Source organism: Cupriavidus pampae (assembly GCF_914271485.1).
In the GTDB taxonomy this organism is placed as follows: Bacteria; Pseudomonadota; Gammaproteobacteria; order Burkholderiales; family Burkholderiaceae; genus Cupriavidus; species Cupriavidus pampae.
Genome location: NZ_CAJZAG010000001.1, coordinates 570,933 through 628,603, shown reverse-complemented (window position 1 = coordinate 628,603; position 57,671 = coordinate 570,933). Strand labels below are relative to the sequence as shown.

48 protein-coding genes and 1 pseudogene (2 of these 49 cut by a window edge) are annotated in these 57,671 nt (G+C 64.2%); 17 read left to right on the top strand and 32 right to left on the bottom strand.

Annotated features, from left to right (window positions below):
* The 7 genes from aat to LDO41_RS02710 form a co-directional block, all read left to right on the top strand.
* Positions 1–46, top strand: partial view of a leucyl/phenylalanyl-tRNA--protein transferase gene (gene aat / locus LDO41_RS02740; RefSeq protein ID WP_223981521.1) — the end only. The gene continues 695 nt to the left of window position 1, outside the view; only the last 46 of its 741 coding nucleotides appear in the window; its start codon lies off the left edge, out of view; the stop codon is at positions 44–46.
* Between the two features lie 45 nt (positions 47–91).
* Complete coding sequence (locus tag LDO41_RS02735; RefSeq protein ID WP_223981519.1) at positions 92–874, top strand: arginyltransferase; 783 nt, start codon at positions 92–94, stop codon at positions 872–874.
* Between the two features lie 99 nt (positions 875–973).
* On the top strand, positions 974–2,005 hold the full coding sequence (locus LDO41_RS02730) for a quinone-dependent dihydroorotate dehydrogenase (protein ID WP_223981517.1): 1,032 nt from the start codon (positions 974–976) through the stop codon (positions 2,003–2,005).
* Between the two features lie 215 nt (positions 2,006–2,220).
* Positions 2,221–3,207 (top strand): ABC transporter substrate-binding protein, encoded by a 987-nt coding sequence (locus LDO41_RS02725; RefSeq protein ID WP_223981515.1) that lies wholly within the window; start codon positions 2,221–2,223, stop codon positions 3,205–3,207.
* A gap of 149 nt (positions 3,208–3,356) precedes the next feature.
* The gene (locus LDO41_RS02720) at positions 3,357–4,253 is read left to right on the top strand and encodes an ABC transporter permease (protein ID WP_223981513.1); all 897 of its coding nucleotides are present in this window, start codon (positions 3,357–3,359) and stop codon (positions 4,251–4,253) included.
* A 1-nt stretch (position 4,254) separates the two neighbouring features.
* Positions 4,255–5,049 carry an ABC transporter ATP-binding protein gene (locus LDO41_RS02715; RefSeq protein WP_223981511.1) on the top strand — a complete coding sequence of 265 codons (795 nt, stop codon included), beginning with the start codon at positions 4,255–4,257 and terminating at the stop codon, positions 5,047–5,049.
* Positions 5,050–5,177: 128 nt separating this feature from the next.
* Positions 5,178–5,996, top strand: a complete 819-nt coding sequence (locus LDO41_RS02710) for an alpha/beta fold hydrolase (protein WP_223981509.1) — start codon at positions 5,178–5,180, stop codon at positions 5,994–5,996.
* Here LDO41_RS02710 and LDO41_RS02705 read toward each other — a convergent pair.
* From LDO41_RS02705 to LDO41_RS02685, 5 genes are all read right to left on the bottom strand, one after another.
* Positions 5,993–7,501 (bottom strand): M81 family metallopeptidase, encoded by a 1,509-nt coding sequence (locus LDO41_RS02705; protein ID WP_223981506.1) that lies wholly within the window; start codon positions 7,499–7,501, stop codon positions 5,993–5,995. The two genes, LDO41_RS02710 and LDO41_RS02705, sit on opposite strands and share 4 nt — an antisense overlap.
* A 24-nt stretch (positions 7,502–7,525) precedes the next feature.
* Positions 7,526–8,545 carry a tripartite tricarboxylate transporter substrate binding protein gene (locus LDO41_RS02700; protein ID WP_223981504.1) on the bottom strand — a complete coding sequence of 340 codons (1,020 nt, stop codon included), beginning with the start codon at positions 8,543–8,545 and terminating at the stop codon, positions 7,526–7,528.
* Positions 8,546–8,708: 163 nt separating this feature from the next.
* Positions 8,709–8,975 carry a hypothetical protein gene (locus tag LDO41_RS02695; protein WP_223981502.1) on the bottom strand — a complete coding sequence of 89 codons (267 nt, stop codon included), beginning with the start codon at positions 8,973–8,975 and terminating at the stop codon, positions 8,709–8,711.
* Positions 8,972–10,384: a LutB/LldF family L-lactate oxidation iron-sulfur protein gene (locus tag LDO41_RS02690; protein WP_223981500.1), complete on the bottom strand. Its 1,413-nt coding sequence runs from the start codon at positions 10,382–10,384 to the stop codon at positions 8,972–8,974. Before LDO41_RS02690 ends, LDO41_RS02695 begins: the two co-directional genes overlap by 4 nt.
* Positions 10,385–10,406: 22 nt before the next feature.
* The gene (locus LDO41_RS02685) at positions 10,407–11,132 is read right to left on the bottom strand and encodes a (Fe-S)-binding protein (protein ID WP_223981498.1); all 726 of its coding nucleotides are present in this window, start codon (positions 11,130–11,132) and stop codon (positions 10,407–10,409) included.
* 209 nt (positions 11,133–11,341) lie between these two features.
* Here LDO41_RS02685 and LDO41_RS02680 point away from each other — a divergent pair, with 209 nt between their 5' ends.
* The 3 genes from LDO41_RS02680 to LDO41_RS02670 all read left to right on the top strand — a co-directional run bounded on the left by LDO41_RS02680 (position 11,342) and on the right by LDO41_RS02670 (position 16,241).
* Positions 11,342–12,187, top strand: a complete 846-nt coding sequence (locus tag LDO41_RS02680; protein ID WP_223981496.1) for an IclR family transcriptional regulator — start codon at positions 11,342–11,344, stop codon at positions 12,185–12,187.
* Between the two features lie 123 nt (positions 12,188–12,310).
* Entirely contained in the window at positions 12,311–13,723 is a 1,413-nt protein-coding gene (locus LDO41_RS02675; protein ID WP_223981494.1) for an FAD-binding oxidoreductase, read from the top strand.
* A 1,093-nt stretch (positions 13,724–14,816) separates the two neighbouring features.
* Positions 14,817–16,241 carry a hypothetical protein gene (locus tag LDO41_RS02670; RefSeq protein ID WP_223981492.1) on the top strand — a complete coding sequence of 475 codons (1,425 nt, stop codon included), beginning with the start codon at positions 14,817–14,819 and terminating at the stop codon, positions 16,239–16,241.
* Positions 16,242–16,748: 507 nt separating this feature from the next.
* On the opposite strand, the gene LDO41_RS02665 is transcribed toward LDO41_RS02670, so the two are convergent.
* The 3 genes from LDO41_RS02665 to LDO41_RS02655 form a co-directional block, all read right to left on the bottom strand.
* The gene (locus LDO41_RS02665) at positions 16,749–17,279 is read right to left on the bottom strand and encodes a hypothetical protein (protein ID WP_223981489.1); all 531 of its coding nucleotides are present in this window, start codon (positions 17,277–17,279) and stop codon (positions 16,749–16,751) included.
* Positions 17,279–18,259 (bottom strand): SMODS domain-containing nucleotidyltransferase, encoded by a 981-nt coding sequence (locus LDO41_RS02660; protein WP_223981486.1) that lies wholly within the window; start codon positions 18,257–18,259, stop codon positions 17,279–17,281. Before LDO41_RS02660 ends, LDO41_RS02665 begins: the two co-directional genes overlap by 1 nt.
* A 167-nt stretch (positions 18,260–18,426) precedes the next feature.
* The gene (locus LDO41_RS02655) at positions 18,427–18,858 is read right to left on the bottom strand and encodes a hypothetical protein (protein ID WP_223981483.1); all 432 of its coding nucleotides are present in this window, start codon (positions 18,856–18,858) and stop codon (positions 18,427–18,429) included.
* A 103-nt stretch (positions 18,859–18,961) separates the two neighbouring features.
* Between LDO41_RS02655 and LDO41_RS02650 the strand changes: the two genes are divergently transcribed.
* Complete coding sequence (locus tag LDO41_RS02650; RefSeq protein ID WP_223981480.1) at positions 18,962–19,567, top strand: DUF6036 family nucleotidyltransferase; 606 nt, start codon at positions 18,962–18,964, stop codon at positions 19,565–19,567.
* A 244-nt stretch (positions 19,568–19,811) separates the two neighbouring features.
* Here the strand turns inward: LDO41_RS02650 and LDO41_RS02645 are convergent, their stop codons facing one another.
* Both LDO41_RS02645 and LDO41_RS02640 read right to left on the bottom strand, forming a co-directional pair.
* A complete protein-coding gene (locus LDO41_RS02645) occupies positions 19,812–20,942 on the bottom strand; it encodes an SH3 domain-containing protein (protein WP_223981477.1) in 1,131 nt (376 codons plus the stop codon).
* A gap of 157 nt (positions 20,943–21,099) precedes the next feature.
* Positions 21,100–21,735 (bottom strand): hypothetical protein, encoded by a 636-nt coding sequence (locus LDO41_RS02640; RefSeq protein ID WP_223981474.1) that lies wholly within the window; start codon positions 21,733–21,735, stop codon positions 21,100–21,102.
* A 280-nt stretch (positions 21,736–22,015) separates the two neighbouring features.
* On the opposite strand from LDO41_RS02640, the pseudogene LDO41_RS02635 reads away from it, so the two are divergent.
* The 3 genes and pseudogenes from LDO41_RS02635 to LDO41_RS02625 all read left to right on the top strand — a co-directional run.
* A pseudogene (locus tag LDO41_RS02635) lies at positions 22,016–22,387 on the top strand (hypothetical protein); the annotation flags it as partial.
* Between the two features lie 402 nt (positions 22,388–22,789).
* Complete coding sequence (locus tag LDO41_RS02630; RefSeq protein WP_223981471.1) at positions 22,790–23,095, top strand: DUF485 domain-containing protein; 306 nt, start codon at positions 22,790–22,792, stop codon at positions 23,093–23,095.
* Positions 23,092–24,765: a cation acetate symporter gene (locus LDO41_RS02625; RefSeq protein ID WP_377740731.1), complete on the top strand. Its 1,674-nt coding sequence runs from the start codon at positions 23,092–23,094 to the stop codon at positions 24,763–24,765. Before LDO41_RS02630 ends, LDO41_RS02625 begins: the two co-directional genes overlap by 4 nt.
* A 36-nt stretch (positions 24,766–24,801) precedes the next feature.
* Here LDO41_RS02625 and LDO41_RS02620 read toward each other — a convergent pair whose 3' ends face one another.
* The 5 genes from LDO41_RS02620 to LDO41_RS02600 all read right to left on the bottom strand — a co-directional run bounded on the left by LDO41_RS02620 (position 24,802) and on the right by LDO41_RS02600 (position 29,531).
* Complete coding sequence (locus tag LDO41_RS02620; protein ID WP_223981468.1) at positions 24,802–25,407, bottom strand: GNAT family N-acetyltransferase; 606 nt, start codon at positions 25,405–25,407, stop codon at positions 24,802–24,804.
* Between the two features lie 60 nt (positions 25,408–25,467).
* Positions 25,468–26,664 carry a D-alanyl-D-alanine endopeptidase gene (gene pbpG / locus LDO41_RS02615; RefSeq protein ID WP_223981465.1) on the bottom strand — a complete coding sequence of 399 codons (1,197 nt, stop codon included), beginning with the start codon at positions 26,662–26,664 and terminating at the stop codon, positions 25,468–25,470.
* 223 nt (positions 26,665–26,887) lie between these two features.
* Positions 26,888–27,583 (bottom strand): nitroreductase, encoded by a 696-nt coding sequence (locus LDO41_RS02610; RefSeq protein ID WP_223981462.1) that lies wholly within the window; start codon positions 27,581–27,583, stop codon positions 26,888–26,890.
* A 32-nt stretch (positions 27,584–27,615) separates the two neighbouring features.
* Complete coding sequence (locus LDO41_RS02605) at positions 27,616–28,473, bottom strand: DMT family transporter (protein ID WP_223982339.1); 858 nt, start codon at positions 28,471–28,473, stop codon at positions 27,616–27,618.
* Between the two features lie 77 nt (positions 28,474–28,550).
* Positions 28,551–29,531, bottom strand: coding sequence for a histone deacetylase family protein (locus LDO41_RS02600; protein ID WP_223981459.1), 981 nt, complete (start codon positions 29,529–29,531; stop codon positions 28,551–28,553).
* 462 nt (positions 29,532–29,993) lie between these two features.
* Here LDO41_RS02600 and phaP1 point away from each other — a divergent pair, with 462 nt between their 5' ends.
* Positions 29,994–30,575, top strand: coding sequence for a TIGR01841 family phasin PhaP1 (phaP1, locus tag LDO41_RS02595; RefSeq protein WP_223981456.1), 582 nt, complete (start codon positions 29,994–29,996; stop codon positions 30,573–30,575).
* A gap of 312 nt (positions 30,576–30,887) precedes the next feature.
* Here the strand turns inward: phaP1 and hpxZ are convergent, their stop codons facing one another.
* The 12 genes from hpxZ to aceE all read right to left on the bottom strand — a co-directional run bounded on the left by hpxZ (position 30,888) and on the right by aceE (position 46,832).
* Positions 30,888–31,280, bottom strand: coding sequence for an oxalurate catabolism protein HpxZ (gene hpxZ, locus LDO41_RS02590; protein ID WP_223982336.1), 393 nt, complete (start codon positions 31,278–31,280; stop codon positions 30,888–30,890).
* A gap of 30 nt (positions 31,281–31,310) precedes the next feature.
* Positions 31,311–31,970, bottom strand: coding sequence for a cysteine hydrolase family protein (locus LDO41_RS02585; protein WP_223982333.1), 660 nt, complete (start codon positions 31,968–31,970; stop codon positions 31,311–31,313).
* Between the two features lie 17 nt (positions 31,971–31,987).
* Positions 31,988–33,622, bottom strand: coding sequence for an ABC transporter ATP-binding protein (locus LDO41_RS02580; protein ID WP_223981453.1), 1,635 nt, complete (start codon positions 33,620–33,622; stop codon positions 31,988–31,990).
* Positions 33,623–33,662: 40 nt separating this feature from the next.
* Positions 33,663–34,367 (bottom strand): biuret amidohydrolase, encoded by a 705-nt coding sequence (biuH, locus tag LDO41_RS02575; RefSeq protein WP_223981450.1) that lies wholly within the window; start codon positions 34,365–34,367, stop codon positions 33,663–33,665.
* A 30-nt stretch (positions 34,368–34,397) separates the two neighbouring features.
* Positions 34,398–35,324, bottom strand: coding sequence for an ABC transporter permease (locus LDO41_RS02570; RefSeq protein ID WP_223981447.1), 927 nt, complete (start codon positions 35,322–35,324; stop codon positions 34,398–34,400).
* Complete coding sequence (locus tag LDO41_RS02565) at positions 35,317–36,489, bottom strand: ABC transporter permease (RefSeq protein ID WP_223981444.1); 1,173 nt, start codon at positions 36,487–36,489, stop codon at positions 35,317–35,319. Before LDO41_RS02565 ends, LDO41_RS02570 begins: the two co-directional genes overlap by 8 nt.
* A 30-nt stretch (positions 36,490–36,519) precedes the next feature.
* Positions 36,520–37,617, bottom strand: coding sequence for a BMP family ABC transporter substrate-binding protein (locus LDO41_RS02560; RefSeq protein WP_223981441.1), 1,098 nt, complete (start codon positions 37,615–37,617; stop codon positions 36,520–36,522).
* Between the two features lie 62 nt (positions 37,618–37,679).
* Positions 37,680–39,527 carry an allophanate hydrolase gene (atzF, locus tag LDO41_RS02555; RefSeq protein ID WP_223981439.1) on the bottom strand — a complete coding sequence of 616 codons (1,848 nt, stop codon included), beginning with the start codon at positions 39,525–39,527 and terminating at the stop codon, positions 37,680–37,682.
* 250 nt (positions 39,528–39,777) lie between these two features.
* Positions 39,778–41,568: a dihydrolipoyl dehydrogenase gene (gene lpdA, locus LDO41_RS02550; protein WP_223981436.1), complete on the bottom strand. Its 1,791-nt coding sequence runs from the start codon at positions 41,566–41,568 to the stop codon at positions 39,778–39,780.
* A 36-nt stretch (positions 41,569–41,604) separates the two neighbouring features.
* Positions 41,605–42,213 carry an Ntn hydrolase family protein gene (locus tag LDO41_RS02545; protein WP_223981433.1) on the bottom strand — a complete coding sequence of 203 codons (609 nt, stop codon included), beginning with the start codon at positions 42,211–42,213 and terminating at the stop codon, positions 41,605–41,607.
* A 97-nt stretch (positions 42,214–42,310) separates the two neighbouring features.
* A complete protein-coding gene (aceF, locus tag LDO41_RS02540) occupies positions 42,311–43,987 on the bottom strand; it encodes a dihydrolipoyllysine-residue acetyltransferase (RefSeq protein WP_223981431.1) in 1,677 nt (558 codons plus the stop codon).
* Positions 43,988–44,144: 157 nt separating this feature from the next.
* On the bottom strand, positions 44,145–46,832 hold the full coding sequence (gene aceE / locus LDO41_RS02535; RefSeq protein WP_223981428.1) for a pyruvate dehydrogenase (acetyl-transferring), homodimeric type: 2,688 nt from the start codon (positions 46,830–46,832) through the stop codon (positions 44,145–44,147).
* Between the two features lie 348 nt (positions 46,833–47,180).
* Here aceE and LDO41_RS02530 point away from each other — a divergent pair, with 348 nt between their 5' ends.
* Both LDO41_RS02530 and LDO41_RS02525 read left to right on the top strand, forming a co-directional pair.
* Positions 47,181–49,769, top strand: coding sequence for a PAS domain S-box protein (locus LDO41_RS02530; protein WP_223982330.1), 2,589 nt, complete (start codon positions 47,181–47,183; stop codon positions 49,767–49,769).
* A gap of 103 nt (positions 49,770–49,872) precedes the next feature.
* Positions 49,873–50,505 (top strand): response regulator transcription factor, encoded by a 633-nt coding sequence (locus LDO41_RS02525; RefSeq protein ID WP_223981425.1) that lies wholly within the window; start codon positions 49,873–49,875, stop codon positions 50,503–50,505.
* An 11-nt stretch (positions 50,506–50,516) separates the two neighbouring features.
* Here LDO41_RS02525 and LDO41_RS02520 read toward each other — a convergent pair whose 3' ends face one another.
* The 5 genes in view from LDO41_RS02520 to LDO41_RS02500 are tightly spaced (at most 42 nt apart) and all read right to left on the bottom strand, a layout consistent with a single transcriptional unit that may run on beyond the window.
* Positions 50,517–51,890 (bottom strand): efflux transporter outer membrane subunit, encoded by a 1,374-nt coding sequence (locus LDO41_RS02520; protein WP_223981422.1) that lies wholly within the window; start codon positions 51,888–51,890, stop codon positions 50,517–50,519.
* Positions 51,891–51,894: 4 nt separating this feature from the next.
* On the bottom strand, positions 51,895–53,871 hold the full coding sequence (locus LDO41_RS02515) for an ABC transporter permease (protein ID WP_223981420.1): 1,977 nt from the start codon (positions 53,869–53,871) through the stop codon (positions 51,895–51,897).
* Complete coding sequence (locus tag LDO41_RS02510) at positions 53,868–55,061, bottom strand: efflux RND transporter periplasmic adaptor subunit (RefSeq protein WP_223981418.1); 1,194 nt, start codon at positions 55,059–55,061, stop codon at positions 53,868–53,870. Before LDO41_RS02510 ends, LDO41_RS02515 begins: the two co-directional genes overlap by 4 nt.
* Before the next feature lie 42 nt (positions 55,062–55,103).
* On the bottom strand, positions 55,104–57,227 hold the full coding sequence (locus tag LDO41_RS02505; protein WP_223981416.1) for a peptidase domain-containing ABC transporter: 2,124 nt from the start codon (positions 57,225–57,227) through the stop codon (positions 55,104–55,106).
* Between the two features lie 2 nt (positions 57,228–57,229).
* Positions 57,230–57,671, bottom strand: the 3' portion of a protein-coding gene (locus LDO41_RS02500) for a lysophospholipid acyltransferase family protein (protein WP_223981414.1). The gene runs 494 nt beyond the window's last position; the window shows 442 of its 936 coding nt (coding positions 495–936); its start codon lies off the right edge, out of view — the gene reads right to left on this strand; its stop codon occupies positions 57,230–57,232.

Genomic DNA, 57,671 nt, shown 5'->3' with positions numbered 1-57,671 from the left:
GTTCGACAAATCGGTGCTGAACCATTGGGCGTGGGCTGCGGCCTGACCTCTGTTAGACTGCGTTCAGGCTCACCACGCCCGATTTGACGCCATGAGCAAGCTCAAGGAACTTCCGCTATCCGCGCTGCAGTTTTATGCAACAGCGCCATACGCTTGCAGCTACCTCGACGGCCGTATGGCCCGCTCGCAGGTGGCCACGCCCGCCCACCTGATCAACGCCGATGTTTATTCGCGCCTCGTGCGCGCCGGCTTCCGCCGCAGCGGCATCTTCACGTATCGCCCCTATTGCGACGAATGCCACGCGTGTACGCCATGTCGCGTGCTGGTGGACGAGTTCCGGCCCGACCGCAGTCAGCGCCGCGCCCTGCGCCAGCACGCGAGCCTGCAGGCGTTGGTGGCGCCGCTGACCTACGTCGAGGAGCACTACGCGCTCTATCTGCAGTATCAGTCGCTGCGTCACGCCGGTGGCGGCATGGATCAGGACAGCCGCGACCAGTACGAGCAATTCCTGCTGCAAAGCCGCGTGAACTCGCGGCTGGTCGAGTTCCGCGAACCGCCGGACTCGCCCGAGGCTGGGCGGCTGCGCATGGTCAGCATGATCGACGTCCTCGACGACGGCCTGTCGTCGGTCTACACGTTCTATGACCCACTCGAGGTCGGCGCGAGCTACGGCACCTACAACATCCTGTGGCAGATCAATCAGACCCGCGAACTTGGCCTGCCGCACCTGTACCTCGGTTACTGGATCGCCGACAGCCGCAAGATGGCATACAAGTCGCGCTTCCGGCCGCTGCAGATCCTAACGGGCAATCAGTGGCAGGCATTCGAGCCGGCTGCCGAAGATACGACGGAAGCGCCGACGCCCCAGCCGTGAGGTGATATGGAGCCCTGCGGCGCGGAGCGGCTTGCGCCTCCCGGTACAATGCCGCCCTGACCTGAACTCCCTCGCGGCGCCCGCCGCGTCTTTCGCCCCGTGCTCAACGCGCTCTATCCCCTGTTCCGCCCCGCCCTGTTCTCGATGGATGCGGAGGATGCCCACCATTTCACGCTGAACAACCTGCTGCGCGCGCATCGCATGGGTCTGGGCGGCTGCATCGGCAACAGCATCGCCGACGACCCGCGCACGGTGATGGGCGTGCGGTTTCCGAACCCGGTGGGCCTGGCCGCTGGCCTGGACAAGGATGGCGCGTATATCGACGGCCTGGCCGCGCTCGGCTTCGGCTTTATCGAGGTGGGCACGGTCACGCCGCGCGCCCAACCCGGCAATCCGCGTCCGCGCATGTTCCGCCTGCCGCAGGCCGATGCGCTGATCAACCGCATGGGCTTCAACAATGGCGGCGTCGATGCCTTCGTCGCCAACGTGCAAGCCTCGCGCTGGAAAGCTTCCGGCGGCGTGCTTGGGCTGAATATCGGCAAGAACGCCGACACGCCGATCGAACGCGCGGTGGACGACTACGTGTACTGCCTCGAGCGCGTGTATCCGCACGCTAGCTACGTCACCGTCAATATCTCGTCGCCGAACACCAAGAACCTGCGCCAGTTGCAGGGCGCCAGCGAACTCGATGGCCTGCTGTCGACGCTCCGCACCGCGCAGCAGCGCCTGGCCGATCAGCACAAGCGCTACGTACCGCTCGCGCTCAAGATCGCGCCGGATCTCGACGACGATCAGGTGCGCAATATCGGCGATGCGCTCGTGCGTCATGGCATCGATGGCGTGATCGCCACCAACACGACGATCTCGCGCGACGCGGTCAAGGGCCTGCCCCACGCCGAAGAAGCCGGCGGCCTGTCGGGCCGCCCCGTGTTCGAGGCGTCGACGCGCGTGGTGCGTGCGTTGCGCGCGGTGGTCGGCGATGCGGTGCCGATCGTCGGTGTCGGTGGCATTTTCAGCGGCAGCGACGCGCGCGCCAAGATCGATGCGGGCGCGCAGCTCGTGCAGGTGTACAGCGGGCTGATCTATCGCGGCCCCGCGTTGGTGCGCGATTGCGCAAACGCACTGCGCTGACCGGCCCCGGCTCGACCGCGCTCCGGCGCGGAGTGTTGAATCGGGCCGAAAACGGCATTTCCACGCAATAAACTGCGCTTAGCGTCGCGTGCCGGAGTGAATTCCGGCACGATATGCCGCACTGCCGCACTAAAACAGGGCCAGCCGGCCGCCGAAAATGGTATGCTTTCGGGCTTCCTGAAAACAAAATCCCATCTTCGGCGGAGAACAACTACATGCTGCGTCTCAAGGCATCTGCCCATTCGAATTTTCTGCGCACCGTGCTCGGTGCGGCCACCGCGCTTGCGCTGCTGGGCGGCGGCGCTGTCCACGCCCAGACCGTCAAGGTACTGTCGATCGTCGACCACCCCGCGCTGGACGCGATTCGCGATGGCGTGCGTGACGAACTGAAGAGCGCCGGCTACGACGCCGACAAGAACCTCAAGTGGGAATACCAGAGCGCGCAGGGCAACACCGGCACGGCCGCGCAGATCGCGCGCAAGTTCGTCGGCGACCAGCCGAACGCGATCGTCGCCATTGCCACGCCCTCGGCCCAGGCCGTGGTGGCGGCCACCAAGTCCGTGCCCGTGGTGTACTCGGGCGTGACCGACCCGGTGGCGGCACAACTGGTAAAGGCCTGGGGCCCCACCGGCACCAACGTGACCGGCGTCTCCGACAAGCTGCCGCTGGACAAGCAGGTAGCCCTGATCCTGCGCGTGGTGCCGAAGGCCAAGACCGTCGGCATGGTCTACAACCCCGGTGAAGCGAACTCGGTGGTGGTGGTCAAGGAGCTCAAGGAGCTGCTGGCCAAGCAGGGCCTGACGCTGAAGGAAGCCGCGGCCCCGCGCACCGTCGATATCGGCCCGGCCGCCAAGAGCCTGGCCGGCAAGGTCGACGTGATCTACACCAACACCGACAACAACGTGGTGTCTGCTTACGAGGCGCTGGTCAAGGTGGCGAACGAATCGAAGATTCCGCTCGTGGCCGCCGATACGGACAGCGTGAAGCGTGGCGCCGTGGCCGCGCTCGGCATCAACTACAGCGACCTCGGTCACCAGACCGGCCGCATCGTGGTGCGCATCCTGAAGGGCGAAAAGCCCGGCGCGATCGCCTCGCAGACCTCCGACAACCTCGAGCTGTTCGTGAACACCGGCGCCGCCGCCAAGCAGGGCGTCACGCTCTCGCCGGAGCTGGTCAAGGAAGCCAAGACCGTCATCAAGTAAGCGCAACCGAGCTTGACAAGCGGGGCGCCCACGCGCGCCCCGCCCCGCCGCTCTGCTTCGCCGCCTTGCCGGGCACGATCCGGCGGGGCTGCTCCGGATCTTTCGCGCAGTGACCCTGCGCCGCAGCCGGACCTGCTACAGGATTCCCCATGTCCCTCTTCTCGCTTCTGGGTGCAATGGAGATCGGCCTGATCTTCAGCCTCGTCGCCCTCGGGGTGCTGATCTCGTTCCGCATCCTCAATTTCCCCGACCTGACCGTTGACGGCAGCTTTCCGCTCGGCGGTGCCGTGGCGGCGACGATGATCTCCGCCGGCCACGATCCGTTTCTCGCCACCGCGCTGGCCATCGTCGCGGGCGCGGTCGCCGGCTTTATCACGGGCTGGCTCAACGTGCGCCTCAAGATCATGGATCTGCTCGCCAGTATCCTGATGATGATCGCGCTGTACTCGATCAACCTGCGCATCATGGGTCGTCCCAATGTGCCGCTGATCACCGAGCCCACGCTGTTCACGATCCTGCAGCCCGAATGGCTGCCCGACTACGTGCTGCGTCCGGCATTGCTGCTGATCGTGGTGGTGGTCGCCAAGCTCGCGCTCGACTGGTTCTTTGCGTCGCAGCTCGGTCTGGCCATGCGCGCCACTGGCGCCAATCCACGCATGGCGCGTTCGCAGGGCATCGCCACCGGCCGCGCGACGCTGGCCGGCATGGCGCTCTCCAACGCGCTGGTCGCGCTCGCGGGCGCGCTGTTCGCGCAGACGCAGGGCGGCACCGATATCTCGATGGGCATCGGCACGATCGTGATCGGCCTGGCGGCCGTGATCATCGGCGAGACCATCCTGCCGGCACGCAAGCTCGTGTGGGTCACGCTCGCGGTGGTGCTCGGCGCGATTCTCTATCGCTTCTTTATCGCGCTGGCACTCAACAGCGACTTCATCGGCCTCAAGGCGCAGGATCTGAACCTCGTGACTGCCGCACTGGTAACGCTGGCGCTGGTGCTGCCCGCCACGCGCAAGAAGTTGTTCCCGCGCAAGAAAGGAGGTGCCTGATATGTTGCGTGCATCCGACCTCAAGCTCACTTTCAATCCCGACACGCCGATCGAAATGCGCGCGCTGCGCGGCCTGAGCCTCGATATTCCGAGCGGTCAGTTCGTAGCCGTGATCGGCTCCAATGGCGCCGGCAAGTCGACGTTCCTCAATGCGATCAGCGGCGATCAGATGGTCGATTCCGGCCGCATCATGATCGACGACACCGATGTCACGCGCAAACCCGCCTGGGACCGCGCGCATCTGGTCGCGCGCGTGTTCCAGGACCCGCTGGCGGGCACCTGCGAAGCGCTGACGATCGAAGAGAACATGGCGCTCGCGATGGCACGTGGCACGCGTCGCGGTTTTCGTGGCGCGCTCAACAAGGCCTCGCGCGAACTGTTCCGCGACAAGCTGCGCCTGCTGAACCTCGGGCTCGAGAATCGCCTGACGGACCGCATCGGCCTGTTGTCAGGCGGCCAGCGCCAGGCCGTGAGCCTGCTGATGGCGTCGCTGCAGCCGTCGCGCATCCTGCTGCTCGATGAACACACGGCCGCGCTCGATCCGAAGACCGCCGCGTTCGTGCTGGAGCTGACCGCGCGCATCGTCGAGGAGAGCAATCTCACCACGATGATGGTCACGCACAGCATGCGCCAGGCGCTCGACTACGGCCAGCGCACGGTCATGCTGCATCAGGGTCAGGTGGTGCTCGATGTCTCGGGCGACCAGCGCAAGGGGCTCGATGTGCCGGATCTGCTCAAGATGTTCGAGCAGACGCGTCACGAACAGCTCGACGACGACGCCCTGCTGCTGGGCTGAGTTAGTCTTCCCCTGCGGCTTGCATTACGCAAGATCCGTGGCCCGATGAAAATCGGCGCGCCGCTCGGTAGTTAGCATGGTTGGTATTCGTTTGTTGCCTCATTTGTTACCTTAGGCGAGTACCAACCATGTCACGCCAATATCTGCTCCAAACCTCCCACGGACATATCGCGCTGGAAGAATCCGGCCACGGCTCGCAGCCGGTGGTGCTGATTCACGGTAACTCCTCGTGCCGCGCCGTGTTTCGCCACCAGATGCAGGGCGAAGTGGCCGAGCCCTACCGCTTTCTCGCGTTCGACCTGCCCGGTCACGGCCAATCCTCTAACGCCATCGATCCCGTGCGCACGTACACGCGGCCCGGCTTTGCCGATGCGACCATCGAGTTGCTGGCGAAACTGGGCGTCGACGACGTGGTGCTCGTGGGCTGGTCGCTCGGCGGCCATATCGCGCTCGAGGTTGCCGCGCACTTCCGCGGTGTGCGCGGCATCATGATCTGCGGCACACCACCGGTGGGCCGCGACATGTCGGCGGGCTTTATCCCAGCGCCGCATATGCGGCTCGGCAGCCAGCAGGAGTTCTCGGGAGAGGACATCGAGACCTTCGGCCACGCGATTTTCGGCGACAGCTTCAGTCCCGAGCTGCGTGCGGCCATCGCGCGGGCCGATGGCCTCGCGCGCAAGACCATGTTCGAAGCCGCGCGCGCGGGTGCCGGCGTGGATCAGCGCGCGCTGGTGGCATCGCTGCCGGTGCCGCTCGCGGTGGTCAACGGCGCCAACGATCGCTTCGTCAACCTCGACTACGTGGACAGCGTGGCCTACGCCAATCTATGGGAAGACCGTTGCCTGCGCCTGCCCGACACGGGACATGCGCCGTTTCGCGAGGCACCGGCACTGTTCGATCCGGTGCTCGCGCGTTTCCTGCGCGAGGTCGTTACGCAGAAGGTCTAGAACGTCGGTCCGTTTGGGCTAAGACGCATGCCGGGCTGCAGATGCTGCCACGGCAGCTCGGCCGGATCGGCGATAAACGGACCCGGCGCGCGCACCACGAGGATCTCCTCGGCGATCGGCGCGAAGTCCGCGCGGAAGTGCACCGAGCTTTTGTTGACGAGAATCTTCATGCGATCGGGCTCGATGCCGACCACGCGATACATATTGCGGTCGAGCAGTTGCGCCTTGGCCGAACTCACCGCCACCAGCACGCCATCGATGCGCAGTCGCGCCATCGGCCCCATATCGGCGGCCTTGCCGTGCATCATCGGTCCGCCGTAGACGAACTTGCCGTCGGATAACGCTTCCACTTCGAACGTCGCGCGCAGCGGCGCGTCGTCCGCGACCTGCGGGCAGCCGCCGAGCGCGATCTCGATCTTCGCGCCAACGCCGGCGTGATGCGCGGCCGCCGCCGCCGCGGGATCGCACACGATGCCAATCGCCGCGTCCTCCGCGCCGGCCGCAAGCAACGCGCGCAGCATGCCCATCGTGTTGCCGTCGCCACCCACGCCGGGATTGTCCTGCGTATCGGCCAGGATCACGGGGCGCGTCGCGGTTTGCGCCACCGTCATGGCATGGCGCACCGCCACATCGGGCGCCTCGAATGACACGGCCCATTGCGCTTCCGGCTCGCAGATGCGCGCAAGCAGCGCCTCCACCGCGCGCTCGACGCTGCCGCGATCGAAACCATGCCCCCAAACCACCGGGCCGCATTCGGGAAAATCGGCGGCGGGAAAGCCCGGCGCGAACGACAGCGACAACCCCGCGGAGGGTGCCGCCGCTTGTTCGAGGACTTCCAACAACCCATACACGCCCTGCGTCGGCTGCATCATCGTGGACATGCTGTTGACCGGGATCAGGAACGGCACGCGGCGCGCCACGCGATAGGGACGCGTGCCAAGACGCTCGATCTCCAGCAGCAACTCGGCCGCGCGCCGGCCAGTGTCGGCCATATCGACGTGCGGATACGTGCGATACGCAACCGTGGCATCGGCCAGCGTCAGCATCTGCTCGGTAACGTTCGCGTGCAGATCGAGCGAGACCACGATACGCATCTCGGGCCCGACCACGGCACGAATGCGCGCGAGCAGCTCGCCCTCGCCATCATCGACGTGCTGCGCGACCATCGCGCCGTGCAGGTCGAGGTAGATGGCGTCGTAGCTTGCGGCTGCGTGTCCCACCTTCACCGCTTCGACGATCTCGCCCGCGATGCGCTCGTACGCGTCGGTGGTCACATGGGCCGAGGCCCCCGCGCCAGCCCAGATCACGGGCGTGACCGTATGGCCATGGGCGCGTACATGATGGATGAATCCGCTGATCGGCACATTGACGTTCAGCAGGTCATAAACCGCGTCGCCCCGCACCATCGCCGGAAAATCCTCGCCACGGACAAAGCTCTCGTAGCTCGCCATGGTGGGCGCGAACGTGTTGGTTTCGTGCTGGAAGCCTGCGACGAGGATGTTCATGCGGTCTCCTTGATGTCGTACGCGTTACTGCGGCACGAGCTCGACCGAGCGTGCCATCTTGCGGAACTTGTCGGTCTCGTCGGCGTAGAACTTCGCCGAGGTCTCGAGCGTTTGCGGCGGCAGCGGCCGCACGCCGGACAACTCGAGCGCCTTGATCAGCTCGGGCGAACGCAATGCCTGCTGCGACGCCTCGAGCAACACGCGCGCGCGTTCGGGGGGCATACCGGCGCGCGCCATCACACCGATCCAGATCGAGTAGACGAACTCGGACTTCTTCGCCACCTGCGTCTCGCCGATCGCCGGCACGTCGGGCAGATTGCGCATGCGCTGGCTGTCGAGCACCGCCACCGCCTTGATCTTGCGCGACTCGAGCAACTGCGTGGAGGCGCCGATATTGGGCAGGATCGTCATATCGATCTGGTGGCCGGTGAGGTCCGCGAGCATCGGCGTGGCGCCCTTGTACGGCACCTGCAGCACCTTGGCGCCGGTGGCCTTGGCCATGTACTCGGCCACGATGTGGTACATGGTGCCGTAGCCCGGATTGCCGAACGTCAGGCTCTGCGCGCCGGGCGTCTTGCCCGCCGCGATGATCTGCTCCAGCGAGGTGTACGGCAGGTCGTTACGCGTCATCACCACCAGTGGGTGGTTCGACACCGGTGCGACCAATGCGAGCTCTTCGGATTTGTACTTCGCGCTGGCCAGCGCGAGCGGCGTGAGAATGGCCTCGTTCGGCGAGCCCATGATCAGCGTGTAGCCATCGGCGGGACGGCTCAGCAGCCGTTGCATCGCCAGCGCGCCACCCGCGCCGGGCAGGTTCTCGATGACCACGGGCTGGCCGAGCACTTTCGCCATGGCCGGTTGCATCGCGCGCGCCACCACATCGGCGGGGCCGCCGGGCGGAAACGCCACGAGCATCGATACGGGCTTGTTGGGGAAGGCCTCGGTCGCGTGCGCGCTCGTCAGCGCGGTCAGACCGATCAGGCCGGCCGCGGCGAACAGACCACGGGCGATACAAGCGATAGAAGCACTGGGGGTATTGCGCATCCTCTTCCTCTCCGTTCTTCCGCGCCCTGCGATATATCGGGTGTATGGGGTGGGCGTCGTGTGTAACGGATTGTTGTGGCGCGCATGCGTTCGAGCAACAGCAAGTTGGGGAGGACATCGTTGCCTGCCGGGCAACGATGTCGATGCTCACACCATCAACCCATCAGGCCGTCGCGGCCTTGTCGAGCCAGCGGCTCAGCTGATCGGTGATCGCGGTGCTCGAGAACGAGCAACTGTCCTGCGCGAATGCGGCCGACATCTCGAGCCGGCGCAGCAGTTCTTCCATGGCCTGCCCGAACATCGGCGGCAGCGTCAGTGCCGGCGCGGCTTCGCGCCAGGCGCCGACTAGAGCTGTTACCGACAACTCGCCGCGCAGATGGCGGTCCAGCGCATCGCGCATGGAAGCAAGGGATGTGGCATTGCCGCTCATGCGCGCGCCCTCCTCTCCTTGTACAGCTCGCGGAACGTACGGCCGCTGGGCGCGGGCATATCGCGCGTTTCGGTCCAGCCCTTGCCCGCCATCGGCAGACTGCCGATCAGGCGGCTGCGACCACCGAGCCGCGACAGGAACCGCGCGCCAATGCGCGTGGCGAACGCATAGAGCGCGGGTCGCTTCGCGACATAGCCCCACGCCTGCAGCGCAAAGCGCTCCTGCCATGGCCGCAGGCCGCGCTCCATCTGCTTCTCGCGCAGCTTGCGCAACAGGTCGGAGAGCGGAATCGAGGCCGGACAGACCCGATTGCATTCGCCGCACAGCGTGGCCGCCTGCGGCAGGTCAATTGCATTGGCGAGCCCCACATAGCTAGGCGTCAGCACGCTGCCCATCGGCCCCGGATAGACCCAGCCATACGCATGGCCGCCGATCTTCTGATACACCGGGCAGTGATTCATGCACGCGCCGCAGCGAATGCAGCGCAGCATCTCCTGGAATTCGCCGCCGATCAGGCCACTGCGGCCGCCATCGACCAGCACGAAGTACATATGCTCGGGGCCATCCTGCTCACCCTCCGCGCGCGGACCGGTCAGCAGCGAAAAATAGTTCGAGATCGCCTGCCCCGTGGCCGAACGCGGCAGCAGACGCATGACCGTGGACAAATCCTCGAGTGTCGGCAGCACCTTCTCGATGCCGGTCACCGCCACGTGCACGCGCGGCATGATCGTGCACATGCCTTCGTTGCCCTCGTTGGTGACCACGGCCACCGAACCGGTCTCCGCAATCACGAAATTGCCGCCGGTCACGCCCATGTCGGCCGACAGGAACTCGGGTCGCAACACGCCACGCGCTTCGCGCGTCATCTCGGACACATCGGTCAGGCGCGGCTTGTTGTGGACCCTGGCAAAGAGATCGGCAATCTCGTCCTTGTCCTTGTGGATCACCGGCGCGATGATGTGTGACGGCGGCTCCGAATCGTTGATCTGCAGGATGTACTCGCCGAGATCGGTCTCGATGCTCTGCACACCCATCTCGCCGAGCACCTGGTTGAGGCGCATCTCCTCGGTCACCATCGACTTCGACTTGATGACCTTCTTCACGCCATGCTTGAGCGCGATATCGGCCACGAGCTTGGCGGCATCCGCGGTGGTTTCCGCGTAGAGCACCGTGGCGCCGCGCTTCGTCGCGGCTTCCTCGAACGTCGTGAGCCATACGTCGAGGTTTTCCAGCGCGCGATTGCGGCGCTCCTTGAGCGCGGCGCGCGTGGCTTCGAAGTCGATCGCCTGAATCGCCTCCGCGCGCCCGGCGACGAACTTGGTCGAGAGCTTCCTGAGGCTCTGCTGCAGGCGCTGGTCGGCCAGTTTCTGGCCGGCGCGCGCCTTGAATTCCATGCTGTGGACTTGCATCGTGGGGGCTCGTCTCGTGTTGTTATGCGTCGCCGGCCAGCACCTGCGCGATATGGAGCACGCGCGTGCGGTCGTCGCCGGAACGGCGCAGACGCCCTTCGATATTGAGCATGCAGCCGAGGTCGCCCAGCACGACCGCATCGGCGCCGCTTGCCTTGATATTGGCGCACTTCTCGTCGACGATGGCCGTCGAGATATTGCCGTACTTGACCGAGAACGTGCCGCCAAACCCGCAGCACGCCTCGCAGTTGCTCATCTCGGTCAGCGTTACGCCGGGCAGCTTGCCGAGCAACTCGCGCGGCTGCTGCTTGACGCCCAGTTCGCGGAGGCCCGAGCACGAGTCGTGGTAGGTCACATGCCCGGCAAAACCTGAATCGAGCGTCTGCACCTTGGCGACGTTGACCAGAAAGTCTGTCAGCTCGAACACGCGCTCGCGCAGGCCCTCGTAGCGGCCGTGGAGTTCGGGGTCGTCGCGCAGAAGGTCGTGATAGTGATGGCGGATCATGCCGCCGCACGAGCCCGACGGGACCACCACGTAGTCGAACATCTCGAACTCGCGCAGGAATTTCTCGGCCAGGTCGCGCGACACCGCGCGCTCCCCGGAGTTGTAGGCCGGCTGGCCGCAGCATGTCTGCGCCTCCGGCACCATCACGTCGTAGCCGGCGTTTTCCAGCAGCTTGAGTACCGAGAACCCAATCTCCGGACGCATGAGGTCCACCAGGCAGGTAGCGAACAGCCCGACTCGCATCGTTTTCCTTTTTTCCAGACCCGAAACCCCGCAATTATGCCGCGCGGGCGGCATCGCGCGGATGAAGTTATTCAGGTACGGGCCCAATCCCGCTCATCTGTATAGAAGGCCTTTACCTCGTCCCTGTACATTTCACCTATTGAAATTTTCACAATGCGAGATAGAATCAGGCAACCGCTTAAAAATTGCCGCAGGGCAACATTTCACTCATGGCAGAAGCAGAGAAGTCGCCGGGCAAGACCTCCATCCAGGTCATCGAACGCATGATGACGCTGCTCGACGCCCTCGCCCAGCATGCCGATCCGGTCAGCCTGAAGGAGTTGTCGCTGGCTACCGGCCTGCATCCTTCGACCGCGCACCGGATTCTCAACGACATGGTGGCGTGCCGTTTTGTCGACCGTTCCGACCCCGGCAGCTACCGCCTGGGCATGCGGTTGCTCGAGCTCGGCAACCTCGTCAAGGCGCGTCTTTCCGTGCGCGATGCGGCCCTCGCGCCGATGCGCGCGCTGCACCGCGTCACGGGCCAGACCGTGAACCTGTCGGTGCGCCAGGGCGACGAGATCGTTTATATCGAACGCGCGTACAGCGAACGCTCCGGCATGCAGGTGGTGCGCGCGATCGGCGGCCGCGCGCCGCTGCACCTGACCTCGGTCGGCAAGCTGTTCCTCGCCGCGGACGAAGCGGTACGCGTGCGCAGCTACGCCACGCGCACGGGCCTGGCGGGCCATACGCGCACCTCGATCACCGATCTGACCAAGCTCGAGCGCGAACTGAACTGGGTGCGCACCAATGGGTATGCGCGCGACAACGAGGAACTCGAACTCGGTGTGCGTTGTATTGCCGCAGGCATCTATGACGACTCGCGGCGCCTGGTTGCCGGTCTGTCGCTGTCGGCACCGTCCGATCGGCTGCAGGACAGCTGGCTGCAGAACCTCAAGGACACCGCGCTGCAGATTTCGCGCGGTATGGGCTACGCGACCGAAGGCGGCATCGCGGGCCACGGCGGCGCGCTCGCGCATCACGCCACGCACGCTTCGCTGAACCCATCGGCTTAACCCTTAGCTTAACCCTTCGACCCGACCCGCCAAGTCACACGGCGGGCCAGCGTCTGCCACAATGCGAGGGGCGCTCTGTACGAAAGGAGCGCCCCTCTTCCTTTCCGCAACACGCTCCTGCCCATGTCCAGTACCGATTTTCCCGCCCGGCTGACGGAAGCGCTCGGCCCCGATACCGTTCTTACCGCCCCCGACGACATCGCGCCATGGCTGGCCGACTGGCGTGGCATCTATCGCGGGCACGCGCAGGCCGTGGTGCGGCCGCGCACCGTCGATGAGGTGTCGCGCGCGCTCGCGCTGTGCCAGCAGGCCGGCGTGCCCGTGGTGCCGCGCGGTGGCAATACGGGACTCTGCGGCGGTGCCACGCCCGACAGCCAGCCGGTCAACGTGGTGCTGAGCCTGGATCGCATGAACGCGGTGCGTTCGCTCGACACCATCGCCAACACGATGGTCGCGGAAGCGGGCTGCATTCTCGGCAATCTGCGCCGTACCGCCGCTGAAGCCAACCGGCTGCTGCCGCTGTCGCTGGCGGCCGAGGACTCGTGCCAGATCGGCGGCAACCTGTCGACCAATGCCGGCGGTGTGAACGTGGTGCGCTATGGCATGACGCGCGAGCTCGTGCTTGGCGTGGAGGCGGTGCTGCCCAATGGCGAAGTCTTCAACGGCCTGCGCACGTTGCGCAAGGACAATACGGGCTACGACCTCAAGCAATTGCTGATCGGCGCGGAAGGCACGCTTGGCGTGATCACGGCCGCCTCGCTGCGGCTGTTCCCGCGCGCCGATACGCGCAGCGTGGTGCTGGCCGCGGTGGAGTCGCCACGGCAGGCGCTCGAATTGTTCGAGCTGCTGTTCGAGCGTTGCGGCGCGCGCGTGCAGGCGTACGAATTCTTTACCAGCGCGTGCGTGGACCTCGTGCTCGCGCATGCGGCGGGCGTACAGGAACCGTTCGCGCAGCGTTATCCGTCGTATGTGTTGATGGAGTTGGCCGACAGTACCGACGAGGCCGCGCTCAACGCGCTGCTCGAGCAGGTGATCGGCGACGCGCTGGAACGCGAACTGTGCCTCGACGCGGTGGTATCCGCCTCGCTCGCGCAACTGCACGCACTGTGGAAGCTGCGCGAAGAAATCTCCGAAGCGCAGCGCGCCGACGGTCCGCACCTCAAGCACGATATCTCGCTGCCGATCGAGCAGATCCCGGCGTTCATGGTGTCGATGGAAGCGCGCCTGCGCGCGCGCAGCGCCGAGATCCGACCGTTTATCTTCGGCCATTTCGGTGACGGCAACCTGCACTACAACCTGTCCCGCCCCGCCGGCGCCGAACGCGACTGGGCCGCGACGCAAGGCGAAGCGTTCACCGACGAGGTGCTCGACGAAGTGGTGCGCTATGGCGGCAGCATCAGCGCTGAGCACGGCATCGGACAACTCAAGCGCGATACGTTCCTGCATACGAAAGATCCCCTCGAACTGCGCCTGATGCGCGAAATCAAGCGCGTCTTCGATCCGGCGGGCATTATGAATCCCGGCAAGTTGCTTTGATCCGGCGCTGGGCCAACGCTCCTGCCGAGTTATAGCCGGCCACGAAAGCCCACCGGATCATTGCTGAGTTTCAAGAGAAATTCGAGACACTGCGCCGCGAGGCCGCACCGAAGACGATCCCCTTCTCGCCCCGACTGGATGACTATCTAGCCCGCGAGATAGAGCGCCGCCTGCTGGAAGCCGACGACTTAGCCACCATCACCAAAGGCGGTCGCCAAGATATTCCCGACGCCGGAGGCGCCCACGTCGTTGTAGACGAGGATGAGAACCCGCTTTACGCCATGGCATTGCTCGTGGCTGACGAACTCGGCTCCAATACCGCGCTAGGCGATTTGACCTAGGCAGAGAGTTTCGCCCAGGAGAAGCTGCGAGAACTGGGCATCGTAGGGGATCTCGGCACTCCACCCGCTCGAATGGCGCTCATGCATTTATGCAGCGGGCCGCCATTAAGGCGTGGCGGGCTAGAGCAAGCCGAGGTTAAGGCGAAGCCGTAGAGACCCCTGAACCGCTCACGCAACCAGTTCACGACGAGCGCGATGCCGTACGCGTCAGTCTGCCTACGCGCGGCAGTGCCTCGAAGACGCGTCGGGACGTCGAACCGCTCTGGCGACAGCGCACGAACGCAAAGCCCAACGCGATTGAGCGAGCGGAGCGCGGCGAGAGATGTTTGAGGAAGCCGTAGGCACCATCCACCTAACCTCCCTCAGCAAAGCGCACGGAGCCGCTTTTGTGCGATTCCTGAGCGACGCGGGATCACGGGAGTTCCGATCCACTACAGCTAGGAAACACGGCTCGACCTCGATCAGCTCTTCTTTGACCGCGACGTTGATCAAGGTGTTCAGCTACACCGGAAAAATGTCGCTGCGGACATTCAAAGACGCCCTCGACCGGGTAGGCTTCCCCCCCTGTCGCGACGGCGAAGCGGCTCGATGCTTCGCGTCCCTGAAAAATCTCGGGAAAATCTGTGACGCCCCGGGAGCGGGCGCCATTCGATAATCCCTCCCCACCCCCCCACCCTGACCGATACCCAAATCGAGGCCGCGATGCTATGGTCGGATTGCTCATCATTTAATTGGCAACGCGGGAGGGCTTCGTGGTTCTGAGTTTCGCAGACTATTTCGGAATATCTATCGAAAATTTCGACGCCACGGGCGCCTTTGATCCCGTATTAAGCGTAGACACTCGACTCTTCATTGATCCGAGCTTGCTTCGCAAGACCACGACGCCAGAACTTGCGCAGAGCTACGAAAGAGTATCAACTCACTTTGGCGACGTCTTACGGGTAATCGCGGCAGTTCAGAAGTTCGGCGACGTTTTTTGGCGCACGGCTGACAAAAGCCTCACATTCCCAGAGGTGAACGGTCTTTGCATCGGCTACGCCAAAGACAGCACTGGTGGGAGCGGAATGGGGCCAAAGCTGAGAGCACAGTTGCTTGGCACCATGCACGAGATTGTTTCGGCGGGTGTCAACGATCCCGCGCTATTCGAGCTTGTCGGGGCATTCGAAAAGAACATCGGCCCAGACCGCATCAGCGACATGATCGCTCGAATAATTATTAAGGACCTCATAGCTTTCACGCAACGGGTATGCAGCGATTGTGGCGTACCAATGGAGGCTCTACCTGTGGTAAAAGGCGAGCCTAAGGAGGACATGCCTAAAAGCCCCGTTACAGGCAACGCCGTGATATTGGTGCCCAAAGATGTTCTACGGGACCTCCCCGAGGCCGAGGAGTACGGCGATATATATTGGATCGCGCAGCAGAATGACGAGGTACGCGATGAGATGAACCGGATCGTTGGCGACTCATGGAGTAAAGCATCTACGACCGATCTTAAGCATGCACTGCGACGGACTCTCATTCAGCATCCCGAAGGGCTACGCGACGTACTCAAGGCATACATGGAAGGTCATCGAGACCCGTATGATTTCTTGGAGGACCGGTCTGGTGAAGTCGCGTGGTATAGGGCGTCGCGGGAATTGGTCAGCAAAGAACCCTTACCCCTAAAGCTTGCGGCGAAACCGACTTTGGATGAGGTCGAATCCGTAGTTCTTGCCATCTGCCGTCACTTCAAGAAACTTCTCGAAGACAATCAACTCTGCAAGCTGCTCTACGACAAAGGCGGCCGACGCAAGCATGAGTCGGCCGCGCAACTTCTGTTCTTTGGAGTGGCATCCGCCTACTGCCGGGCGAACGACCTCGCCCTTTCCCCGGAAAGCGATGGAGGACGCGGTCCGGTGGACTTCAAGGTCAGTAGCGGTTTCCAGGGACAAGTGCTCGTCGAGATCAAGCTGACAAGCAATCCGCAGCTTGTACACGGCTTTGAGAAGCAATTGCCCATCTACAAAGATGCCGAGAGCGCTCAGCGTGGCATCTATCTTGTAATCGACAACGGCGGGGCGTCGGATGCAAGGCTCGATAACTTCAAGCAGAAGGTCATTGCAGCAGAGGCCGAGGGGCTGAGGGTCATCTATGTGGATGGCAACCCAAGGCCATCGGCCAGTAAGGCCGACTTCTAAGGATTAATAGCACACGGCAGCAAGTATCACGAGGGTGTACCGGAGTGGCACCAGCACGAGACATGAAGCCCCTTTGGCGTCATAAGGGTTGACTCTTTATTGACACCGTTAGACGAGCAATTGCACTTGGATCACACCAAAACAGCAAGCCCGCAGCAAGCCCAACACCCACCGCATTACCCTGGAAGACGGGGCGTGTCGTCGCGCTGTCCGAGGTTGCCGAACGCAATGACCGGTCTTGGACCACCCTCAATGACCGCTTTAGCCGAACAGCTGCCAACGAGCACCGCTCTTCGTCGACTTCACTGCCGTACGGGTTTGGGTCCAGATTGAGGGCAATCAGCTAAGGACCGGGCTTATGGAGCATCTAGGCGAGCGGTTGCCGGTGACGAAATGGGCCACCCGACAGGGTACGCGTTACTCCGCGCTCTACAATCGTCTCGCAGCGGGTTGGCCCGTAGAGAAGGCGCTGGCCGCCTCAAAAGCGGCTTGAGGCGGCCAGCTAGCTCAAGGGGGGTCCTTCAACCGGGAAGGCTGCGAATTCTTGTTGGCGCCAAATTCGTAGTGCCCTGCCTCAATTTTCGTCTTGGCCTTGTTGAAATGTCGTTCGGGAATTGCGAGGCTTGAGTTCCGCGCTTCATCCATCCGAGCCATTAATTCCCTAAACTCTTCCTCAAGCTCCGTGACTTGTTTCGTTGCCCCGATAAAGGCGGCCTGGCGAAAACGATCACGCAGCACTTCAAAGCGATGGGCCGAGTCGGACATAGCCTTTATGCTTACGTCCAAATCGAGCGCCTTAAATATGGCTGGGAACAAGCCCGCCAGCAGCGCCGCTACGGCTGTCACCCATTCATACTCCATGCCCTTAAGAAGAATCTTGGCACTAGCCACAGAACCGAAAACGATTGGAAGTGTGATAAAACCAACGCGATAGACGCGGACTTCTTTCAGCCATGAATAAAGGGCGGTCGATGTGTATGTGCACGACTCCTGCTGCCTCTGACACTCGACAACGATCTCTTGGATGCGGTTATCCATCAGACATACTTTGGAATATTCAAACCGAAAACCTTCTGCCACTCTGTACCTGCGCTAGCCATATCATTCACCCTCTCGAAATCGCATGCCTTTGCGGCGCGGCCATATGCGCTCTCCGCTCTGGACTTCCAATCATCTCCGAGCCAAAGCAACTCAAAGGTCCCCGGTGCATTCAGGAACGAATTCGCCTTTCCAGTCATCCACGCGAAGAAATCCCGACACATCCAGTCGTAGAAATAATAGCTCTGCAATCGATACGCCCATTGATCCAGAAATTCAACTGCGAGAAGTTCAAGGTAAAACGATTTGATCGGTACGGAGCAGTATGCCTGCCAACATTTGAGCATTCGGATCAACGGACGCACATTGGAATTGTTTCGAGAATCAGCCCCCTTGATTTCTGCCACTTCATGCCAAGGCATCGTTTTCTTATAGCTCCCACCGTTCTTCGTATCACATACGTAGTAGGACACTTCCTTGTCATCATACCGAAAGGCCGGAACGATCTCGACGTTATAGCTATCAAAAGCAGCCATAACAACAGGCCCATCACCTTTGATATCACTTCTCGGGAAACTGGCGAGCAACTTACCCTTTACCTCTTGCAATAGTGCAGATTGCTTGTTTATCCAGCCGCCATAAGCTTCGTATCGCTGATAAACCGAGAGAGGAAGGATAAAATACAAATCCACGTCTCGTGGCGGACGTATGTGCGTGTCTTTAGCCCAAGAGCCGATAAAGAAAGCGTTGTCGGTAGTGGAGGCGGTGCCGAAATAGGCGGTATTTAAGCATGACACGACGCCTTCGAATTTTTTTCGACCTTCGCTGAGTTGAGCCGGCGTCAAATCAAGGTTGGTCGAGAATGCCTGAAATCGCTTGATGACATATACCCACATCGCGCCAGCACTGGAAGGGAGTGGCGGGGCAGAAAGCGCGTTAGCCATAATGGATTGAAGCAAACTCGGCGGAAGCTGGCTCATAGCAGGCACTCAAGGCATAGCACAGGGATTCAGGCAGTGTACAAGAGGCGGAGGCGACCAATTTCTCTTAGGCGGTCCCCAGTCGCCGGGCCAGCCGCCCAACCGCCCGGGAACCCTTCATATCTCGTCGATTACTGGATGTTCGAATCCTCTCATCCCAACCAGAATTACTCGCTCGGCGTCGCGCCGGGCGGACGATTCTGCGCGACTGTCGATGCCGAGCGGCTATGTGCGGCCGACGCACGCTCGATGTTGGCGTCATTCGCGACGACGCCAAACAAAATTACGGAAAAATGTGTTGCATGATCCACATTTTCAACGAACATGCCCACATGTTTGAGATTGTCGATGTTAAGCGGTAAAGTGATTCGGATTGTGGCCTTCAGACCGCCTTTGAACGGAGCACTGCGATGTCGGCTAGAGATGTTGAGCAAACTCTTTTGAGCCGCTGCACTGCCGCGGCGAAGGGTGAGCTCGCGCGTGCTAGCGACCAACGCGAGGCAAACGTGTTTCGGCTCGCGTCGATGATCCTTCGGCCGCGGATGCCGTCGGAGGCGGACAGGCTCTTGACCGCCAGCGAGTCCTACTTCAGCCAGCACCCCTCCGATCTTGTCGCCAGCGGCGATGTGGTTCGAAATGGGTGGGTTTTGAGCGTGCCGCGTCTCCGCGACATGTTGACCATGCAGCTGCGCCGCGTCTGATATGCCCGACGGTTTTTACACCCACACCGCACTCGCCGAGGGTCTTCGGGAACTGATGACGCAACTCGAAGGACGTCTATCGTTGCAAAAGCCGTTGACCGTCTACCTCGCAGGCGGAATGGCTGTTCACCTGTACACGGCCAGCCGCGTGACAACCGATGTCGACGCTGAATTTGCTGGTCGAGTAATGCTGCCGCAGGACTTGCTCGTGGACGTGAAGCTGGAGAACGGCGTTACCCAGGCGATCTATCTGGACACCAACTACAACCCCACCTTCGCGCTGATGCACGAGGACTACCAGGAAGACTCTATTCCGGTAGACCTTGGTCTCAAGCAAATTCGGGTCCGGGTCCTCTCCCCGACCGATCTCGCCGTCAGCAAGATCGCACGCTTGGCTGAAAACGATCGGGAAGACATTCGCGCGTTGGTGTCGGAGCGACTGACATCTGCCGCGGAGATCGAGGAACGTGCCACCGAAGCACTTGGCGGGTACGTCGGCGGCATCGAGATGCTTCGCGCAAACCTACGCGACGCTGTAGCCATTGCTCGTGACGAAGAGCGAGCAACTGACACTCGCGACGGGTCCATCGTTCGACCAAAGGGCTAAAGGCTTGTGGAGTGCCAGAGGGGTTTAATTTGGGCGCCTTTTACCCAGAGCAACATAGATACTTGGCGATTCATCGGCAAAAAATTCTTGGGAAGACTCTGGAGGCGATGCGCCAAGTCGGCATTGAAACAGCACGGGCCGCTTAGACCATCTGCACGCCATGCGCTCCGGCATGTCGAAAAAACGCGACCACAATCGGCGCTTTCCCTTTACACGAAGGCCCATGTCCAGTTGGCCGCTGCCGCTAGTCGAAGCGCCTCAAGTAGCGCGAGAACACCCAGCCTTGGATTTCGACATTGCTATCGGTGTTTCGCCAGGAAATGAGCGTGAAATCTCCGTTTCGCTGCAGAATCCGAACTAGATACCCGAAACGAAGCTGACCAAGCTGCGGCGCCCTCGCGCTCGGAGCTGAACGAACTATCAAGAGTTTCGTCCCGATGAAGCGATAGTCCCGCAGCACGCTCACATCCCCGATCGCCTCGCGGGCAGCCTCTTTCACGACCTTCGTTGCCCCTTGCTTTGACTTTGCCTCTAGCAGCTGCTTGATATGGAAATCGGCGTAAGGGGTAAGGAATGCGCCTAGCAGCATGAAGAAGAGCGGAAGGAGCACGAGCCAAAGCACCTTCTGGACGGCCGGCTCTTTGGTCGCCTTAATTGCTGCGATGATCTGATCTACGGCTGCTTGGAGCGAAGGCTGTGCTTCGGCGTCTGCCGTGATAGCTTGAATCGCGCTAGCTGCACGTTGGCGCAGCCCCGAGTCAGCCTCGCCGTCGACCAAGTCGACGCCCAGATGTTCAAAGCAAGCTAGTTCGGTAGCGTTGGCAATGCTGTCGGAGAAAGTGTGAAGCGCTGCAAGACTAGCCGGTTCTTTAAACTGTTCGAGCGCCCGTAGAAGCTCATCGTAGGGTCGCCCCAGTCTCTGTGCCTGCTCGAAAACTGCGTCACCAGTACGTTGTCTAAGCAGGTCTTGGAGATTTACAGCGAAGTTTGACGGTGCGAGCAATGCATTGAAAGTCGCGCGATGGGCCGAGAAACTCGCCAACACCTCCGTAGCTGGGCGGATGGCGGCTTTCATTGATTCAAGCTGCTGGGCGAACGCTGCCGAAACGGATCGAGCTGCCTCCTGGGCGTGCCAGAGAGGCTCGTTCGCAAGCTGGTGATAGCTGCTCAGCGTGTCGCTAACGGGCGAGACCAGATTCATCTCTCCAAGAAAGCGACGCATTGCGTCCGTGGGGCCCATGGCGAGACGCAATGCCTCTGTTTGTGTCCTAAGTTGAAGCGTGGCGGTATGCGCAAGCGACGTCTCCGCGCGGTAGGCGCCCAGGTCAGATCCGAGCAAAGTCTGGATCGAGAGATCAGTGATTTTCGAGTTCATCGTGGGATGCTCTATCCGAAACTGGTGATGATCAACTTCGCCTCACTTAGTCATGCTGCGAGAGTCCTGGTTGCCTGTACTAGGCTTTTGCTCACCGTCGCTTGACCGGCTGACGTCGACAAAGGCCGCGCCTTACGGGGGAGAATGTCTGCGTCCATCATTGATGGACGGGCGAATCGTACTTGCCAGAAGAGAGGCTCGCCTTATCTCCCATCGCAGATACCCGCTTAATTGCGCCCTCGATCCATTGCAGCATCGGATCTGTGGCCACCACGTCGGCTCCTTTACCATCGAGTGGCATGAGAATTATCTTTACCTCGCCCAGCGACTGACGGATGTCGGCCAGCATCATAAGCGCCTTGTCATCTGACAGTTGAACTTGAGTCCTCCGGATGCCTTGGCGTGCATCCTCAAACTGCCAGACTGGAAGTTGGTAGGCGAGTTGAGTGCCAGCCCTGATAGTCGAAATTTGGCGTTTCGCATCCATGAGGATATCGACCACATCAATGGCCGAATTCCGAACTTGAATCCAGACAGCTTGCTCTTTGGCGCGATCCGCTTCCGCCGCCTTCTCAGCATCGCGGTGATTTTGATAGAAAGGTATCGCAATCGCGATAGCAAGCCCTAGCAGTGATCCAACCGCCTGTACCCAAGCTGCTCGGGCGGAGGTCTTGGCCGCGCGTGCAGCCTCAGCAGCGATCGCAGACGCTTGCTGAGCTCCGCTTGCCGCGGCCTCTAAGGCGTCAGCCTGGCGTCGATGCTGCTCGTTGTCCGGCGAGTTACCAAAATACATCTCCATCACCTCCATTAAAAATGGAGGTGATGCTAGCATTTCCTACGAAAACAGTGCTCGCGGGAACACTTTACCTCGCCCATTTTCTAGGTCGCGACGGCTTGACTGGACGCACTGTAATTACGCTTGCATATTGTTGTAAGGCATGGATGTGATGTCGGGAGACATGACACGAACACCCCGGTTGCGAACCTCCACTCCGACACCTCTCCTCGAGAGGACGAATGCATAAGCCAATAGAGCATCAATCAGATTCTCATGCGGGCTAATGTTCATAGAGATACTCACCGCGTTGAAAATGGTGGCTCACCAACCCGGCAAAGATGTATCTCTCATCCACCACTCCCACCGCGCGTCGCAGTACATCAGAAATCGCCATGGCGAGCGCTTGGCCGAGGCTGCTATCGAACCGTCGGTTGGCAGCCGGGAAGACAGTTACAACGACGCGTTGGCGGAGACGATCAACAGCCTGTACGAGGCTGAACTGGTCCATTGTCGTGGTGCATGGAAGACGCGTGAATCCGTTGAGCTGGCCGCGCTGGAATGGGTGGTACGGTTCAATCACCATCGGCTGATATATCCCGCCAATCGGACAGCTCGCCAACTATATGGGATGGGTCATTCTGAATCTCGCGAAAGGCAAGGCAGTTAGTGGAGTGATCGTTGTCCGGACGATTAGCGAGGTCCTCCGCAAGGCAATTGTTGTTGTATCAAACGTCGCGCTCTTTGAGTATCGAGTGAGCTCTTCCCTTGCGCCAATCGCGATGGCATCGCCAGTGAACGCGTTGAGCTAACGCGCTTCCGGTAGAGGCTCTACCACGTTACGCCTACCACAGCCGTCGAGCGCTTCCGACCTACGCGATCGGATCAAGCGCACCCACGGCTTGCTACTGCGACGTAGACCGAGCCGCCTCCATTGGCAGATGGGTCGCTCATTCCCCCTCACGTTTACCCCTGCATCGCGCAATTCACCCTGTAAGAACCGGGTAAGCGGCGCCCATTACCGTGTAGCCATTCCGTGCTCACACGGTGATAGACACATGCAGGAGACAGCATGCAACAAGATGTGATGGAAAGGCTGAAGGCCAGCCGGCAGTATCGCGATCTGATCAAACGTCGTGGCCGGCTCACCTGGGCGCTGACGGCCGTGATGTTGGTGGTGTACTACGGCTACGTGCTGCTGATTGCGTTCGACAAGGAACTGCTGGCCGCGCGCGTCGGCAATGGTGTGATGACGTGGGGCATGCCGATTGGCCTGTTCGTGATCATCTTCACCGTTGTGATTACCGGGCTCTACGTGCGTCACGCCAATAGCGTGTATGACGATCTGACCGAGAAGATCAAGCGGGAGGTCGCATGAAGACGCATCGCGCCATGCGCGCTTCCACCGCCCTGCCTGCGCTCGCGCTGCTGATCTCGACCGGGGCCTTCGCGGCCGGTGGAGACCTCGGCCAGGCCGTCAAGCAACCCACCAATTGGACCGCGATCGGCATGTTCGTGGTGTTCGTTATCGGCACGCTGTTCATTACCAAGTGGGCCGCCAAGAAGACCAAGTCCGCGGCCGCGTTCTACACCGGTGGCGGCATTACTGGCTTTCAGAATGGCCTGGCGATTGCCGGTGACTTCATGTCCGCGGCGTCGTTCCTCGGCATCTCGGCGGCCGTTTATTCCAGCGGCTACGACGGCCTGATCTATTCGATCGGCTTTCTGGTGGGCTGGCCCATCATCACGTTCCTGATGGCCGAGCGACTGCGCAATCTGGGTCGCTTTACGTTTGCCGACGTCGCCGCCTATCGCTTCAAGCAAGGGCCGATCCGTGCGTTCGCCGCATCGGGCACGCTGGTGGTCGTGGCGTTCTACTTGATCGCGCAAATGGTCGGCGCCGGGCAATTGATCAAGTTGCTGTTCGGACTCGAGTACTGGGTGGCCGTGGTCATCGTCGGCGCGCTGATGATGATCTATGTGTTGTTCGGCGGCATGACCGCGACGACCTGGGTGCAGATTATCAAGGCATGCCTGCTGCTGGGCGGCGCCTCGTTCATGGCGTTCATGGTGCTGGCGCAATTTCACTTCAGCCCCGAGCAACTGTTTGCCAAGGCCGTTGAAGTGCATGCCAAGAAGGACTCGATCATGAGCCCGGGCAACTTCATCAAAGACCCGATCTCGGCCATCTCGTTCGGTATCGCTCTGATGTTCGGCACCGCGGGCCTGCCACACATTCTGATGCGCTTCTTCACGGTGCCGAATGCCAAGGAAGCACGCAAGTCCGTGTTCTGGGCCACGACGTGGATCGGGTATTTCTACATTCTCACGTTTATCATCGGCTTCGGCGCCATCGTACTGGTCAGCACCAATGCGAGCTTCCAGGACGGCAGCGGCAAGCTGCTCGGCGGCGTCAATATGGCGGCCGTGCATCTGGCCAGCGCTGTGGGCGGGAACGTGTTCCTTGGCTTTATCTCCGCCGTGGCGTTTGCGACGATCCTTGCCGTGGTGGCCGGGCTGACGCTGGCCGGCGCAACGGCCGTCTCACACGACCTCTACGCAACGGTGTTCAAGCAGGGTCAGGCATCGGGCGCGATGGAACTGCGCGTGTCCAAGATCACGACCATTATTCTTGGGATCGTGGCCGTGGTACTCGGCATCGTATTCGAGAAGCAGAACATCGCATTTATGGTGTCGCTCGCCTTTGCCGTGGCGGCCTCGGCAAACTTCCCGGTGCTGTTCATGTCGGTGCTGTGGCGCGGCTGCACCACGCGGGGCGCCATGATCGGCGGCTTCCTCGGCTTGCTGTCGGCGGTGATCCTGACGGTGTTGTCGCAAGCGGTATGGGTCGACGTGTTCCACTTCAAGAGCGCGCCGTTCCCCTACACCTCGCCCGCACTGTTCTCGATGACGATTGGTTTCGCCGGGATCTGGCTGTTCTCCGTGACCGACAAGTCGCGCCGCGCGGCGGTGGACAAGGCAGGCTTTGAAGCGCAGGAACTGCGCTCCGAGACCGGCATCGGCGCGGGCGAAGCCACCGCGCACTGATCGTCAGGAGACTCTCAACGGGTCCTTAGCGGGTCCTCAACGCGCCGCACGCAGCATCGGAAACAGCGGCGGCGCGTCGCCGACACGTACCGTGGCCAACGCCTCGAAACCGTGACGGCCGTAGAACTCCAGATTGCGCGGGTTCGACGACCATAGCCACGCAGGCAAATGGTCGTCATCGCAGGCACGCAGACCGTGCGCGAGCAGGCGCGACCCAAGGCCCTGATCGCGCGCGACGGCATCGATACCAAGCGACGACAGATACCAGTGCGGCGTGGTGGGCCGCGTCTCGTAGACGCGGCCAATCATCTCGCCAAGCAACGGCCGCCGCGCAGCGTCCACAGTGCTGCGCACCACATCTTCGATCGCGGCGTCGTCACCCTCGGCATCGGGCGGCAGCCACAGCGCAGTGCCCGCCACGGGCGCAGCATCGGCGCCGATAGTCTGAGCACCGCCCGCAGCCAACGCTTCCGCAACCAGCACGCGAAACAGCGCGAAACTGCCATGCACGTAGCCCTGCGGGCCGTCGTACATCCAGCGCATATACGGGTCGGTATCGAACGCCAGCACCAGTGCAGCCGCAGCCTGATCCACATCGGCGGCTTCGGAAAGATTCAGAATCGTCGGGATTGTCATGAGCATAAAAAAACGCGCCGGGAGCTTGCGGCTCCGGCGCGTCTTCAAGTTGGCTGCGGCAAAAGGTCAGATGCCGCGTGCCTGCTGCGAGACCAGGACCGCGTGCGGATTGCTAGGGCCCTGCGTAAGGTTTGGGGAGTTTGGGAACGCGTGCGGTGCCTGCACCGCCGGCGCGTGCTCCAGCCAGTCGCGTACGCGCGTGGCATCGGCGAAGCGCGAAAGCTTGCCGACGGAATCCAGGAACACCATCACCACGTTGCGGCCGTTGACGCGGGCCTGCATCACCAGACACTGACCGGCCTCGGAGATAAAGCCAGTCTTCTGCAGGCCGATTTCCCAGTTGCCGCCGCGCACCAGGCGGTTGGTGCTCACGTAATGCTGCGTGCGGCCGAGCACGTTCACTTCATGCTCGGTCTGCGTCGAGAACTCGCGGATGGTCGGATTGCGATAGGCCGCGTTGACAAGGCGCGCCAGATCCATCGCGCTCGAGACGTTGCTGCTCGAGAGGCCGCTCGAATCCACGAAGTGGCTGTCGTTCATGCCGAGTTCGCGGGCCTTGCGGTTCATCGACGTGACGAACGCGGGCAGTCCGCCCGGATAGCTGCGACCGAGCACGGACGCGGCGCGATTCTCCGACGACATCAGCGCCAGCAACAGCAGTTCGTGACGCGTGAGCTGCGTGCCAAAGCGCAGGCGCGAGCTGCTGTGCTTCTCGAGGTCGCGATCTTCCTCGTTGACGGTCAGCACTTCATCCATCGGCAGGCGCGAGTCCATCACCACCAGCGCGGTCATCAGCTTGGTGATCGAGGCGATCGGCAGCACCGCGGTGGGATTTTTCTGGAACAGGACCTCGTTGGTGCCCTGATCCATCACCAGCGCCACCGATGACCGCAACGCCAGAGCGTCCTCGGTATCGCGCAGGCCCATGGCTTCGCCCAGCGTCGGCTTGGCCGGAATGAACGCGGCGCGGACCGGTGCCACGCGCTGCGCCACCACCTGGCGCTTGCCGTTACGCAGCACGATCACCTTGCGGGCCGGAGCGGCGGACTCTTTGACGGCAGCAACCTTCGCCGACGATTTAGTGGCCTTTACCGGCTTTTTTGCCGTTTTACCGGACGATTGAGCAGATTTGGAGGATTTGGACGTGGCGGCATTGGCCACGGGCGCGGCCAGCAAGGCCAGCGACACCAGCGCAGCCGTTGCAAGCGTATTCAGCCGCGCAGGGCTGAAGGGGCGAAATAGAGAGAAATCGGTCCGGAACATGGGTCTGTGCAACGCGGCATCAGGAATGGCGCTAGTTTAGGAAATAAAGAAATTCTTAGCAAGATTAAAGACTTACAGAAGCTCGTTAAAGTTCGATTTCGCAGACATTCCGTATTACGATAAATGAACTCGATGCATCACATTTAACGCTCTGCAAACATCGCGGGCCGACCGCCATTCCTGTTTATCGGCCACGCGCGCCACACCCTGAGCTTCCAATCGGTCACGAGAGGAAACGCGCGAACCCATCAACCGGTTCACGTTCAGTCATCAACTGATTCTCGGCGGCGTCGGGATTCGCATATCCGAGCGCCATGCCACACACCACCATTTCATCCTCGGTCATCCGCAGATGCGCGCGGATCACACTATGGAACTGCGTAAAGGCCGCCTGCGGACAGGTATCGAGCCCGCGCGCCCGGGCGGCCACCATGATGCTTTGCAGGAACATGCCGTAGTCGAGCCAGCTGCCCTGCTCCATGATCCGGTCGATCGTGAAGATCATGCCGACCGGCGCATCGAAAAACTGGAAATTGCGCGCGTGCTGCGCATGCATGCGCGACTTGTCCTCCTTGCCGATCTGCAGCAGCCCGTACAAGTCCCAGCCCACCTTGCGCCGACGCGCGAGATACGGGTTGACCCACTCGCGCGGATAGTACGGATATTCCTCGTGATACTTGGTGTCTCGTTCAGGATCGTCGTACGCGGCCAACACGTCCGTGCACAGCCGCACCTTCGCATCGCCGGCCAGTACATAGACGCGCCAAGGCTGCGCATTGGTGCCCGAAGGTGCGCGACTGGCCACCGAGAGAATCTCCTCGATGGTCTCGCGCGGGACCGGTGTGTCGAGAAACGCGCGAATCGAGCGGCGCGTGACGATCGCGCGGTCAACGGTATCGACTTCGGGTGCGGTGGCCATGCTGTCGGGTCTCCTTGCTAGTTTTAGAGTAGTCACTGCCGGCGGATCACGAGGGCCACGCCCACTGCCGCAACCGCCATGCCAGCTGCCGCGATCGGCGTGAAGCGCTCGCCAAACAGCAGCCATGCCATCACCGCCGTGGTCGGCGGGGTCAGATACATCAGGCTCGATACCCGCATGGCCGCGCCGCGTCGAATCAGCAGGAACAGCAGCGAGATCGCACCGAGCGAGAGCGCCACGATCGACCACGCGAGCGAGGCGACGAGCGCAAGATTCCAATGCACCTCGCGCGTCTCGAACGCGAACATAAAGGGCACGCACGCGACCGCCGCTGCACCGAACTGGATCACGGCGCCCATGCGCAGGTCAAACATCGGGCAGAAATGCTTCTGGTACAGCGTGCCGGCCGTGATCGACGCGAGCGCGCCCACCGCAAGCCCAAGGCTCGTCAGCGACAGCCCGAGCGTGCTGAGCTTGCTGGATACGACAAGCCCGACGCCCACGAGGCCGAGTATCAGCCCGAGCCATTGAAGGAACCGCACGCGTTCTCCCATGCGCGTGGCCACCATCGCCGTGAGCACCGGCTGCATGCCGACGATCAGCGCCGACAATCCGGCCGGCATGCCGAGGCTCATGGCCGCCCAGACACCACCGAGGTAGCCCGCCTGCAGCAGCAGCCCGGACACCGCGATATGGCCGATGCGAGGCCAGTCGATATCGCCACCCTCGTGCCGTGGTAAGGGCACGCGCGCGACGATCACGAACGGCACCATCAGGATCAGTACGCCGACGAAGCGCAGGAACAGAAACGTCATCGGTTCCGCGTAAGGCAGGCCGTACTTGGCCACCACGAAGCCCGTGCTCCACAGCGCCACGAACAGCCACGGCATGGCCGCCAGCCACAGGCGATTTGCCGCGCCACCGGCCGCGCTACCCGAAGCGCCGAGCGCCACCGTATCGCGCGTGCTCATGACGACACCGCGGACGACACTGCCGACGACACCGCGGACGACACCGCCACTGCGGCCGCAGCCGCCTTCTGCCGGGTGCGCCATCGTTCCTGATGGCGCGCCGCCAGCGTCACGGTCTGCAGATGCACCGCCACGGTGTCCTCGATCTGATTGCCATAGCCGCCGGCCATGGCCACCGCGATCGGCAGGCCGCGCGTCAAGGCGGCGTCGAAGACCAGCGCATCGCGCTGCGCCAGGCCCGCCATGGTCAGGCGCAGCCGGCCCAGCCGATCGCCCTCGTGCGGATCGGCGCCCGCCAGATAGATCAGCAGATCCGGGGCAAGGCGCGCGAACAGCGTGTCGAGCGCGCCGCGCAGCGCCTGCGCGTAGGTCTCGTCGTCGCAGCCATCGGGCAGGCCCACGTCCAGATCGCTGGCTTCCTTGCGAAATGGGTAGTTCTTCTCGCCATGCAGCGAGAGCGTAAATACGGTGGGATCGTCACGCAGGATCGAGGCGGTACCGTTGCCCTGGTGCACGTCGAGGTCGATCACCGCCACACGCCGCGCCAGGCCATCGCGCTGCAGCATGCGCGCGGCAATGGCGGCGTCGTTGAACACGCAGAAGCCGCCGCCCTTGTCGGCGTAGGCATGGTGAGTGCCACCCGCGAGGTTGACGGCGATGCCTTCCTTGAACGCGGTGCGGCAGGCTGCGATCGTCGCGCCCGCCGAGCGGCGCGAGCGCTCGACCATCTCTATCGACCATGGGAAGCCGATTTCGCGCTGGCGGGCGGGGTCGAGCCGACCGGCCGAGACGTCGGCGATATAGGCGGCATCGTGCGCAAGGGAGAGTGCCTCGTCGTCCGCGCGCGGTGCCTCGTGCAGTGCAATATCCGGCACTTCCGTCATGACCGCGTCTCGCAGCATGCTGTACTTGCGCATCGGGAAACGGTGCCCCGGGGGCAGCGGCAGGACGAAGTGGTCGGCGTAGAAAGCGAGCATAGCCCGCGATGGTAGCACCGCTGCCCTGGCGGCGCGGACGCGGACTCGGGGCGGGTGGGAACCGTTTGAAATTCCCGCGTCGCATCATCGTGCGGCGCGCTTTCTTGATCGGGATAAACCCTTATACAACGCCGTATAGGTGGCGATCGATGCCCCTGCGAGCCGGTTTGTGCGGTTATCTTTTGTGCGTTGCACAAAAAGCGCTTGACTCCAATGAGACAACCCTTAGAATAGGAATTGTTGCGGCGCACCAATGGTTAACCCGAGGCGAGATTCGAGAGACTCGCGAGAGATCCGAAATTCGGTAAGGGTGATCAAAGGTGCCAAAAGCAAAAAATACGCTCGGGCTGGCGATGAGGCGGCTGCTACGAACTCAGTAGCTTCATGGCTCTGACATCTGGGCGACCTAGTTTTCAATTTGCTTACCTTAGAAGCTCACCACTTCACCACTGGAGACCAGCAATGATCCTTACCCCGGAACAAGTTGCAGCAGCACAAAAAGCCAACCTCGAGACCCTGTTCGGTCTGACCACCAAGGCCTTCGAAGGCGTTGAGAAGCTGGTCGAGCTGAACCTGCAAGTGGTCAAGGCCACTTTCGCCGAGAACGTCGATAACGCCAAGAAGGCACTGTCGGCCAAGGACGCGCAGGAACTGCTGGCTATTCAAGCTTCGCTGGTTCAGCCGGTCGCGGAAAAGACCCTCGCCTACACCCGTCACCTGTACGAAATCGCTTCGGAAACCCAGACCGAGTTCACCAAGGTGGCTGAAACCCAACTGGCCGAAGGTTCGAAGAAGGTGCAAGCCCTCGTCGACAACTTCGCCAAGAACGCACCGGCCGGTTCGGAATCGACCGTCGCGATCGTGAAGACGGCCATCTCGGCGGCGAACAACGCCTACGAGTCGGTCCAGAAGGCCACGAAGCAAGCTGTGGAAATTGCCGAAAGCAACTTCCAGGCTGCCGCGACCGCCGCTAGCAAGGCTGCTCAGCAAGCCAGCGCCACGGCCCGCACCGCGACCAAGAAGTCGGCTGCTCCGGCAGTCTGATTGATCCAGGTCTCGCCAGCACGACCGGCTTCGGCCGGTCCGTTGGCAAAGCGCGTGATGTCAGCTTCGCGCGTTTTGCCAACGGGGATGGACTTCATCCCGTAACCACGTCTCCTCGGTACCCCGGCCATGCAGTGCTGCGTGGCTTGAACTCCAACGGTATCGTTAGAACCCGGTGTCCCAATGCGACGGCCGGGTTTTTTTTCGCCTCTGCGGGTAGTGATGCACGGTGTGCCCTCACCCCCGGCCCCTCTCCCTCCAGGGAGAGGGGAGAAAACCATTGGTATTCAAGCGTTCGCTCCGCCTCGACTGCTAAGCCTTCTCTTGCGGCGGCTCGATCAGGCTTACGTGCGCGGCCACTATTTTCCAGCCGGTGTCGAGCCTGGCCCAGGTCTGCATCTGCCGGCCCAGTAGCGGCGTGGCGTCGCTCGTGAACTCTGTGCTGACCGTGGCGTACGCATCACCAAAGGTCGTGACGACCGTGCGGTGCAGCTGCCGCGAGCGCGGTACCGGCTCGCAGGTCTCGCGCCATGCGCGGATCGCGGCGCCGCCGAGTTGCACCTCGGCAATGCCGTAGCGCACCGTCTCCGGCGTATCCCAGAACAGCGCGTTCATCGCATTCACATCGTTATCGACGAGCGCGCGCTCGTAGGCTTCGAATGCGGCCGCGACCTGTGCGACCACTTCGGGGCGATTGATTTCCATGGCTTGTGACATTGCGGTGTGCGTGGGTGGTCAGGTGGCCGCGACCAGCGCGGCCAGCGGCGTGGTCCAGCCGACGATGCCGCCCTGCGAGCGGATCATCGCGAACGTGGCGTCGCGGAACTCGGGGAAGTAGCTCGCGGTGGCGTCTTCAACCAGCAGGCAGTCGTAGCCACGGTCGTTGGCCTCGCGCATCGAGGTCTGCACGCACACTTCCGTGGTCACCCCCGCGAAGACGAGATAGCGAATGCCGCGCTCGCGCAGTGCGCTCGCGAGACCCGTTGCGTAGAAGGCGCCCTTGCCCGGCTTGTCGATCACGAGCTCGCCCGCAACCGGCTCGACCGCCGCAACGATCGCGGTGCCCGGTTCGTCGCGGATCAGGATGCGGCCCATGGGGCCGGGGTCGCCGATCCGCAGGCTCGGCGCGCCACGCTCGCGTTTGGCGGGCGGGCAGTCGGACAGGTCGGGCGCGTGCGATTCGCGCGTATGCACCACGAACCAACCTGCCGCGCGCGCATGCGCGAGCAACGCGGCCACGGTCGGCACGATGTCCGACAGCAGCGTCACATCGTTGCCGAGCGAACTGCCGAAGCCGCCGGGCTCGATGAAATCGCGCTGCATATCGATGACGACGAGCGCCGTTTCACGCGGGTCGAAGACGAACGGTGCCGGCAGCGCGGCGGCGGTCAGCATGGCGGGCGGAGGGAGGCTCAGGTCGGACATGTTTGAAGGTTGTGATGATCATCGCTCTCGTGTTGCCCCGCCATATGGCGGCCCAGCACCTCGCGATCGGCGTCGCCGGCGGGGACTTCGAACACGATCTGCCCTTCGGCGATTACCGCGATGCGGTCCGCGAGCGCGAGCAACTCGTCGAGGTCCTCGCTGATCAGCAGCACCGCCGCGCCTGCATCGCGTGCCGCGAGCAGACGCGCGTGAATATCGGCCACGGCCGCGAAGTCGAGGCCGAACACCGGGTTGGCGACAATCAGCAAGTCCACAGGCTGGCCCAGCTCGCGCGCGAGCACCGCGCGCTGCACGTTGCCGCCCGAGAGCGTACCGATCGGCCGATCAGGCACCGGCGGCTTGACGTTGAACTCGGCGATGCGCGCGCGGGCCCGTTCACGCGTGGCCCGGCGATTGAAGCGCCAGCCATGCTGGCGCAGCGGCGCGCGATCGAAGTCACGCAACGCGAGATTGTCGGCAATGCTCATACCCGGCACGCAGGCATTGCGCAGCGGCTCTTCGGGAATCGCGAACACGCGTTGCGCGCGCATCTGCTCGCGCGTGGCGTGATACGGCGCGCCACCGACGCGCATCGCGCCCTGCCGCAACGGCCGCTGGCCCGTCAGCGCTTCCACCAGCTCGCGCTGGCCATTGCCGGATACGCCGGCGATACCGAGGATTTCTCCGGCACGCACCGCCAGTCCAAGATCGCGCACAGCGGGATGCCCGCGGCCATCGATCACGGTCGCGTGCTCGACCTGGAGCCGCACCGCGGCATCGGCGGCTACGGGCTTGCGCGTGGCGCGGTCCGCACCGTCGTGCGCAAGCGCGCGGCGATCGGTGACCGTACCTTCCGTGCCCATCATCAGTGCCGCAAGGCGTGACGGCAGATCGGCGTTATCCGACGCATCGCCGCCCACCTTGCACGTCCCGACCTGCCGCCCCTTGCGCAGCACGGTCACATCATCGGCATAAGCCATCACCTCGCGGAACTTGTGCGTGATCATCAGCACCGTGAGTTCGCCGCGCGAGGTCAGCGCGCGCATCAGGCCAAGCACCTCGTCGGCCTCCTGCGGCGTCAGCACCGAGGTCGGTTCGTCAAGAATCAGAAAGCGTTGCCGCAGGTAGAGCTGCTTGAGAATCTCGAGCTTCTGCTTCTCGCCGGCAGCAAGCGCCGACACCGGTGCATCGAGCGGCAACCGGAACGGCATACGCGTCATGAACTCGCGCAGCGCGGCACGCTCGCGCGACCAGTCGATACGCCACGGCAACTGCCCGCGCGCGAGCAACAGGTTCTCCTCGACCGACATCCCTTCCGCGAGCGTGAAATGCTGATACACCATGCCAATGCGCAACGCCTGCGCATCGCGCGGCGAGGTGATTCGCACTTCGCGCTTGTCGGCCACGATCTGGCCCGCGTCGAGCACACCGTAGCCAACCAGCCCCTTGACCAGCGTGCTCTTGCCCGCGCCGTTCTCGCCAAGCAGCGCGTGAATGGTGCCGGGCGCCACGCGAATCGAGACGTCGTCGAGCGCACGGAACGCGCCGAACGACTTCGACGCGCCGATGACCTCGAGCCCAAGCCCGCCCGCATTCGCATCGACCGGGATACCACCGATCATGTTCCGCGCCGTCAACCCGGCGGTTGTCAGCCCGGCCACGTCAGGCTTCCAGCGTCGCCAGCAGCGCGCGCGAGTCGGACACCGTGCCAAACACCCCGCCCTGCATCGTCACCATATGCAGCGCCGCCTCGTGATTGCCGCGATCGGTCGCGCCGCAACAATCGGCGAGGATCGTGCATTCAAAGCCGCGATCGTTGGCCTCGCGCATCGTGGTGTGGACGCAGACATCGGTGGTGATGCCTGTGAGCACCAGGTTATCGATGCCGCGCGTGCGCAGAATCAGCTCCAGATCCGTCGCGCAGAACGAGCCCTTGCCCGGCTTATCGATAATGATCTCGCCCGGCAGCGGCGCGAGTTCGTCGATGATCTCCCAACCCTTCTCGCCGCGCACAAGGATCTTGCCGCACGGACCATCATCGCCGATGCCCACGCCGCCGATGCCGGCCTGACGACTGCGCCAGCGCTTGTTGGCGGGCAGATCCGACAGATCGGGCCGATGACCCTCGCGCGTATGAATAATGGTGAAACCCTGCGCGCGCATGGTGGCGAGCACGCGGCTTATCGGCTCGATCGGCGCGCGCGTCATCGACAGGTCGTAGCCCATGCGGTCCACATAGCCGCCGAAGCCGCAGAAGTCGGTCTGCATGTCGATGATCACCAGCGCCGTGTTGTCGGGACGCAGATTGCCGTCGTACGGCCACGGATAAGGTTTGGCTTCGATCGTGCGGGAGTTGGCAATGTTCATGGTGTTTGGCTCTCGATAGCAACGTCGCGCTCAGCGCGTCAGACTCAGTTCACCCGGCGCGCCCGCAAGCGCGCGATCGGGCCGGCAGTTGATGATCATGATGACAAGGGTCAGCACATAGGGCGCGGCATTGAACAGGTAGTAGCCACTGGTCACGCCGATGGCCTGCAGCGCCGGCCCGAGCGCGCCCGCGGCGCCGAACAGCAACGCGGCCCACAGGCAGCGCAAGGGTTGCCAGCGCGCGAAGATCACGAGCGCGACGGCCATCAGGCCCTGTCCGCTCGACAACCCTTCGTTCCAGCTGCCCGGATACACCAGCGACAGATACGCGCCACCTACGCCCGCGAACGCACCGCCAATGGCGGTGGCCACCACGCGGATGCGCGTCAGCGGATAGCCCATCGCGCGCGCGGTCTCGGCGTGATCGCCGACCATGCGCAACGTCAGGCCCCAGCGCGTGGCACGCATGCCCCATTGCAACGCAAACGCCAGCGCCACACCCACGACGAACAGCACGTTGATGCGCAGCACCTGTTCGAGCTGCGGTGTGCCAGTCCATTTGCCGAGTTCGAGCGACGGCAGCATCGGGGCCTGCGGCGCGATAAACGGCTTGCCGAGAAAGAACGCGAGGCCGGTGCCCAGCAGCATCAGCGCGATGCCGAATGCAATATCCGATACGCGCGGCAGCGAGCAGACCAGCCCGTGCAGGCAGCCGAGCAGCAGCCCGACGCCCGCGGCCGCGAGCACACCGGTCCACGGCGAGCCGGACAGATACGCGACTGCGTAGCCGCTCATCGCGCCGGATACCAGAATGCCTTCGAGCCCGAGGTTCACACGGCCGCCCTTCTCGGTCAGGCATTCGCCGAGGCTGACGAACAGATACGGCGTGCTGACGCGGATCGCGCCGCTGACCAGCGACAGCACCAGCACTATCCATGGCGATTGCAGATCAGGCATGACGGGTCTCCATGGCGGGGGTGTCCGCGATCTGTGTGCGTGCCTGCAGGCGCAGACGCCAGGCCACGATGCGGCCGCCGAGCGCTTCCCACGCAAGCAGGTTGGCGAACAGCAGGCCCTGCAGTACGAGCGTGGTCGCATCGGGCAGATCGAGTCGCCGCTGCAGCAGGCTGCCGCTGCTTTCGATACCGCCGATCAGCAGTGCGCACGCAATAATCGCGAGCGGGTTCTGACGCGCCGCGAACGCAACGAGGATGCCGCCGTAGCCATAGCCGGCCAGCAGCGCCGCATTGGCGCTGCCCTGCACCGCCGCGACTTCAAACATGCCGGCAAGACCGGCCGCGCCGCCGCCAAGCACGCATGCGAGCAACGCGAGCCGGCGCACCGGCAGACCCACGAGGCGCGCCGCGCGCGGATTGCCGCCGGCCACGCGCATCGCAAACCCGGTGGTGCCATGGCGCACCAGCACCCATGCGGCAACGCACGCGAGCACGCCCCAGAACAGCCCCCAATGCACGTCCATGCCGGGCAACGTGCCGATGGTGGCGGCATCGGCGAGCGGCAATGTCGATGGCTTGTTGAGACTGGCCGGATCGCGCAACGGCCCTTCCACGAGTTGCTTGAACAGCGCGATGGCGATATACGACAACAGCAGGCTGCCAATGGTCTCGTTGACGCCGCGCCAGTGACGCAGCAATCCGGCAAGGCCGATCCATGCGCCGCCGGCCACCATTGCCACAGCGCCCATGGCGGTCACCATCACGGGCCATGGCGTGCCGGCCGGCAGCCATTGCGGCAATACCGCAGCCGCCAGACCGCCCAGTGCCAGCGCCCCTTCGCCGCCGATCACGATCAGCCCGACCTGCGCGGGCAACGCGACGCAGAGCGCGGTCAGCATCAGCGGCGCCGCACGCATCAATGTGTTCTGCCACGCGAATGAGGTACCGAACGCGCCTTGATAGATCAGCGACAACGCCTCGAGCGCGGGCGCGCCCTGCACAAGCAGAAACAGCGAGAACAGCAGCAGCGTGCCGACCAGCGCGAGCACGGTCGGCAATGCCGGCAAGATCGCGTTGAGCAGCGTGAACAGCGGCGCGCGCGACCGCGTGGCGGGAATCGAGCCTGCCGCCGGATCGGCGACGATGGGTGAGCTGGCGTCAGGCATCTGGGCGCTCCTGCATCATGGCCTACCGCTTCAACCCTGACCCACCACGCCGGCGACGAGGTAGTTCATGCTCTCCAGCACGTAGTCGGTCTGCGCCAGGCTGGTGCCGGCCGCAATCGCGACGCCGCCCTTGTTGTCCTTGAGCGGACCCTTGAAGATCGCGAACTGGCCGGCCATCATCTTGGCCTTGACCGCATCGGCCGCCTGTTTCGCGGCCGGCGATACCTTGGCACCGTATGGCGACGGCTTGACGTAGCCTTCACGCAGGCCACCGCGCAGCACGTTGGGCGGCACCTTGCCGGCCTGCGCATCGGCAGTCAGCGACTTGTACGGCGTGGCCCAGTCCCACTCGGCACCGGTCAGGTAACCCTTGGGCGCGAGCGCGGCCTGGCTCGCGTGATAACCGCAACTCATCGCGCCGCGCTTCTCCGCGGTCTCGATCACGACCTTCGGGCCATCGACGTGACACGTCAGCACGTCGCAGCCCTGATCGATCAGGCCATTGGCGGCTTCCGCCTCCTTGACCGGCATCGACCAGTCACCGGTGAAGATCACGTGCGTGGTGATCGACGGATCCACCGACTGCGCGCCAAGCGTGAACGCGTTGATATTGCGCAGTACCTGCGGAATCGGCTTGGCCGCGACAAAGCCGAGCTTCTTGCTCTTGCTCATATGGCCAGCGACCACGCCGTCCAGATACTGGCACTCGTCGATATAGCCGAAATAGCTCGAGATATTGGCCGGATTGCCAGACTTCCACAGCCCGCCGCAATGGGCGAACCGCACCTTCGGATACTTTGCCGCCACCTTGAGCACGTGCGGATCGAAGTAGCCAAACGAAGTCGCGAAGATCAGCGTGGCGCCGTCCTGCTGGATCATGGCCTCCATGGTCTTCTGCGCCGCGATGGTCTCGGGCACGTTCTCTTCTTCCACCACCTTCACATTCGGCAGCTTGCGCAGGATCGCGGTGGCCGCGGCCTGCGCCTGGTTGTAGCCGAAGTCATTGCGGGCGCCGACGTACAGCACGCCGACGGTCAGCTTGTCGGCGGCGAGCAGCGTTTGAAGGGGCAGCGCGGTGCCGAGCGTCAGCAGGCTGGCTTGCTTGAGGAAGTCGCGGCGATGGGTCATGTCGTGGTCTCGGGCAGGTGAGATGGAGTGTTTGTCTTGGGAAGATCGTGTCGGGGATGCGTTTATGCGCCGGCGCGCTCTGTTGCGGCCGGAGTCAGGCTTGCGAGGTACGCGCGCCAGCCGCCAAACGCGGTGATATCGCGCGCGCCGGCACCGTCGGCAATCGCGGCCGGCTCGCAGATAAAGCCTTTCACATGGCGACCGTCCTCGAGTTCGAGCGTGCCGATGCCGAGCGGCGCGGGCACATCGGCAACGAACTTGCCGAAGGTGCGCAGCGGCAGCTCCCACACCTCGACCTCGATCGCGCTGCCACTGCCGGCGGCGGCACGCGCAAGACCCGGCTTGGGCGGCGTGGTGCCGGCCAGCGCGTACAGGTGGTATTGCGGCGCGGTGCGCGTGCTGGCCTGCAACCGCGCGCCAGCTTCGCGCAGTTGCCAGTTGAGCGGCTGGCCTCGCAGATGCGCGCCGACCACGGCCACCGCGACGGTGGGTTCGGCGTAGGGCAGCGGCAAGTCGGCGATGGCGGCACCGGCCTCATCGGGTGTGTCATTGTTGTCGGCAAACAATGCCGCGATGCGAGCGCCCAGCACGGCCAGGCGCTGATCGGCACCCGCCGGTCCGATCAGCGTAATGCCGGCCGGCAGGCCATCGGCCCGACGCACACCCGGTATCGCGAGCGCGCACAGGTCCAGCAGATTGACGAAGTTGGTATAGCGACCGAGCTGGCTGTTGACGCCGATCGGATCATCACGCAACGCCGCGATGGTCGGATGCGTGGGCGTGGTGGGCACCACCAGCACGTCGATCGACGCGAACATCGCCTCGGCCTCGCGGCGCAATTCGGCCATACGGTATTGCGCCTGGAACGCATCGGTGGCGCTGTAACGATCGGCCTTGCCGATCACGGCCGCCACGGTCGGATCGATCTCCGCGCGATGCGTGTCGAAGAACGCGCCCAGCGCCGCGCGACGCTCGGCCACCCACGGACCGTCATAGAGCAGCACCGCCGCTTCCTGCAGCGGCGCGAACGGCACGGTAGTGGGCACCACACCCAGTTGCTCCCGCACCGCGTCCAGGGTCTGCGCATACGCGGCCGCGGCCAAGGCATCGCCGTCGAACGCCACCGCGTCGGGCACCGCCACGCGCAACGCCGCGCGCGGCAAACCCAGCGCGGGCACCTGACGCGCATAACCATCGCGCGCATCGAACACGGCAATCTGCGCGAGCACGCGCCAGGCGTCGGCCACGTCGTGCGCAAAGATCGAGAGTGTGTCCAGCGAGCGGCACGCCGGCACCACGCCGCGCTTGCTCACCAGGCCGAGCGTCGGCTTCAGCCCGACCAGATTGTTGAAGCCCGCCGGCACGCGACCGGAGCCGGCCGTATCGGTACCAAGCGAAAACGCCACACACCCTGCCGCCACCGCCACCGCGGAGCCCGAGCTGGAGCCACCCGACACGCGATCCGGTTGATCGATCTGACGCACCGCGCCGTACGGCGAACGCGTGCCCACGAGGCCCGTCGCGAACTGATCGAGGTTGGTCTTGCCGACCAGAATCGCGCCGGCCGCGAGCAACTGCTCCACCGCGAACGCCGTTTCCGTTGGTACGTACGCATACGCCGGGCACGCGGCCGTGGTCGGCAAGCCGGCCACATCGACGTTGTCCTTGACCGCGAATGGCACGCCGAACAACGGCATCGCCGCCAGCAGCGCCCCGCCCTCGCGCGCGAGGCGTGCTTCCAGCTCGCGCGCACGCGCCAGCAGCGCGTCAGGCGTGACGCGATGAATCCAGACTTCGGGACGATCTGCCGCTTCGATGCGCGCCAGCACCTCGTTCACGCATTGCGTGGGGGTCAGCGAGCCGTCTGCGTATTGCGCCAGCAGTGTGGCGATCGGAGCGAAGCGAGCCATGTTTGTTTGGGTTCCATCTTGTATTCAAGTTTGAACCCAACAAAGCAACCGGCGTGCCAAAGCACGAATCTAGCCGCGATCGACCGATATTTTTCTTTTGAATCAGGGAGTTGGTTGTTGCAGGGGGTGCGTGCGCCGGACGCGAAGAGAAAGGACTGCTGGCGCAAGAACGGTGCGAGACACCGTGCCACGCCCCATTACGAGGCGTGGCATGCGAGCCGACAGTGCATGCCGGCTCGCAGGTACGGCTTTACTTCTTGCGCGGCGGCGGGACGTCCGTGCAGACGCCTTCATAGATCTCGGCCGCCATGCCGATCGACTCGCCGAGCGTCGGGTGCGGATGGATCGTCTTGCCGATATCCACGGCATCGGCGCCCATCTCGATCGCCAGGCAGATCTCGCTGATCAGATCGCCCGCATGCGTGCCGACGATACCGCCGCCGATGATGCGATGCGTCTCCTCGTCGAAGATCAGCTTGGAGAAGCCCTCGTCGCGGCCATTGGCAATGGCGCGGCCTGACGCAGCCCACGGGAACACGCCCTTGCCGTACTTGATGCCCTGCGCCTTGCACTGTTCTTCAGTCAGACCGGCCCAGGCCACTTCCGGATCGGTGTAGGCCACCGACGGAATCTGCTTGACGTCGAAGTAAGCCTTCTCGCCATGCGCGGCCTCGGCGGCCACGTGCGCTTCGTGCACGGCCTTGTGCGCGAGCATTGGTTGGCCAACCACATCGCCAATCGCGAAGATATGCGGCACGTTGGTGCGCATCTGCTTGTCGACGTCGATAAAGCCACGATCCGTCACGGCCACGCCAGCCTTTTCGGCGCCGATCTTCTTGCCGTTCGGCGTACGACCCACCGACACCAGCACGAAGTCGTAGCGCTGCGGCTCGGCCGGTGCGGCCTCGCCCTCGAACTTCACGTAGATCCCGTCCGGCTTCGCTTCCACGCCGACCGTCTTGGTCTTGAGCATCACGTTGTCGAAGCGATGCTTGTTCATCTTGTCCCACACCTTGACGAGGTCGCGGTCCGCGCCCTGCATCAGGCCATCGAGCATTTCCACGACGTCGATGCGCGCGCCCAGCGTGCTGTACACCGTCGCCATCTCCAGGCCGATGATGCCGCCACCGATCACGAGCATCTTGCCCGGGATGCTCGGCAGTTCCAGCGCGCCGGTCGAATCGACGATGCGCGGATCCTTCGGGATGAACGGCAGCATCACGGCCTGGCTGCCGGCCGCGATGATCGCTTGCTTGAACTGGATGACGGTCTTCTTGCCAGTCGTGGCCTGGCCGTCGCCCTCGGTTTCCTGCACTTCCAGGTGATACGGATCGAGGAACGTACCGAAGCCGCGCACCACCTGCACCTTGCGCATCTTGGCCATGCTCGCGAGACCGCCGGTCAGCTTGCCGACCACCGATTCCTTGTAGCCACGCAGCTTGTCCAGATCGATCTTCACATCGCCGAACGACACGCCATGCGAGGCAAGTGCCTTCGCTTCGTCGATGATCGCGGCGTTATGCAGCAGCGCCTTCGACGGAATGCAACCCACGTTCAGGCACACGCCACCGAGCGTCGCGTAACGCTCGACGATCACGGTATTCATGCCGAGGTCGGCCGCGCGGAACGCCGCCGAGTAGCCACCGGGGCCCGCGCCCAGCACGAGCATGTCGCACTGGATATCGGCACTACCCGAATGCTTGGCGGCGGTCGGCGCGGCAGCCGGGGCCGGTGCGGCAGCGGCTGCCGGAGCCGGCGCAGCAGCAGGAGCCGGTGCCGCAGCAGCCGGCGCGGCCGCGCTCGCGGCGACTTCCACCGTGCAGATCACGGTGCCCTTGGCCACCTTGTCGCCCACCTTCACGCGCATCTCGACCACCTTGCCGGCGGACGACGATGGCACATCCATGCTGGCCTTGTCGGACTCGAGGACGATGAGCGACTGCTCCTCTTCCACCGTGTCGCCGGCCTTGACCAGCACCTCGATTACCTCCACCGCGTCGAAATCGCCGATATCCGGCACCTTGATTTCGGTCACACTCATGCTTAGCTCCTCAAATGCGCGCCGCCCCGCCGGGGCTCAGGCCGCGCCTTCGTTGTTGTTTGCCGGGCTTGCCACATCCTGTAGCGCGACCACATGCACGTCGATGGGTCCCGCCGAACTCTTGTCGAACTCCACGCCTGCATCCACACCCACGCGCGCGATGTCACCGGCGCCGAAGTCGGGCCGGTCGTAGACCGCGTGCATCGCGCCGAGCGCATAGTTGCGCCCCGATCCAATGCCCCAGAAACGGTCGAACGAAAACACCTCGCGGTACGAATACACGCCGTAGATGCCATGCGGGTTGGCGATCAGGCAAACGATCTGCGACGACTCGTAAGGGTCGTCATCGTCTTCCTTGGTATTGATGAAATACTCGGACTTGAGCTTCTCGTGCACCTTGAGAAACGTGCGGAACACGTCGTCGCGCGATCCGAGCCGGCACTCTTCACCCATGCCCACCAACAGGCTGCGCATGACCGGAAAATGCGCGGTCGTACCGGCCAGCGCGACAAAGCTGTCGCCCACCGGAAAGACCTTCTGGTTGCGTTCGTAGGCACGCGACAGCCGCGTATCGCCGAACGTCACCAGCGCGTCGGCCGCGATGGCCACTTCGGTGCCCTTCCTGACAACGACACAGGTAGTCATGGCTGGCCTCCGGAATCGGATATCTGCGGGTGTTCGCCGGAGCGCGGCACCGGAGCGAGCACTGTAAGCACTGTGCCCGCGCCGGTTCCGTTCACGCTCAGAGGATGATGCGGCGGAAGTCCGCCAGCAACTGGCCGATAAACGCGTTGAAGCGCGCCGCATCGGCACCGTCGATGACGCGATGGTCATACGACAGCGACAGCGGCAGCATCAGGCGCGGCACGAACTGCTTGCCATCCCAGACCGGCTTCATGGCCGACTTGCTCGCGCCCATGATCGCGACTTCCGGCGCATTGATGATCGGCGTGAAATGCGTGCCGCCAATGCCGCCGAGCGACGAGATCGAGAAGCAGCCGCCCTGCATCTGGTCCGGCTTGAGCTTGCCCTCGCGCGCGGCCTTGGCCAGCTCGCCCATCTCCTTGCTGATCTCCATCACGCCCTTGGTGTCGGCGTTCTTGAGCACCGGCACCACGAGGCCGTTCGGCGTATCGGCCGCGAAGCCGATATTGAAATACTTCTTGAAGACGAGGTTGTCGCCGTCCAGCGAGGCATTGAAGTTCGGGAACTTCTTCAGCGCCGCGACCGTGGCCTTGATCAGGAACGCGAGCATCGTCACCTTGACGCCGGACTTCTCGTTTTCCTTGTTCAGCAGCACGCGGAACGCTTCCAGCTCGGTGATATCGGCCTCGTCGTTGTTCGTGACGTGGGGGATCATCACCCAGTTGCGATGCAGGTTCGCGCCCGAGATCTTCTTGATGCGCGACAGCGGCTTGCTCTCGAACTCGCCAAAGCGGCTGAAGTCAACCTTCGGCCACGGCAGCAGATTCAGCTCGCCACCACCACCGCCGCCTGCGGCCGCGGCAGCAGGCGCCGCGGTCTGGCCACTCATCACGCCCTTGACGAAGCCCTGCACGTCTTCCTGCGTGATACGGCCCTTGGGGCCGGTGCCGGCCACACGCGACACATCCACGCCGAGCTCGCGCGCGAAACGACGCACCGACGGGCTTGCATGTGCGGCCTTGCCGGTCACGCCCTGTGCGGGCGCGGCAGCGGGTGCCGGTGCGGATGCCGCCGGAGCCGCTGCGGCCGCAGCCGGGGCCGGTGCGGCCGCAGGTGCCGGAGCAGGCGCCGCAGCTGCCGCAGCCGCCGGTGCGGGGGCGGCGGCTCCGCCGCCAGCGCCTTCCAGGATCAGCAGCAGTACGCCTTCCTTGACGTTATCGCCGACCTTGACCTTGACTTCCTTGACCGTGCCGGCCTGCGGCGACGGCACGTCCATGGTGGCCTTGTCGGACTCGAGCGTGACCAGCGCGTCCTCGGCGTTGATCGTGTCGCCCGCCTTCACGTGGACTTCGATCACCGGCACGGCGTCGTAGTCGCCGATATCGGGGACCTTGACCTCGATGATGCCGCCACCACCGGCCGGCGCAGCGGCCGGTGCGGGAGCGGGCGCCGGTGCGGCGGCAGCGGGTGCCGGCGCGGGCGCTGCGGGTGCCGGGGCAGCCGCCGCCGGGGCCGGAGCCGGTGCGGAGGCGCCAGCCGGTTCCAGCATCACCAGCACGGAGCCTTCCTTGACGTTGTCGCCCACCTTGATGCGGACTTCCTTGACCGTGCCGGCCTGCGGCGACGGCACGTCCATGGTCGCCTTGTCGGACTCGAGCGTGACCAGCGCGTCTTCGGCGTTGATCGTGTCGCCGGGCTTCACATGCACTTCGATGACGGGAACGGCGTCATAGTCGCCGATATCCGGCACCTTGATTTCAATCGCTTGACTCATTCAGTGTCTCTCCTGGGCAGCCGGCACGTGCGACAAACGACAGATGTAGCGGGCGAGATTACTCCCACCGCGCGAATCTGTCATGTCGCCGCGCCGCAAGGCGGCCGGGGCCGCGCTGCGGGGGTTCGTGCGTTGTTTTGGCGTGTTGTGCGGGATATCAGACCGACATCGGGTTCGGCTTGGACGGGTCGAGGTTGTACTTCTTGATGGCCTCGGCCACCTTCTCGCGACCAATCGCGCCTTCGTCGGCCAGCGCCTTGAGCGCGGCCAGCGTGACCCAGTGACGGTCCACCTCGAAGAAGTGGCGCAGCTTCTCGCGGGTGTCCGAGCGGCCGAAACCGTCGGTGCCCAGCACCACGTAGCGACGCGGCACGAACGGACGGATCTGTTCGGCGAACGCGCGCACATAGTCAGTCGAGGCAATCACCGGACCACGCACGCCCTTGAGCTTCTGCGCGACAAACGACTCGCGCGGCGTCTCGGTCGGGTGCAGCAGGTTGAAGCGCTCGACGTCCTGGCCTTCGCGGGCCAGTTCGGTGAAGCTCGGGCAACCCCACAGATCCGATTCCACACCCCAGTCCTTCTTCAGCAGGTCGGCGGCGGCGATTACCTCGCGGAAGATCGTGCCCGAGCCCAGCAGTTGCACGCGCGGCGCGTTGCTGTTCTCGACGCCCTTGCGGAACTGGTACATGCCCTTGACGATGTCGGCCTCCGCGCCCACCGGCATTTCCGGGTGCTCGTAGTTCTCGTTCATCACCGTCAGGTAGTAATAGACATCTTCCTGCTCGGCATACATGCGGCGCAGGCCGTCCTGCATCACCACCGCCAGTTCGTACTGGAAGGTCGGGTCGTACGAAATGCAGTTCGGAATCGCGGCGTGGAACACGTGCGAGTGACCATCCTCGTGCTGCAGGCCTTCGCCGTTCAGCGTGGTACGGCCCGACGTGCCGCCCAGCAGGAAGCCGCGCGAGCGCATGTCGGCCGCGGCCCAGCACAGGTCGCCGATACGCTGGATGCCGAACATCGAGTAGTAGATGTAGAACGGAATCATCTGCACGCCATGCGTCGAGTACGACGTGGCGGCGGCGATCCAGTCGCACATCGCGCCGGCTTCGTTGATGCCTTCCTGCAGCACCTGACCGGTTTCCGATTCCTTGTAGAACATCAGCTGGTCATGGTCCTCGGGGACGTACTTCTGACCTTGCTGGTTCCAGATGCCGACCTGACGGAACAGGCCTTCCATGCCGAACGTGCGCGACTCGTCGGGCACGATGGGCACCACATGCTTGCCGATCTGCTTGTCCTTCAGCAGCGTGTTCAGGATCCGCACGAATGCCATCGTGGTGGACACTTCGCGGCCTTCGCCCGAGGCCTTGAGCAACGCCTCGAAGGCCTTCAGCTCAGGCACGGCCAGGGGCGCGGCCTGCTTGCGGCGTTGCGGCAGATAGCCACCGAGATCCATGCGGCGCGCACGCATGTATTCGAGTTCCTTCGAACCTTCCTCGAACGTCAGGTACGGCACCTTCTCGAGCTGGTCGTCCGGCACCGGAATCAGGAACTGATCGCGGAACTTGCGGATCGACTCCACCGGCATCTTCTTCTGCTGGTGGGCCACGTTCATGGCCTGGCCAGCGTCGCCCATGCCATAGCCCTTGATGGTCTTGGCCAGGATCAGCGTCGGCTGCCCCTTGTGGTCGCTCGCGGCCTTGTAGGCGGCGTACACCTTGTGCGGATCGTGGCCGCCACGGTTCAGACGCCAGATGTCGTCGTCGGTCCAGTCGGCCACCATGGCCTTCAGTTCCGGCGTGTTGAAGAAGTGCTCGCGCACGTAGCCGCCGTCCTTGGACTTGAAGGTCTGATACTCGCCGTCCACGCATTCCATCATGCGCTTCATCAGCAGACCCTTGGTGTCACGGGCCAGCAGCTGGTCCCAGCGGCTGCCCCACACCACCTTGATCACGTTCCAGCCGGCGCCGCGGAATTCCGACTCCAGTTCCTGGATGATCTTGCCATTGCCGCGCACCGGACCGTCCAGGCGCTGCAGGTTGCAGTTGATCACGAAGACGAGGTTGTCCAGACGCTCGCGGCCGGCCATGCCGATCGCGCCGAGCGATTCCGGCTCGTCAGTCTCGCCGTCGCCGAGGAAGGCCCAGACCTTGCGGTTGCCGGCCTTGGCCAGGCCACGGCTGTCCAGGTACTTCATGAAGCGGGCCTGGTAGATCGCCATGATCGGGCCAAGGCCCATCGACACGGTCGGGAACTGCCAGAAGTCCGGCATCAGCCACGGGTGCGGGTACGACGAAATGCCCTTGCCGTCCACTTCCTGGCGGAAGTTGTCGAGCTGTTCGGTGGTCAGGCGGCCCAGCAGGAACGCGCGCGAGTACACGCCAGGCGCCGAGTGGCCCTGCACGAATACGAGGTCGCCGCCGAGCTCTTCGGTGGGAGCGCGCCAGAAGTGGTTGTAGCCGACGTCATAGAGCGTCGCGGCCGAAGCGAACGACGAAATGTGGCCACCGACGTTGGTGTGCTTGTTCGCGCGCAGCACCATCGCCATCGCGTTCCAGCGCGTGTACGAACGGATGCGGTGCTCGATGTCCTGGTCGCCAGGGATGCGTGCCTGCAGCTCGACCGGAATCGTGTTGATGTATTGCGTCTCCGCATGGAACGGCTGGTTCACGCCGTTCACGCGTGCGTATTCGATCTGTTTCTCGATCAGGAAGGCCGCGCGTTCGGGACCTTCGGCGGCGATGACACCCTGGAGGGCGTCGAGCCATTCATGCGTTTCCTGGGGGTCTGCGTCATTGGCGCTGCTGGCGCCGAGGATCTGCTCTGGTACGGCTGACATGACTGTCTCCTGGGTGAATTCCTGCCCGCGCCGCCGGGTAGGCGGGGGGTCGGCCTCTGGGTTGTGGTTCAGAGTGCGGCAGGCGCTCGAAAACCGCCCGCATTGTTGGGTCGAAGCGATTCTATGGAAGCACAGGAGCGGCTTGCAAGCGAAATTTTCAGATTACGGATTCGTTTTTTATAATGTGAAATAATGCCGCAGTGCACCAGAATCCGCATTGCGGCGCATCATGAAATTGCCGGCAAATCAGATACTTCCGAGGGAAGTGCTGCATTCGGTAGATGGTTTCCCCAAGCGACGCACCGCAATATTGCCGCTACACTGCGCCATCAGTTGTCCCGCCTCCCTATGCAGTTCTTCGAACGACTCCTCTCTGGCCTGCGCGCCGCGATGCTCCCGCCTTCTGCCGCCGATACTGCCCGCCCCGGTGGTGATGCGTCACATGCCGCGCACGCGGAGGTCCATGAAGTCCACGCCGCGCACGACGTGCCGGATGGCCCCAATGGACCGTATGCCGGCGCGCCGCGCGGCCTGTGGTGGCTGCGCTGGCGCAATCTCGTCGCGACCAGCTGGTTCATGTTCATCCCGCTGGTGGCGATCGTGCTGTTCACGGTGGCCATGGGCGTCATCCTGTGGTCCCTGCACGAGACCGAGCGCCAGCAGCAACGCGACGCGCTCTATCGGGACGCCGCCTGGGCGCAGCAGCGCGTGCGGCTGTCGCTGCTGAGCAATCAGGACCAGCTGGCCTCGCTGGCGCGCGATATCGCCGCCGCGCAGCTCGACCAGGGGGCCTATCGCACCGCCGCGCAGGAGATCCTGCGCGAGAACCCCGAGATCGTCTTTATCAACTGGCTCGACGCCACGCGGCGCGGACGCTGGTCGCTGCCGTCGACGTCGGAGTTCGCGAGCCGCCTGCGCGAGACGCAGGATCACCCGCTCGAGCCTGAAGTGCTGGACACTTTCGACGCCGCGCGCGAGACCCAGCGCGTGGTCTACTCGCGCCCGCTCATCAACGACCGCGGCGACAGCTTCATGCTGATGGAAGTGCCGATCGTGCGCGATAACGAGTTCCTCGGCACGCTCGGCGCGATGTATTCGATCAATGGCATCCTGACCCATCTGCTGCCGCCCGAGTTGACCGAGCGCTACCGCTTCTCGCTGATCGACAAGAACAATCAGACACGCGCGAGCACCTCGGTGCGGCCGGTGCCCGGCAATGCACTGTCGTACGAAGTCCTGCTCGACCCGCCCGGCCACTCGCTCTCGCTGCGCGCGGATGCCTATCCGCCCCCGTCCAACCTGCCCAACAACATGTTGCTGTGGCTCGTGGTGGGGCTGTCCTGCTTCCTGCTGTGGAGCCTGTGGAGCATGTGGCGCCATACCAGTCGCCGCTCCGAGGCGCAGCGCGCGCTGCTGGCCGAAACGTCGTTCCGGCGCGCGATGGAAAACTCGATGCTGATCGGCCTGCGCGCGCTCGACCTCAATGGCCGCATCACCTACGTCAATCCGGCGTTCTGCCGCATGACCGGCTGGCAGGAGAACGATCTGGTCGGCCGCATGCCGCCCTTCCCTTACTGGCCGCCGAACGATCAGCAGGAGATGCAGAAGCAGATCGACCTGACGCTGCAGGGCAAGTCCCCCGCCACCGGCTACGAGATGCGCGTGATGCGCCGCGATGGCAGCAGCTTCTTCGCACGTATGTACGTGTCGCCGCTGGTCGACAGCCGCGGCCGTCACACGGGCTGGATGAGTTCGATGACGGACATCACCGAGCCCAAGCGCGCGCGCGAAGAGCTCGCGGCCGCGCATGACCGCTTCACCACGGTGTTGGAGAGCCTGGACGCCGCGGTATCGGTGCTGGCCACCGACAAGGCCGAGCTGCTGTTCGCCAACCGCTACTACCGCCAGCTGTTCGGCTGGGAGGCGGAGGGCCACCTGAAGCTGGCCGGCGATGACTTCGACAAGGAGCAGATGTCCAGCGACAGCACCGACTACGTCGATGCGTATGCCGGCCTGCCCGCGTCCGAGCTCATGCCGTACGCGTCCGACGCGCGCGAAGTCTTCGTGCCGGACATGCAGAAGTGGTTCGAAGTGCGGCGCCGCTATATCCAGTGGGTGGACGGCCACCTCGCGCAGATGCAGATCGCCACCGACATCACCATGCGCAAGGCCGCCGAGGAAATGGCGCGCCAGCACGAGGAACGGCTGCAGTTCACCAGCCGCCTGACCACCATGGGCGAGATGGCGTCGTCGCTCGCGCACGAGCTCAACCAGCCGCTCGCGGCCATCAACAACTACTGCATGGGCGCCGTGGCGCGGCTCCATTCGGGCCGCAGCACGCCCGAAGACCTGATTCCGGTGCTCGAGAAGACCTCGGCGCAGGCCGTGCGCGCCGGCACGATCATCAGCCGCATCCGCGGCTTCGTGAAGCGCAGCCAGCCCCAGCGGCGCGAGGCGTCGCTGCACGACATCGTCGCCGACGCCGTGGGCCTGGCCGACCTCGAGGCCACGCGCCGCCGCGCGACCATCCTCACGCGCCTGCCCGCCCCGCCGCTGCTGTTGTATGTGGATCCGGTGCTGATCGAGCAGGTGCTGGTGAACCTGCTGAAGAACGCGGTGGAAGCGATGGCCGAACTGCCGGCCATGCGCGCGGCCGGCGTGGTGCGCCTGCACGCACGCGTGGAACCGATGGAATTCGGCCAGTGCTGCTGCATCGACGTGATCGACCAGGGCCCGGGCGTGGACGAGGCGACCAAGGAGCGGCTGTTCGAACCGTTCTTCAGCACCAAGTCGGACGGCATGGGCATGGGCCTCAATATCTGCCGCTCGATCATCGAATCCCATCAGGGTCGGCTCTGGGTGGAAAACAACCCGGACGGCATCGGCTGCACCTTCAAGATCACGCTGCCGATCCACACGGCGCCAAGTGAGCAATAATCACGACGTGCTCATTGGGCGACAACCAGTTCGCTATACGGCTATCGCGCAACCTTACAGTGCGGTTACACTTCGCTCCAAACGACCCTTGCCAGGAGACCTCATGACAGCAACGCCTTCCCCAACGCCTCATCGTGGCGAGACCGTATTCATCGTCGATGACGACGAAGCGATGCGCGACTCCCTGACCTGGCTACTCGAAGGCAATGGCTATCAGGTTCGCAGTTTCAACAGTGCCGAACAATTCCTCTCGGCCTATGATTCCGGACACGTCTCGTGCCTGATCCTCGACGTGCGCATGCCGGGCATGAGCGGCCCGGAACTGCAGGAGCGCATGCTGGCCGAGGGCATCGACATTCCGATCGTCTTCATCACCGGCCACGGCGACGTGCCGCTGGCGGTATCCACGATGAAGCGCGGCGCCGTCGATTTCATCGAGAAACCGTTCGATGAATCCGAACTGCGCGCGCTGGTGGAACGCATGCTGACGAAGGCGCGCACCGACCATTCGGCCGCCCGCGAGCAGCGCGCGGCCAAGGATCTGCTGGGCAAGCTGACCACGCGCGAGCAGCAGGTGCTCGAGCGCATCGTCGCCGGCCGCCTCAACAAGCAGATCGCCGACGATCTGGGCATTTCCATCAAGACGGTGGAGGCGCACCGCGCCAACATCATGGAAAAGCTGAACGTGAACACGGTGGCGGACCTGCTGCGCCTGGCGCTCTCGCGCAACAGCTGACCGGACGTCGCTCAGCCGCCCAGCGCGCGGAACAGCGTCATCTGCGCGCGCAATTGATTTACACGGGTGGTCAGCACCGCCGCACTCGCCGCACGGCGCGCGCGGCTATCCTCCAGCGCCGCGCGTAACGTCCCCTTGCCCGCCACGTAGCGCGCCAGGCTCAGCGCCTCCGCGCGCGTGGCCGCGTCCTGCGCGGCCCTCATCTGGCCGGCTTCGCGCCCGAGGCTATCGCGCTCCACCAGCGCCTGGTTCACCTCCACCAGCGCTGCATACAGCGTCTTCCCGTACGTCGTGACACTTTCGTCGTGGTTGACGCGCGCGATCTCGGACGACAACTGCAGCGCCTGCCATTTCAGCAAAGGCATCACAAGGCCACCGCCAAGCGTCCCGAGCGGATTCGAGAACAGCTGACCCAGATCGCTGCTGCGGCCGGTGGCATCGGCGGTGAGCGTCAGCTTCGGATAGAAATCCGCGATGCTGGCGTCATAGAGATTCAGCGTGGCGCGTATGCGCGCCTCCGCGGCGGCGACGTCGGGGCGCCGCGCCAGCACCGTGGCAGGCAAACCCGGCGCGAGTTCCGGCAGATCGGCCGCCGGCAATGCATAGGCTGCGGCCGCCTCCGCCGGCACCGGCTCCGCCAGTAGCTTGCCCAGCGACAGGCGCTGGCTGTCGCGCTGCTGGAGATGGCGCTCGAGCGCCGCCGCGTTCGTTGCCTTATCGCGCTCCGCCAGCGCGACTTCCAGCGCCGAACCAGCGCCCGCGTGTCGGCGCGCGGTCACCAGCGCCTGCACACGCTCCGCATCCACGAGGTCCGCCTGCGCGAGCGCGATGCGCGCATTCAACTCGGCAACGCTCCAGTACAACGTCGCCACCTCACCGATCAGCGCCAGCCGCGTCGCCCGCAGATCGAACGCGCTCGCGGCCGCGCGCCACGCCGCGGCTTCCTGCGTGCGGGCGAGCTTGCCCCACAGATCCACGTCGTAGCTCAGCGCCAGCCCGGCTTCATAGCCGCGCACACTCGAGCCACCGTGTTTGAGGTTGCGTTTGGTACTGGCGCCGGTCCGCAGATCGAGAGACGGCATGTCGCGCGCATCCTCGGCGCCCGCCTCCAGGCGCGCGCGGTACATGCGCAGGCCGGCCAGCGCCAGATCCGCATTGCGCGCGAGCGCCAGCGCGATCAGCGCGTCCAGCCGTGCATCGCCGAACGCGCGCCACCACTGTGCATCAGGCGTGGCCAGCGTGGCGCCGGCCGGCACCGGCGCCTCCCATGCCGGCGGCAGCATGGACGCCGGCGGTTCGTATGGCGTGCGCAGCAGGCTGCCGCAGGCCGCGCACGACAGCGCGAGGGGCAGCGCCAACCAGGTCGAATACGCTAGGGAACGCATCGTCTCAGCCCCGAGCCAGCGCCACGACGGGCACCAGCCGCGCCGCATTGCGCGCGGGCACGTAGCCAAAGCCGATACCGACGGCAATCGCGGTGCCGCAGGCACCGGCAATCGCCCACGGCGAAAACACCATCGAGATCTCGCTCTGCATCCACCCGATGACCATGCCCACGCACCACGCGAAGGCCACGCCCGCAAGTGCGCCGGTCATGCATAGCAGCACCGCCTCGATCAGGAACTGCTGCTGGATATCGGACCGTCGCGCGCCGAGCGCCATGCGAATACCGATTTCGCGCGTGCGCTCGCTCACGGCCACGAGCATGATGTTCATCACACCGACGCCACCCACGACCAGCGCGATCACCGCCACCCCCGATACCAGCAGCGTCAGCGTGCGCGCGGTCGCCTCGACCTTTTTCACGAAATGGTCGCTCACCATGACGAAGAAATCCTTGCGCCCGTGCAACCGCGTCAGTATGCGTTCCAGATCGCGCGGCGGCCATGCGCCCTGCCCAGGCTTCAGTCGGATCTTGATGGCATCGAAATAGTCGCGCGCCTGGAAGCGGTACATCTGGGTCGTGTACGGCAACCAGGCCTCCGGCGCGGGTTCTGGCGCAAACAGTGCCTTGCGCGTCCGCGCCACGCCAATCACGCGGCAGGGCACCTGATCCACCAGCACGGTCTCGCCGATCGGATCGCGCTCCGGACCAAACAGGCGCCTGGCAAGCGTGGCATCGATGATGATGACCTGCGCCTGCCGGAACACGTCGCTGGCGGAGAACGCAGTACCGGCCGACATCGCCGCGCCCGAGGCCCGGAAGTATTGCGCGCCCACACCGCTCAACGTGACGCGCACGGTGCGGCTGCCGACGCGTACCGCGGCCGAGCCCGCGACAACGGGACTGATACTGTCAGTGTAGGGCTGTATCGCAAGCAGTGGCAGATCGGACTCGCCGAGCGCGCGGCGCCCGGCCGCGTCATCGTCGTTCCAGTCCTTGCCGGGATAGACATCCACGGTATGCGCGCCGAACGCGCGCAGGTCATCCACCACACGCCGCTTGGCTCCCTCGCCGAGACCCGTAACGAGGATCACCGCGGCAATGCCCATGACGATGCCGAGCATCGTCAGTACCGCGCGCAGGCGGTGACTGAGCATCGCGCGCCATGCCATGGCCAGCGAGACACGCAGGCGCTGCAGCGCAGCCGCGGCATCGCCACGCGCGGGTCGCGACGCCTCGACGCGCGCACTACCGGTTGCGCGTTCGCCCGTCACACGACGGTCGCTCACCACCCGGCCATCGCGGAGCTCCACCACACGCTCGGCCACCGCGGCCACCGCGGGGTCATGCGTCACGATGACGATCGTATGCCCCTCGCGATGCAACGCGCGCAGATGCGCGAGCACTTCCTCATGGCTCGCGCGATCGAGCGCTCCGGTGGGCTCATCGGCCAGGATCACCGAGCCGCCATTGATCAGCGCGCGCGCGATGCTGACCCGCTGCTGCTGCCCACCCGAGAGCTGCGATGGAAAATGCCCGAGGCGCGGACCGAGCCCGAAACGCCTGAGCAGATGGCATGCGCGCTCGCGCCGGACATCGGCCTTCACGCCCGCATACACCGCTGGCATCTCGACATTCTCGAGCGCCGTGAGTGCGGGCAGCAGGTCGTAACGCTGGAACACGAACCCGAACGTGTCACGGCGCAACGCTGCCAGCGCATCGGCATCGAGCAACCGCGTGTCGCGTCCGCCAATCCGGTAGGTACCGCCGGTTGGCCGATCCAGACAGCCAAGCAGGTTGAGCAGCGTGGTCTTGCCGGACCCCGAATGCCCGATGATCGCCACCATCTCCCCCGCACGGATATCGAGGTCGATAGCATGCAGCGCCGTAGTCCAGGCAGAGCCTCCGGCGCCATCGGCGCGGTCCGAGGCCATCCGGTAGGCACGCGATACCGCGCGTAGCTCCAGCAACGCCTGTGTCACGCCTGCCCCTTCGCCTCGCCCTGCGGATCGATTGCCACGGGCTCGCCCTCCTCCACGCCGCGGACGATCTGGACCCAGACATGATCGCTCAGTCCAATCTCCACTTCGCGTGTCTCCCCTCCCGCGATCGTACCGTCCGCGCGGTACCGCACCACCTGCACCGTGTACCGCCCGTTCTGATCGGGGCCGCTCACCGCGGCCGCCGGCACGCGCAACGCGCCGGGCGCGCGGCCCGTCACGATCGAGACCTGTGCGGTCATCGAAGGCTTCAGCGCGTTGTCCCCATTGGCCACCAGAAAATCGCCGTGGTAATAGATCGCGCCGCCCTGCCCGCCTGCCGTCGCGGCATCGCTGCCCGGCGTGACCGGAGGCGCCGGCGAAATGCTCCGCAGCACGACGGGGATCTTCCGCAGCGGGGCGCCGAGAATCGAGAACCATCCCCCTTGCCCGGTTCGCACCCGCACCACGTCCGCCTCGGAAATACGCGCCTTGACGAGCATTTCATCCAGATCCGCCAGCACGAGGATGGTGGGTGCCATCTGCGCCGCCACGAGGGTCTGCCCCGCTTCCGCGACGACGGAAATCACCTGCCCCGCCATCGGCGCGACGATGCGCGTATAGGCCAGGCTGGCCTCGGCCGACTCCACCGCGATACGCGCCTGCCGTAGCGTGGCATCGAGCGCGGCAACATTGGCGGCCGTCGTGTCGGCCTGCGTGCTGGCCGCTTCCAGGTCGGCCTCGGTATTCGCGTCGGCCTTCCGCATGGCGAGTTCGCGCTTCAGCGCCAGCCGATGCTGGCGCAACAGCGCCAGCTGCGCGGTTCGCTGCGCCTCCGCATGCGTCAACGCCGCCTCGGCACGTTTCAGCTCGTTCTGCTGCAGGATCGGATCGATCTCCGCAAGCAGCTGCCCCTGCTCGACGCGGTCGCCCACCCGCACGGCAAGGGTTTTCAGCTGGCCGCTGACCTGCGCCCCGACATTGACCTGCCGCAGCGGCACGATGGTCCCGGTGGCCAGCACGATCTCTTCGATATCCCCGCGCGTCACAGTGGCGACCGGCGCTGGGGGCGCATCCAAAGCCAGTCTGCGCCAGATCACGGTGCCCGCCACGGCGATTGCCACAAGGACCGCGATCGCCACGCAGGCAGTCAGCACGCGGCCCCACGACGGCCGACAGAATGCTCGCATCATGTAATCACCACCACCCCACATGCATGTTCTCCAACGCCATTCTCAGCGCGCGCGCTGATGCGCGAATCGATGCACACAGTGCAATGCGCCTTGCCGCAACTCGTACACCGTATCGAACAGCGGCAACAGACTGCGATCGTGCGTGACCACGATGGCCGCACCCTCGCAGGCCGTAATCGCGCGCATGACCTGCCCCGCGCTCATGGCGTCGAGATTCGCAGTCGGCTCGTCGAAGATGCGGACTGGCAGGCGCGCGTACAACGCGCGCGCCACCAGCAGCCGCTGCCGCTCGCCCGCCGAAAGGGACGCCGTGGCTTCGCTGATCAGCGTTCCGAGACCCGCGGGCAGGCTCGCCAGCCGTGCGGCCAATCCCAGTTCGTCGGCAATGCGCGCGCAGGTGCCGAACTCCGGCTTTGCGGCGAACATCGTGATGTTGTCCGCCACCGAGCCGCTGAACAGCGTGTCGAATGCCGTCTGAAAGTAGCAGTACGCGCGTAGCGCCTCCCAGTCCGGTGCCTCGGCACCGTCGATGCGCACAACGCCCGCGTCGGGCCGGTCGAGCCCCGACAACAACATCAGCAGCGTAGTCTTGCCCGCGCCGGAGGGGCCAATGACCGCCACCTTTTCATCGCGACGAATCTCCAGCGCCACGTCGCTCAGTATTGCGCCCCCCCCATCGTGGCGCATGCAGAGCCCCTGCACGCCGATCGTTTCGGGAGCAGGCTCGCCAGCGTCGCCGGCGCGCGCGGCGCCCGCATCCTTGTCATGCTCGAGGATGTCCCGCGCACGCGCCTCGGCTACCCGGTTCGACCGCGCCGACAGCCACGCGCCATAGATCTGCCCGACGGCACCGATCGCCATCTGCCGCAAAAAGGCAAACGCATAGAAGCCGCCGAAGGTCAGGTCGCCGGCCATGATGGCCCGACCCGCGATCCCAAGCGTGATCATCAGTTCCACCCCGCCGATCAACGTGTAGGCCGTGCGCTGGCGCAGTTCGAGGTCTCCGCCCGCGCGCCATGCCGAGGTCACGCGCTGCGCAAGTTGCGTGAAGGCGATACCGCGCCCACGCAGGATGTTGGCCGACTTCAGCGCGGTAATGCCCGACACGCTCTCGTGCAGGAACTGGCGCTGATCGGCGCCAGCGACCTCCTCTTCCATACGAATGACCTGCGCCTGCATGACGTAGCGTTGCGTCAGCAGCCCTGTCACGATCATGCCGAACATGCTGACGAGCGCCAGCGCCGGCTGCAGCCATGCCATGATGCCGACGGTCACGGCCGCGATCACCGCCACGCAGAGCATCGTATTCGCAAGCTGCGTGCGATCACGCGCGGCCTCTCCGTACGCCACCAGGCGCTCGACGATATCGCCGGGCTTGCGGCGCGAGAAATAGCGCAGTCGGTTGCCGAGCAACTGCCCAAAGCCGTAGGTCATCGCGTGGGTGCCCATGCCCGCGCAGCGCCGCAACATTGCGCGCGCGGTCAGGCGATCGAGCGCGCAGGCGCCAATCAGCGCCAGCGCATAGGCCACGGCAACTCTCTCGTAGAGCTCGAAGTTGTCGCGCTCGAGCATCCAGTCGACCGTCAGGCCCACGAACAGCGGCGTCAGGAACGCCAGCAATCCGGCCCCAAGCATCAGCGCGACCAGCCGTGCCCCGCCGGCCAGACCGAGCATGTCGATTGGCGCGCGCCGGTGGCCATCGGCAGCCCGCGGCCATGGCCGGACGGCTTCATCCAGCACCAGCGCGTAGCCGGAGGCCACGCTGGCCAGTTCCGAGGCATGCATCACGTGCATGCCCACTGCAGGATCGAACACCTGCACACGCGGGCCGCCGCCGCGCATGGCCAGCACGAAATGGTTGCCGCCCACGTGGATAATCGCGGGCAATGGCAGTTCTCGCAGCGCGTCGCGCGGAAAACAGACGGCATCCGCCTGCACGCCATGCGCGGCAAGCGCCTCGGCGAGGTCCGCCAGCGACATGCCGACCAGCGGCGCGCCATGCCGCGCGCGCAGATCCGCCAGCGATGCCTCCCGCCCCAGCGACCTCAGCAGCATGACCATGCAGGCGAGGCCGCATTCCGACGTTTCACCCTGGTAGACCGGCTCGATCGGATGCAGCCCCTGAACGGCGCCAAACATCGCGCGCAAGCTGGCAAATGAAGACATGTTCAACGCTCCGCGCTGTCGTTGAAATAGAACAGCGAGGCGTAATGCCAGAGCAGCCACTGGTCGCCATGCGCGCGCAGCGCCTGCTCCAGGCAGCGCGCCACATCGTCAAGATCGTCACAGGCATCGAAGATGCAGATGGCCAGCCGATCGGCCTCCCAATGGACGTAGAACGGCAGGATGCCGCCGCCCGCCATGCGAGCGAAGGTCTCGGCGCCCACGTGGAGGCGTGCCTGACGGCCGAACAGGCTGACGTCACGCGTGCGCATGGGGTAGCCGAGATACGCCTCCGAGAACTGCGGCAGGATGTCGGGAAAAATCACGAGATTCGCGGCCCGCTCGCGCAGCTCGCGCATGATCGCGCGATGGGCGCCGGGCGACGCGTCGGGGGCATGCTGGATGACCGTAATGCCGTGCGCCTGCAGGTGCCGGGCCTCCATGAAC

Excerpts from the sequence above, each read along its gene's own strand:
- LDO41_RS02735 (WP_223981519.1), top strand. The coding sequence starts at position 92 with ATGAGCAAGCTCAAGGAACTTCCGCTATCCGCGCTGCAGTTTTATGCA.
- LDO41_RS02725 (WP_223981515.1), top strand. The coding sequence starts at position 2,221 with ATGCTGCGTCTCAAGGCATCTGCCCATTCGAATTTTCTGCGCACCGTG.
- LDO41_RS02720 (WP_223981513.1), top strand. The coding sequence starts at position 3,357 with ATGTCCCTCTTCTCGCTTCTGGGTGCAATGGAGATCGGCCTGATCTTC.
- LDO41_RS02715 (WP_223981511.1), top strand. The coding sequence starts at position 4,255 with ATGTTGCGTGCATCCGACCTCAAGCTCACTTTCAATCCCGACACGCCG.
- LDO41_RS02710 (WP_223981509.1), top strand. The coding sequence starts at position 5,178 with ATGTCACGCCAATATCTGCTCCAAACCTCCCACGGACATATCGCGCTG.
- LDO41_RS02705 (WP_223981506.1), bottom strand. The coding sequence starts at position 7,501 with ATGAACATCCTCGTCGCAGGCTTCCAGCACGAAACCAACACGTTCGCG.
- LDO41_RS02700 (WP_223981504.1), bottom strand. The coding sequence starts at position 8,545 with ATGCGCAATACCCCCAGTGCTTCTATCGCTTGTATCGCCCGTGGTCTG.
- LDO41_RS02695 (WP_223981502.1), bottom strand. The coding sequence starts at position 8,975 with ATGAGCGGCAATGCCACATCCCTTGCTTCCATGCGCGATGCGCTGGAC.
- LDO41_RS02690 (WP_223981500.1), bottom strand. The coding sequence starts at position 10,384 with ATGCAAGTCCACAGCATGGAATTCAAGGCGCGCGCCGGCCAGAAACTG.
- LDO41_RS02685 (WP_223981498.1), bottom strand. The coding sequence starts at position 11,132 with ATGCGAGTCGGGCTGTTCGCTACCTGCCTGGTGGACCTCATGCGTCCG.
- LDO41_RS02680 (WP_223981496.1), top strand. The coding sequence starts at position 11,342 with ATGGCAGAAGCAGAGAAGTCGCCGGGCAAGACCTCCATCCAGGTCATC.
- LDO41_RS02675 (WP_223981494.1), top strand. The coding sequence starts at position 12,311 with ATGTCCAGTACCGATTTTCCCGCCCGGCTGACGGAAGCGCTCGGCCCC.
- LDO41_RS02665 (WP_223981489.1), bottom strand. The coding sequence starts at position 17,279 with ATGGATAACCGCATCCAAGAGATCGTTGTCGAGTGTCAGAGGCAGCAG.
- LDO41_RS02660 (WP_223981486.1), bottom strand. The coding sequence starts at position 18,259 with ATGAGCCAGCTTCCGCCGAGTTTGCTTCAATCCATTATGGCTAACGCG.
- LDO41_RS02650 (WP_223981480.1), top strand. The coding sequence starts at position 18,962 with ATGCCCGACGGTTTTTACACCCACACCGCACTCGCCGAGGGTCTTCGG.
- LDO41_RS02645 (WP_223981477.1), bottom strand. The coding sequence starts at position 20,942 with ATGAACTCGAAAATCACTGATCTCTCGATCCAGACTTTGCTCGGATCT.
- LDO41_RS02640 (WP_223981474.1), bottom strand. The coding sequence starts at position 21,735 with ATGTATTTTGGTAACTCGCCGGACAACGAGCAGCATCGACGCCAGGCT.
- LDO41_RS02630 (WP_223981471.1), top strand. The coding sequence starts at position 22,790 with ATGCAACAAGATGTGATGGAAAGGCTGAAGGCCAGCCGGCAGTATCGC.
- LDO41_RS02625 (WP_377740731.1), top strand. The coding sequence starts at position 23,092 with ATGAAGACGCATCGCGCCATGCGCGCTTCCACCGCCCTGCCTGCGCTC.
- LDO41_RS02620 (WP_223981468.1), bottom strand. The coding sequence starts at position 25,407 with ATGCTCATGACAATCCCGACGATTCTGAATCTTTCCGAAGCCGCCGAT.
- pbpG (WP_223981465.1), bottom strand. The coding sequence starts at position 26,664 with ATGTTCCGGACCGATTTCTCTCTATTTCGCCCCTTCAGCCCTGCGCGG.
- LDO41_RS02610 (WP_223981462.1), bottom strand. The coding sequence starts at position 27,583 with ATGGCCACCGCACCCGAAGTCGATACCGTTGACCGCGCGATCGTCACG.
- LDO41_RS02605 (WP_223982339.1), bottom strand. The coding sequence starts at position 28,473 with ATGCCGTGGCTGTTCGTGGCGCTGTGGAGCACGGGCTTCGTGGTGGCC.
- LDO41_RS02600 (WP_223981459.1), bottom strand. The coding sequence starts at position 29,531 with ATGCTCGCTTTCTACGCCGACCACTTCGTCCTGCCGCTGCCCCCGGGG.
- phaP1 (WP_223981456.1), top strand. The coding sequence starts at position 29,994 with ATGATCCTTACCCCGGAACAAGTTGCAGCAGCACAAAAAGCCAACCTC.
- hpxZ (WP_223982336.1), bottom strand. The coding sequence starts at position 31,280 with ATGGAAATCAATCGCCCCGAAGTGGTCGCACAGGTCGCGGCCGCATTC.
- LDO41_RS02585 (WP_223982333.1), bottom strand. The coding sequence starts at position 31,970 with ATGCTGACCGCCGCCGCGCTGCCGGCACCGTTCGTCTTCGACCCGCGT.
- LDO41_RS02580 (WP_223981453.1), bottom strand. The coding sequence starts at position 33,622 with ATGATCGGTGGTATCCCGGTCGATGCGAATGCGGGCGGGCTTGGGCTC.
- biuH (WP_223981450.1), bottom strand. The coding sequence starts at position 34,367 with ATGAACATTGCCAACTCCCGCACGATCGAAGCCAAACCTTATCCGTGG.
- LDO41_RS02570 (WP_223981447.1), bottom strand. The coding sequence starts at position 35,324 with ATGCCTGATCTGCAATCGCCATGGATAGTGCTGGTGCTGTCGCTGGTC.
- LDO41_RS02565 (WP_223981444.1), bottom strand. The coding sequence starts at position 36,489 with ATGCCTGACGCCAGCTCACCCATCGTCGCCGATCCGGCGGCAGGCTCG.
- LDO41_RS02560 (WP_223981441.1), bottom strand. The coding sequence starts at position 37,617 with ATGACCCATCGCCGCGACTTCCTCAAGCAAGCCAGCCTGCTGACGCTC.
- atzF (WP_223981439.1), bottom strand. The coding sequence starts at position 39,527 with ATGGCTCGCTTCGCTCCGATCGCCACACTGCTGGCGCAATACGCAGAC.
- lpdA (WP_223981436.1), bottom strand. The coding sequence starts at position 41,568 with ATGAGTGTGACCGAAATCAAGGTGCCGGATATCGGCGATTTCGACGCG.
- LDO41_RS02545 (WP_223981433.1), bottom strand. The coding sequence starts at position 42,213 with ATGACTACCTGTGTCGTTGTCAGGAAGGGCACCGAAGTGGCCATCGCG.
- aceF (WP_223981431.1), bottom strand. The coding sequence starts at position 43,987 with ATGAGTCAAGCGATTGAAATCAAGGTGCCGGATATCGGCGACTATGAC.
- aceE (WP_223981428.1), bottom strand. The coding sequence starts at position 46,832 with ATGTCAGCCGTACCAGAGCAGATCCTCGGCGCCAGCAGCGCCAATGAC.
- LDO41_RS02530 (WP_223982330.1), top strand. The coding sequence starts at position 47,181 with ATGCAGTTCTTCGAACGACTCCTCTCTGGCCTGCGCGCCGCGATGCTC.
- LDO41_RS02525 (WP_223981425.1), top strand. The coding sequence starts at position 49,873 with ATGACAGCAACGCCTTCCCCAACGCCTCATCGTGGCGAGACCGTATTC.
- LDO41_RS02520 (WP_223981422.1), bottom strand. The coding sequence starts at position 51,890 with ATGCGTTCCCTAGCGTATTCGACCTGGTTGGCGCTGCCCCTCGCGCTG.
- LDO41_RS02510 (WP_223981418.1), bottom strand. The coding sequence starts at position 55,061 with ATGATGCGAGCATTCTGTCGGCCGTCGTGGGGCCGCGTGCTGACTGCC.
- LDO41_RS02505 (WP_223981416.1), bottom strand. The coding sequence starts at position 57,227 with ATGTCTTCATTTGCCAGCTTGCGCGCGATGTTTGGCGCCGTTCAGGGG.